General features: G+C 63.6%; 55 protein-coding genes (2 of these 55 running past the window's edge). 13 read left to right on the top strand and 42 right to left on the bottom strand.

Annotation, left to right across the window (positions count from 1 at the left end; all coding sequences use genetic code 11):
* Positions 1–924, bottom strand: the 5' portion of a protein-coding gene (argJ, locus tag PQ627_RS16640) for a bifunctional glutamate N-acetyltransferase/amino-acid acetyltransferase ArgJ (RefSeq protein ID WP_274262577.1). The gene continues 243 nt to the left of window position 1, outside the view; 924 of the gene's 1,167 nt are visible here — the first part of the coding sequence; its start codon is at positions 922–924; its stop codon lies beyond the left edge, outside the window.
* Positions 921–1,952 (bottom strand): N-acetyl-gamma-glutamyl-phosphate reductase, encoded by a 1,032-nt coding sequence (gene argC, locus PQ627_RS16635; protein ID WP_274262576.1) that lies wholly within the window; start codon positions 1,950–1,952, stop codon positions 921–923. The genes argJ and argC overlap by 4 nt, the downstream gene beginning before the upstream one ends.
* Before the next feature lie 168 nt (positions 1,953–2,120).
* Here argC and PQ627_RS16630 point away from each other — a divergent pair, with 168 nt between their 5' ends.
* The 4 genes from PQ627_RS16630 to PQ627_RS16615 all read left to right on the top strand — a co-directional run bounded on the left by PQ627_RS16630 (position 2,121) and on the right by PQ627_RS16615 (position 9,685).
* Entirely contained in the window at positions 2,121–3,209 is a 1,089-nt protein-coding gene (locus tag PQ627_RS16630; RefSeq protein ID WP_274262575.1) for a fatty acid desaturase family protein, read from the top strand.
* A gap of 85 nt (positions 3,210–3,294) precedes the next feature.
* Positions 3,295–4,260: a quinone oxidoreductase family protein gene (locus tag PQ627_RS16625; RefSeq protein WP_274262574.1), complete on the top strand. Its 966-nt coding sequence runs from the start codon at positions 3,295–3,297 to the stop codon at positions 4,258–4,260.
* Between the two features lie 119 nt (positions 4,261–4,379).
* Positions 4,380–8,336 (top strand): Pls/PosA family non-ribosomal peptide synthetase, encoded by a 3,957-nt coding sequence (locus PQ627_RS16620; protein WP_274262573.1) that lies wholly within the window; start codon positions 4,380–4,382, stop codon positions 8,334–8,336.
* Positions 8,337–8,347: 11 nt separating this feature from the next.
* On the top strand, positions 8,348–9,685 hold the full coding sequence (locus tag PQ627_RS16615) for a M1 family metallopeptidase (RefSeq protein WP_274262572.1): 1,338 nt from the start codon (positions 8,348–8,350) through the stop codon (positions 9,683–9,685).
* On the opposite strand, the gene PQ627_RS16610 is transcribed toward PQ627_RS16615, so the two are convergent.
* The 6 genes from PQ627_RS16610 to PQ627_RS16585 form a co-directional block, all read right to left on the bottom strand.
* On the bottom strand, positions 9,682–10,332 hold the full coding sequence (locus PQ627_RS16610; protein WP_274262571.1) for a 4'-phosphopantetheinyl transferase family protein: 651 nt from the start codon (positions 10,330–10,332) through the stop codon (positions 9,682–9,684). The two genes, PQ627_RS16615 and PQ627_RS16610, sit on opposite strands and share 4 nt — an antisense overlap.
* Positions 10,333–10,384: 52 nt before the next feature.
* Positions 10,385–11,380 carry an Lrp/AsnC family transcriptional regulator gene (locus PQ627_RS16605; protein WP_274262570.1) on the bottom strand — a complete coding sequence of 332 codons (996 nt, stop codon included), beginning with the start codon at positions 11,378–11,380 and terminating at the stop codon, positions 10,385–10,387.
* Positions 11,381–11,530: 150 nt separating this feature from the next.
* Positions 11,531–12,397 carry a trypsin-like serine peptidase gene (locus tag PQ627_RS16600; RefSeq protein WP_274262569.1) on the bottom strand — a complete coding sequence of 289 codons (867 nt, stop codon included), beginning with the start codon at positions 12,395–12,397 and terminating at the stop codon, positions 11,531–11,533.
* Positions 12,398–12,573: 176 nt separating this feature from the next.
* Entirely contained in the window at positions 12,574–15,117 is a 2,544-nt protein-coding gene (pheT, locus tag PQ627_RS16595; RefSeq protein ID WP_274262568.1) for a phenylalanine--tRNA ligase subunit beta, read from the bottom strand.
* A 2-nt stretch (positions 15,118–15,119) separates the two neighbouring features.
* Complete coding sequence (gene pheS / locus PQ627_RS16590) at positions 15,120–16,181, bottom strand: phenylalanine--tRNA ligase subunit alpha (RefSeq protein ID WP_144663073.1); 1,062 nt, start codon at positions 16,179–16,181, stop codon at positions 15,120–15,122.
* Positions 16,182–16,350: 169 nt separating this feature from the next.
* Positions 16,351–17,295 (bottom strand): proline-rich domain-containing protein, encoded by a 945-nt coding sequence (locus tag PQ627_RS16585; RefSeq protein WP_274262567.1) that lies wholly within the window; start codon positions 17,293–17,295, stop codon positions 16,351–16,353.
* Positions 17,296–17,394: 99 nt separating this feature from the next.
* On the opposite strand from PQ627_RS16585, the gene PQ627_RS16580 reads away from it, so the two are divergent.
* The gene (locus tag PQ627_RS16580) at positions 17,395–17,841 is read left to right on the top strand and encodes a hypothetical protein (RefSeq protein ID WP_274262566.1); all 447 of its coding nucleotides are present in this window, start codon (positions 17,395–17,397) and stop codon (positions 17,839–17,841) included.
* 2 nt (positions 17,842–17,843) lie between these two features.
* Positions 17,844–18,473, top strand: a complete 630-nt coding sequence (locus PQ627_RS16575) for an SIMPL domain-containing protein (RefSeq protein WP_274262565.1) — start codon at positions 17,844–17,846, stop codon at positions 18,471–18,473.
* Here PQ627_RS16575 and pcp read toward each other — a convergent pair.
* Positions 18,470–19,111, bottom strand: coding sequence for a pyroglutamyl-peptidase I (gene pcp, locus PQ627_RS16570; RefSeq protein ID WP_274262564.1), 642 nt, complete (start codon positions 19,109–19,111; stop codon positions 18,470–18,472). The two genes, PQ627_RS16575 and pcp, sit on opposite strands and share 4 nt — an antisense overlap.
* 87 nt (positions 19,112–19,198) lie before the next feature.
* On the opposite strand from pcp, the gene PQ627_RS16565 reads away from it, so the two are divergent.
* On the top strand, positions 19,199–20,293 hold the full coding sequence (locus PQ627_RS16565; RefSeq protein WP_274262563.1) for an Rv2578c family radical SAM protein: 1,095 nt from the start codon (positions 19,199–19,201) through the stop codon (positions 20,291–20,293).
* A gap of 16 nt (positions 20,294–20,309) precedes the next feature.
* On the opposite strand, the gene PQ627_RS16560 is transcribed toward PQ627_RS16565, so the two are convergent.
* Positions 20,310–20,744, bottom strand: a complete 435-nt coding sequence (locus PQ627_RS16560; protein WP_274262562.1) for a (deoxy)nucleoside triphosphate pyrophosphohydrolase — start codon at positions 20,742–20,744, stop codon at positions 20,310–20,312.
* Positions 20,745–20,874: 130 nt separating this feature from the next.
* On the opposite strand from PQ627_RS16560, the gene PQ627_RS16555 reads away from it, so the two are divergent.
* Positions 20,875–22,083: an MFS transporter gene (locus PQ627_RS16555; RefSeq protein WP_274262561.1), complete on the top strand. Its 1,209-nt coding sequence runs from the start codon at positions 20,875–20,877 to the stop codon at positions 22,081–22,083.
* A gap of 70 nt (positions 22,084–22,153) precedes the next feature.
* Here the strand turns inward: PQ627_RS16555 and PQ627_RS16550 are convergent, their stop codons facing one another.
* From PQ627_RS16550 to infC, 5 genes are all read right to left on the bottom strand, one after another.
* A complete protein-coding gene (locus PQ627_RS16550; protein WP_144663065.1) occupies positions 22,154–23,077 on the bottom strand; it encodes a cation diffusion facilitator family transporter in 924 nt (307 codons plus the stop codon).
* A 100-nt stretch (positions 23,078–23,177) separates the two neighbouring features.
* Positions 23,178–24,089 (bottom strand): TrmH family RNA methyltransferase, encoded by a 912-nt coding sequence (locus tag PQ627_RS16545; protein ID WP_274262560.1) that lies wholly within the window; start codon positions 24,087–24,089, stop codon positions 23,178–23,180.
* A 26-nt stretch (positions 24,090–24,115) separates the two neighbouring features.
* Entirely contained in the window at positions 24,116–24,781 is a 666-nt protein-coding gene (rplT, locus tag PQ627_RS16540; RefSeq protein WP_144663063.1) for a 50S ribosomal protein L20, sunset domain variant, read from the bottom strand.
* Positions 24,782–24,900: 119 nt separating this feature from the next.
* Positions 24,901–25,095 (bottom strand): 50S ribosomal protein L35, encoded by a 195-nt coding sequence (gene rpmI / locus PQ627_RS16535; RefSeq protein ID WP_144663062.1) that lies wholly within the window; start codon positions 25,093–25,095, stop codon positions 24,901–24,903.
* Between the two features lie 117 nt (positions 25,096–25,212).
* A complete protein-coding gene (gene infC, locus PQ627_RS16530; RefSeq protein WP_400371106.1) occupies positions 25,213–26,181 on the bottom strand; it encodes a translation initiation factor IF-3 in 969 nt (322 codons plus the stop codon).
* Positions 26,182–26,588: 407 nt separating this feature from the next.
* Between infC and PQ627_RS16525 the strand changes: the two genes are divergently transcribed.
* Positions 26,589–26,984, top strand: coding sequence for a DUF1844 domain-containing protein (locus PQ627_RS16525; RefSeq protein WP_144663060.1), 396 nt, complete (start codon positions 26,589–26,591; stop codon positions 26,982–26,984).
* 83 nt (positions 26,985–27,067) lie between these two features.
* On the opposite strand, the gene PQ627_RS16520 is transcribed toward PQ627_RS16525, so the two are convergent.
* The 8 genes from PQ627_RS16520 to PQ627_RS16485 all read right to left on the bottom strand — a co-directional run bounded on the left by PQ627_RS16520 (position 27,068) and on the right by PQ627_RS16485 (position 33,259).
* Positions 27,068–28,372: an MFS transporter gene (locus tag PQ627_RS16520; protein ID WP_144663059.1), complete on the bottom strand. Its 1,305-nt coding sequence runs from the start codon at positions 28,370–28,372 to the stop codon at positions 27,068–27,070.
* Between the two features lie 45 nt (positions 28,373–28,417).
* Entirely contained in the window at positions 28,418–29,341 is a 924-nt protein-coding gene (locus PQ627_RS16515; RefSeq protein WP_274262559.1) for an SseB family protein, read from the bottom strand.
* A complete protein-coding gene (gene priA, locus PQ627_RS16510) occupies positions 29,341–30,084 on the bottom strand; it encodes a bifunctional 1-(5-phosphoribosyl)-5-((5-phosphoribosylamino)methylideneamino)imidazole-4-carboxamide isomerase/phosphoribosylanthranilate isomerase PriA (protein WP_274262558.1) in 744 nt (247 codons plus the stop codon). Before priA ends, PQ627_RS16515 begins: the two co-directional genes overlap by 1 nt.
* A gap of 46 nt (positions 30,085–30,130) precedes the next feature.
* The gene (locus PQ627_RS16505; protein ID WP_186313712.1) at positions 30,131–30,289 is read right to left on the bottom strand and encodes a hypothetical protein; all 159 of its coding nucleotides are present in this window, start codon (positions 30,287–30,289) and stop codon (positions 30,131–30,133) included.
* On the bottom strand, positions 30,290–31,033 hold the full coding sequence (gene hisH, locus PQ627_RS16500) for an imidazole glycerol phosphate synthase subunit HisH (protein WP_274262557.1): 744 nt from the start codon (positions 31,031–31,033) through the stop codon (positions 30,290–30,292).
* Positions 31,030–31,656: an imidazoleglycerol-phosphate dehydratase HisB gene (hisB, locus tag PQ627_RS16495; protein ID WP_274262556.1), complete on the bottom strand. Its 627-nt coding sequence runs from the start codon at positions 31,654–31,656 to the stop codon at positions 31,030–31,032. Before hisB ends, hisH begins: the two co-directional genes overlap by 4 nt.
* A 46-nt stretch (positions 31,657–31,702) precedes the next feature.
* Positions 31,703–32,821 (bottom strand): histidinol-phosphate transaminase, encoded by a 1,119-nt coding sequence (locus tag PQ627_RS16490; protein ID WP_274262555.1) that lies wholly within the window; start codon positions 32,819–32,821, stop codon positions 31,703–31,705.
* A gap of 78 nt (positions 32,822–32,899) precedes the next feature.
* Entirely contained in the window at positions 32,900–33,259 is a 360-nt protein-coding gene (locus PQ627_RS16485) for a LysM peptidoglycan-binding domain-containing protein (RefSeq protein WP_274262554.1), read from the bottom strand.
* A 345-nt stretch (positions 33,260–33,604) separates the two neighbouring features.
* Between PQ627_RS16485 and lexA the strand changes: the two genes are divergently transcribed.
* Positions 33,605–34,348, top strand: coding sequence for a transcriptional repressor LexA (lexA, locus tag PQ627_RS16480; protein ID WP_144663052.1), 744 nt, complete (start codon positions 33,605–33,607; stop codon positions 34,346–34,348).
* A 4-nt stretch (positions 34,349–34,352) separates the two neighbouring features.
* Here the strand turns inward: lexA and PQ627_RS16475 are convergent, their stop codons facing one another.
* A complete protein-coding gene (locus PQ627_RS16475; protein ID WP_274262553.1) occupies positions 34,353–36,413 on the bottom strand; it encodes an ATP-dependent DNA helicase in 2,061 nt (686 codons plus the stop codon).
* Entirely contained in the window at positions 36,406–37,968 is a 1,563-nt protein-coding gene (gene hflX / locus PQ627_RS16470) for a GTPase HflX (RefSeq protein ID WP_144663050.1), read from the bottom strand. The genes PQ627_RS16475 and hflX overlap by 8 nt, the downstream gene beginning before the upstream one ends.
* Before the next feature lie 510 nt (positions 37,969–38,478).
* Between hflX and PQ627_RS16465 the strand changes: the two genes are divergently transcribed.
* Positions 38,479–39,093: a class I SAM-dependent methyltransferase gene (locus tag PQ627_RS16465; protein ID WP_144663049.1), complete on the top strand. Its 615-nt coding sequence runs from the start codon at positions 38,479–38,481 to the stop codon at positions 39,091–39,093.
* On the opposite strand, the gene dapF is transcribed toward PQ627_RS16465, so the two are convergent.
* The 6 genes from dapF to PQ627_RS16435 all read right to left on the bottom strand — a co-directional run bounded on the left by dapF (position 39,074) and on the right by PQ627_RS16435 (position 44,621).
* Entirely contained in the window at positions 39,074–40,042 is a 969-nt protein-coding gene (gene dapF / locus PQ627_RS16460; RefSeq protein WP_274262552.1) for a diaminopimelate epimerase, read from the bottom strand. The two genes, PQ627_RS16465 and dapF, sit on opposite strands and share 20 nt — an antisense overlap.
* A gap of 46 nt (positions 40,043–40,088) precedes the next feature.
* The gene (miaA, locus tag PQ627_RS16455; RefSeq protein ID WP_274262551.1) at positions 40,089–41,024 is read right to left on the bottom strand and encodes a tRNA (adenosine(37)-N6)-dimethylallyltransferase MiaA; all 936 of its coding nucleotides are present in this window, start codon (positions 41,022–41,024) and stop codon (positions 40,089–40,091) included.
* A gap of 15 nt (positions 41,025–41,039) precedes the next feature.
* On the bottom strand, positions 41,040–42,569 hold the full coding sequence (miaB, locus tag PQ627_RS16450) for a tRNA (N6-isopentenyl adenosine(37)-C2)-methylthiotransferase MiaB (RefSeq protein ID WP_274262550.1): 1,530 nt from the start codon (positions 42,567–42,569) through the stop codon (positions 41,040–41,042).
* The gene (locus tag PQ627_RS16445; RefSeq protein ID WP_144663045.1) at positions 42,569–43,111 is read right to left on the bottom strand and encodes a regulatory protein RecX; all 543 of its coding nucleotides are present in this window, start codon (positions 43,109–43,111) and stop codon (positions 42,569–42,571) included. Before PQ627_RS16445 ends, miaB begins: the two co-directional genes overlap by 1 nt.
* Positions 43,101–44,141 carry a recombinase RecA gene (gene recA, locus PQ627_RS16440; RefSeq protein WP_018779075.1) on the bottom strand — a complete coding sequence of 347 codons (1,041 nt, stop codon included), beginning with the start codon at positions 44,139–44,141 and terminating at the stop codon, positions 43,101–43,103. Before recA ends, PQ627_RS16445 begins: the two co-directional genes overlap by 11 nt.
* A 255-nt stretch (positions 44,142–44,396) precedes the next feature.
* Entirely contained in the window at positions 44,397–44,621 is a 225-nt protein-coding gene (locus tag PQ627_RS16435) for a DUF3046 domain-containing protein (RefSeq protein WP_144663044.1), read from the bottom strand.
* A 41-nt stretch (positions 44,622–44,662) separates the two neighbouring features.
* Between PQ627_RS16435 and PQ627_RS16430 the strand changes: the two genes are divergently transcribed.
* Positions 44,663–45,211 (top strand): MarR family winged helix-turn-helix transcriptional regulator, encoded by a 549-nt coding sequence (locus PQ627_RS16430; protein WP_274262549.1) that lies wholly within the window; start codon positions 44,663–44,665, stop codon positions 45,209–45,211.
* 134 nt (positions 45,212–45,345) lie between these two features.
* On the opposite strand, the gene PQ627_RS16425 is transcribed toward PQ627_RS16430, so the two are convergent.
* The 7 genes from PQ627_RS16425 to PQ627_RS16395 all read right to left on the bottom strand — a co-directional run bounded on the left by PQ627_RS16425 (position 45,346) and on the right by PQ627_RS16395 (position 53,060).
* The gene (locus PQ627_RS16425) at positions 45,346–45,780 is read right to left on the bottom strand and encodes a helix-turn-helix domain-containing protein (RefSeq protein ID WP_024820363.1); all 435 of its coding nucleotides are present in this window, start codon (positions 45,778–45,780) and stop codon (positions 45,346–45,348) included.
* A 137-nt stretch (positions 45,781–45,917) separates the two neighbouring features.
* On the bottom strand, positions 45,918–46,421 hold the full coding sequence (locus tag PQ627_RS16420) for a CinA family protein (RefSeq protein WP_274262548.1): 504 nt from the start codon (positions 46,419–46,421) through the stop codon (positions 45,918–45,920).
* The gene (gene pgsA, locus PQ627_RS16415; protein WP_274262547.1) at positions 46,418–47,020 is read right to left on the bottom strand and encodes a CDP-diacylglycerol--glycerol-3-phosphate 3-phosphatidyltransferase; all 603 of its coding nucleotides are present in this window, start codon (positions 47,018–47,020) and stop codon (positions 46,418–46,420) included. The genes PQ627_RS16420 and pgsA overlap by 4 nt, the downstream gene beginning before the upstream one ends.
* 38 nt (positions 47,021–47,058) lie before the next feature.
* Positions 47,059–49,920 carry an FtsK/SpoIIIE family DNA translocase gene (locus PQ627_RS16410; protein ID WP_274262546.1) on the bottom strand — a complete coding sequence of 954 codons (2,862 nt, stop codon included), beginning with the start codon at positions 49,918–49,920 and terminating at the stop codon, positions 47,059–47,061.
* A gap of 75 nt (positions 49,921–49,995) precedes the next feature.
* Positions 49,996–51,687, bottom strand: coding sequence for a ribonuclease J (locus tag PQ627_RS16405; RefSeq protein ID WP_274262545.1), 1,692 nt, complete (start codon positions 51,685–51,687; stop codon positions 49,996–49,998).
* Positions 51,688–51,693: 6 nt separating this feature from the next.
* The gene (gene dapA / locus PQ627_RS16400) at positions 51,694–52,626 is read right to left on the bottom strand and encodes a 4-hydroxy-tetrahydrodipicolinate synthase (protein WP_274262544.1); all 933 of its coding nucleotides are present in this window, start codon (positions 52,624–52,626) and stop codon (positions 51,694–51,696) included.
* Positions 52,627–52,724: 98 nt separating this feature from the next.
* Entirely contained in the window at positions 52,725–53,060 is a 336-nt protein-coding gene (locus tag PQ627_RS16395) for a hypothetical protein (RefSeq protein WP_274262543.1), read from the bottom strand.
* A 105-nt stretch (positions 53,061–53,165) separates the two neighbouring features.
* Between PQ627_RS16395 and PQ627_RS16390 the strand changes: the two genes are divergently transcribed.
* Complete coding sequence (locus PQ627_RS16390) at positions 53,166–54,401, top strand: heparan-alpha-glucosaminide N-acetyltransferase domain-containing protein (RefSeq protein WP_274262542.1); 1,236 nt, start codon at positions 53,166–53,168, stop codon at positions 54,399–54,401.
* Here the strand turns inward: PQ627_RS16390 and PQ627_RS16385 are convergent.
* The 4 genes in view from PQ627_RS16385 to PQ627_RS16370 are tightly spaced (at most 51 nt apart) and all read right to left on the bottom strand, a layout consistent with a single transcriptional unit that may run on beyond the window.
* Positions 54,377–54,865, bottom strand: a complete 489-nt coding sequence (locus tag PQ627_RS16385) for a hypothetical protein (protein ID WP_144663036.1) — start codon at positions 54,863–54,865, stop codon at positions 54,377–54,379. The two genes, PQ627_RS16390 and PQ627_RS16385, sit on opposite strands and share 25 nt — an antisense overlap.
* Before the next feature lie 3 nt (positions 54,866–54,868).
* Positions 54,869–55,627, bottom strand: coding sequence for a 4-hydroxy-tetrahydrodipicolinate reductase (gene dapB, locus PQ627_RS16380; protein ID WP_274262541.1), 759 nt, complete (start codon positions 55,625–55,627; stop codon positions 54,869–54,871).
* A gap of 51 nt (positions 55,628–55,678) precedes the next feature.
* Positions 55,679–56,134, bottom strand: coding sequence for a molybdenum cofactor biosynthesis protein MoaE (locus PQ627_RS16375; protein ID WP_274262540.1), 456 nt, complete (start codon positions 56,132–56,134; stop codon positions 55,679–55,681).
* Positions 56,124–56,418, bottom strand: the 3' portion of a protein-coding gene (locus PQ627_RS16370) for a MogA/MoaB family molybdenum cofactor biosynthesis protein (protein ID WP_274262539.1). It continues 209 nt past the right edge of the window; 295 of the gene's 504 nt are visible here — the last part of the coding sequence; the start codon falls outside the window, past its right edge; its stop codon occupies positions 56,124–56,126. Before PQ627_RS16370 ends, PQ627_RS16375 begins: the two co-directional genes overlap by 11 nt.

The following is a 56,418-nucleotide window of genomic DNA, read 5'->3' as shown; positions in this document are numbered from 1 at the left end:
GCCCCAGTTGGGGTCCTTGCCAAAAATTGCGGCCTTGAAGAGGTTGGAGCGGGCCACCGAGCGGCCCACGATTTCCGCGTCCCGTTCGCTGGCAGCGTTGAAGGTCCGGATGGCGATGTCGTGGCTGGCACCTTCGGCGTCGCCAATGAGCTTGCGGGCCAGTTCGGCGCACACGGCGGTCACCGCTTCGGTCAACTGCTCTGCCGACGGCAGTGCTTCGGAGGCGCCGGAGGCCAACAGCACCACCGTGTCGTTCGTGGACATGCAGCCGTCCGAATCGGCCCGGTCGAACGTGACGCGTGAGGCGTCGCGAAGCACAACATCGAGCTCATTGGCCGGTACTTCGGCGTCCGTCGTCAGCACCACCAGCATGGTGGCCAGCCCCGGGGCGAGCATGCCCGCGCCCTTGGCGATCCCGCCTACTGTGTACGGTTTGCCCTCAGCGTCCTTGCCGGTGAAGACGGCTTCCTTCGAGACGCTGTCGGTGGTCATGATCGCAGTGGCTGCGGCACTGCCGCCGTCCTCGCTGAGCTCCTTGGCGGCTGCCTCGACGCCCGGAAGGATCTTGTCCATGGGCAGCTGCTCGCCGATCAGCCCGGTTGAGCACACGACGACGTCGGAAGCTGAGACTCCCAGCACTTCTGCCACTTTCTCGGCCGTGGCATGGGTGTTCTGGAAGCCCTGCGGGCCTGTGCAGGCATTGGCTCCACCGGAGTTCAGCACAACGGCGTCCACACGGCCGTCGCTGACCACTTGGCGGGACCAGTGCACGGGCGCTGCTGCCACCCGGTTGGAGGTGAAGACTGCGGCGGCGGCCTTGGAGGGGCCATCGTTGATGACGAGTGCCAGATCGGGTTTGCCGGAGGCCTTGATGCCGGCCTTGATGCCAGCGGCACGGAATCCCTTGGGGGCGGTAATGGTCACGGTGCAACTCCCTGCAGGTTCAGGCCGGCTGTTTCATCCAGGCCGAGGGCAATGTTCATGGACTGCACGGCTCCGCCGCCGGTCCCTTTGGTCAGGTTGTCGATGGCGCAAGTGACAATCACGCGGCCCGCGTGGGCATCGAACGCAAGCTGCATGACCGCGTGGTTGGACCCCTGCACCGACTTGGTGGTGGGCCACTGGCCTTCGGGCAGCAAGTGGACGAAAGGCTCGTCGTCGTAAGCATCCGCCCACGCCTGGCGAAGCTCGGCTTCGGTGACGCCGTGCCCAACCTTGGCAGTCGCCGTCGTAAGGATGCCCCGGCTCATGGGGGCGAGAGTCGGGGTGAAGGACACCGTTACAGGTTCGCCGGCGACGTTGCTGAGCCCTTGTTCGATCTCCGGCGTGTGGCGATGACCGCCACCCACGCCATAGGGGCTCATGGAACCCATGACCTCCGACCCGATCAGGTTGACCTTGGCCGCCTTGCCCGCACCCGAGGTTCCGGAGGCGGAAACAATGACGACGTCGTCCGTCAAGAGGAGGTTGTTGGCGAACCCGGGCGTCAAGGCGAGCAGGGCCGACGTCGGGTAGCAGCCGGGTACGGCGATCCGCTTGGCGCCTTTGAGCGCCTCACGCTGGCCGGGCAGTTCCGGCAGCCCGTAAGGCCAGGTGCCGGCGTGCTCGGAGCCGTAGAACTTCTCCCAGGCCGAAGCATCCTGCAAGCGGTGGTCCGCTCCGGCGTCGATGACTACAGTTCCCTCCGGCAACTGCGCTGCGATCCCGGCCGAGCTTCCGTGTGGCAGGGCCAGGAACACGACATCGTGACCGGACAGGTTTTCCACCGTGGTCTCTTCCAGGATCCGGCTGGCCAAACCATGGAGATGCGGCTGCAACTCCCCTAGTCTGGAACCGGCGTTGCTGTGCGCGGTGATCGCGCCGATGGTGACGTTGGGATGGTTCGCCAGCAGGCGCAGCACTTCTCCCCCGGCGTAGCCGCTGGCACCGGAGACGGCAACAGAAATAGTCATAACACCACTGTACAGCAAGATTATTCATGCTGCCCGATATTTATGCATGCCTAGTGTGGGCTGTCACATTTGTCAGGACATTGCGCGTATGCTTATTGGAGGGTGATCCAAACCGTGCAGTCCGAACGTCGGCTGCAGCGTTGCCCGTTAGCGATACGGGGCACACCTATGGCACCCACGTCCACCGCTGAGCGCCCCAAAGCACGCGCAATTCAGCCAAATCCCGTTGTCCAGAGCTACTCGGAGCTCCTCAAGTCCGTCAAAGCAGCAGGGCTTCTTGAACGTCGCAGCGGCTTCTACATCTGGGTCTTCGTGGCCCTCATGCTTCTCATGGCCGGAACATGGCTTGGCTTCGCCTTGATTGGCGAGTCCTGGTACCAACTGCTCATCGCGGCCGCCGTCGGCATCCTGTGCACGCAGTTGAGCTTTTTGGCCCATGAGGCCGGGCACAAGCAGATCTTCGCCTCGCGCCGGGCAAACGATTGGTCGGCCCGCCTCCTTGCCACTGGAGTGGCCGGCATCAGCTACTCCTGGTGGGAACAGAAGCACGGCGCACACCACAACCATCCCAATGTCATCTCCAAGGACCCGGACATACGGAACAACGCACTGGTCTTCCACGAAGATGCCGCGGCGGAACGAAAGGGGCGCCTGGCGTTCCTGACCAGGAAGCAGGGCTGGTTCTTCTTCCCGCTCCTGACACTGCTTGGGCTGAGCCTCCAGTTCGATTCCTTGCGCTTTGTCTTCGGGAAGCAGAACGTCCGCCACCGCTGGGTTGAGACTCCCATCCTCGTGGCGCGGCTAAGCGCCCTCCCTGTCCTGGCCTTCACTTTCCTGCCCATAGGAATGGCCTTTGCCTTCCTTGGCGTCCAAATCATGGTCTATGGCTTCTACATGGGGGCCTCGTTCGCGCCCAACCACAAGGGCATGCCCGTCCTTCCGAAAGACAGCCGCGTGGATTTCCTCAACCGTCAGATCCTGACTTCACGCAACATTTCCGGCGGACGCTTCATGGACTTCCTTCTTGGTGGCCTCAACCGCCAGGTGGAGCACCACTTGTTCCCGGATATGGCGCGGCCCCAGCTCCACAAAGCATCAGCGATTGTGCGCGAATTCTGCGCCAAGCATTCCATCCCGTACACCGAAACAACCCTGGTGCAGTCTTACGGCATCGTGGTCCGGTACCTTAATGACGTGGGCCTGGCAGCCGGCCGCGGCTTCGACTGCCCCGTAGCTTCGACGCACGGACGCTTCTAGGCGTTCGACAAGGAAGGTCCCAACCTCCCTAGGATGGATTCTGGAACCGGGCACCGGAAGGACCGCCCCGGAGTTAGGAGCCACCATGACGCACGCCATCGTTGCACAGCACGCGGGAGGACCCGAGGTCCTTGAGTACGCTTCCGTCGAAGTACCGGCACCGGGCCCCGGACAGTTGCTGATCAAAGTTGCCGCGACCGGGGTCAACTTCATCGAAACCTACCAGCGCAACGGCACCTACAAAGTGGCCTACCCCTTCACTCCCGGCGCCGAAGCAGCAGGGGTCGTGGAGGCCGTCGGTGAAGGTGTTGAAGAATTCGGCGTGGGAGACCGCGTTGCCACGGCCGAAGGGACCAGGACGTACGCGGAGTACGCCCTCGTGGAGGCGGCCAAAGCGCTTCCGGTACCCGCCGGCGTCGACGACCACACGGCAGCCGCCCTGCCACTGCAGGGCATCACAGCCCACTACTTGATGAACTCGTCTTTCCGGGTGGAGCCCGGCCACACGGTCCTGCTGCACGCCGGGGCCGGCGGCGTGGGCCTGCTGTTGACGCAGCTGCTGAAGGCACGCGGAGCCCGCGTCATCACCACCGTCTCCAGTGATGAGAAGGCCGATCTGTCCACCCTGGCAGGCGCCGATGAGGTCCTCCGCTATGAGGGATTCGCCGACAAGGTCCGCGAACTCACCGACGGCGAGGGCGTCAACGTGGTCTACGACGGCGTTGGCAAGGACACCTTTGACGAGTCCCTGAAGAGCCTGCGGATCCGTGGCGCCATGGTGCTTTTCGGCGCAGCCTCAGGACCCGTACCACCCTTTGACCCGCAGCGGCTGAACGCCGCCGGATCGCTGACCCTGACCCGCCCGACCATGGCGCACTTCGTTCAGAACGCCCAGGAACGCCGGTGGCGCTCCGCAGAAATTTTCGACGCCGCCGCCAACGGCACGCTTGCGGTCAGGGTCGGCGCCACGTACCCGTTGGCTGAGGCTGCCCAAGCCCACCGTGACCTGGAGGGCCGGCGGACCACCGGCAAAGTCCTGCTGGTGCCCTAAGATCAGCGCCCGGCTCCCCAAACTCGTGGTGACTCCCAGGCCAACAGCAGAACAAGGGACCATGACGGGAAGGAAACCACCGACACCTTTTGTTCACCTTTCTGGGAAAAGCTGACCCTGTGAGCACAGATCATCCCGTGGGGGCCGGGCAGCGGCCTGCCCTGAGTACCTATCGCCCCCAGTTGCCCGGCGGCACCGCAGCACCTGCCGAACGTACCCTCGTGGACATCCTGGAAGCCACTGCGGCGTCCTTCCCGGAATCCTCAGCCTTGGACGACGGGCACAAGTCACTGAGCTACACCGAGTTGCTTGCCTCGGTGAAGTCCTTCGCGCGCACCCTGAACGCGGCCGGACTGGGACGCGGCGCGAAAATCGGCGTCCGCATCCCGTCAGGAACCAACGAGCTCTACATCGCCATCCTGGGCATCCTCATGGCCGGAGCCGCCTACGTTCCGGTGGATGCCGACGATCCCGACGAACGGGCCCGTCTGGTCTTTGGCGAGGCGAAAGTGGCCGCGGTCATTGGTGCAGGACTGGACGTCCAGCTTGCCCAAGCTGCGCGGGAACCTGTTGCCGTGCCCGGCAAGCCCGGACTGGACGACGATTCGTGGATCATTTTCACCTCGGGCTCCACCGGCACACCGAAGGGCGTGGCCGTGAAGCATCGTTCCTCTGCCGCCTTCGTCGACGCAGAAGCACGGATTTTCCTGCAGGCCGAACCGATTGGCCCCCAGGACCGGGTGCTCGCGGGCCTGTCGGTGGCTTTTGACGCCTCCTGCGAAGAAATGTGGCTCGCCTGGCGCCACGGCGCGTGCCTTGTACCGGCTCCCCGCGCGCTGGTCCGCACCGGCATGGACCTGGGACCGTGGCTCATCAACCACGGGATTACCGTGGTGTCCACTGTGCCCACCCTTGCGGCCCTGTGGCCGGCCGAGGCGTTGGAAAACGTCCGCCTGCTCATCTTCGGCGGGGAAGCCTGCCCACCCGAGCTGGCCGAGCGGCTCGCCGTCGATGGTCGCGAAGTGTGGAACACCTACGGACCAACAGAAGCCACCGTTGTGGCTTGCGCCGCTCCCCTGGGCGGACCCGGCCCCGTCCGGATCGGTCTGCCGCTTGATGGCTGGGACCTCGCCGTCGTCGATTCCGACGGCGTCCCGGTGGAAGAAGGCGAAGTCGGCGAACTGATCATCGGCGGCGTCGGCCTCGCCCGCTACCTGGATCCGGCCAAGGACGCCGAGAAGTACGCTCCCATGCCGACGCTGGCCTGGGACCGCGCCTACCGCTCCGGGGACCTGGTCCGGTTCGAACCCGAGGGCCTGATCTTCATGGGCCGGGCCGACGAGCAGGTCAAGCTCGGTGGACGCCGAATTGAACTGGGCGAAGTTGATGCAGCATTGCAGTCCTTGCCGGGCGTGGCGGGCGCTGCCGCTGCCGTTCAGACCACGGCTGCCGGCAACCAGATCCTCGTGGGCTACTTGGCCCCCGCAGAGGGTGTGGAGCTCAACCTGGACGCTGCTCGAACGCTGCTCTCCGACAACCTGCCTGCGGCCCTGATTCCCCTGTTGACCGTGGTGGATTCGTTGCCCACCAAGACAAGCGGCAAAGTTGACCGCCACGCACTCCCCTGGCCGCTGGCGGGAGCAGGACCCGCCGAGACCGGCAATGCTCCGCTGAACCTTCCCGAGGACGCCCGCTGGATCATTGACCAGTGGGAGGCTGTCCTGGGCAGCCCCGCCGGGTCACTCGACGCCGACTTCTTCGCCCATGGTGGCGGCTCCCTCGCCGCTGCCCAGCTCGTGTCGGCTCTTCGTCTCCGCTACCCGACGATCACCGTGGCAGACATCTACGCGACACCGCGTGTCGGCGCCCTGATCGACGCCGCCCGGCAGTCATTGCCCGACGGCGGCACGCCGGGTCACGCTGCGGAGCGCACCGTCCGTCCCACGGCCCTGAAGTCGCAGATCTTCCAGATACTTATGGGAGTGCCGTTGCACATCCTGGTGGGAATGCGGTGGCTCACCTACCTCATGGCTGCCAACAATATGCTGGCCACCTTTGCCGGATTTGACGCCGCTCCCGTGGTGTCCTGGTGGTGGGTCGGGCTTTCCTGGCTGGTCTTCGTCAGCCCCTTGGGCCGAATGGCAATCTCGGTGCTGGCAGCCAGGATCCTGCTCGGAAGAATCCAACCGGGTACCTACCCCCGTTCCGGCAAAACACACCTGCGGCTGTGGCTCGCCGAACAAATCCAGGACCTTTCCGGTGCCATCGGCCTGGCCAGCGCCCCGTTCGTCCCCTACTACGCCCGGGCTTTGGGAGCCAGGATTGGAAGGGACGTGCACCTGCACTCGTTGCCGCCGGTCACAGGGCTCCTGTCCTTGGGGAACGGGGCCAACATTGAACCCGAAGTCGACCTTTCCGGTTGGTGGGTGGACGGTGATTCGGTCCACATCGGCCAAGTCCACGTCGGAGCAGGCGCGGTGGTGGGATCGCGAAGCACTCTCATGCCCGGCGCAACCATTGGCGCCGGCGCCCATGTCGAGCCCGGCTCCGCAGTTGTTGGCAAGGTGAAAGCCGGTCATCTGGTGGCAGGCTCACCAGCTCAAAGGCGGGGAAAGGCAAAGCACGACTGGCCTGAGGCAGCAGTTCGCCGTTCCGCAGTTGATCGACTGTGGCTTTTCGCCTTTGCGGCCGCCTCGGCCCTGCTGTCCCTGATCCCCTACCTCTCAGCCTTCGCGGGGGCCCTGGTGATCCTGTCCTTCATTCGAGGGCACGATTCCCTGGAAACTGCCCTCCCCCGGATTGCCCTGTCCGTGCCTTTGGCAGCGCTGGTCTGGTTCCTGGGCAACCTCCTCATGGTCCTTTTAGTGACGCGGCTCCTGGGCTTGGGCCTCAGGGAAGGGTACTACCGGGTCCGCAGCAGGGTCGGTTGGCAGGTCTGGGCAACCGAGCGGTTGCTGGATATGGCCCGTGACCTCCTCTTTCCGATTTACGCCAGCCTGTTCACGCCCCTTTGGCTCCGTTTGCTGGGTGCCAAGGTTGGCAAGAACGTGGAAGCCTCAACTGTTCTCCTGGTACCCGCAATGACCACCATTGGAGATGGTGCCTTCCTTGCCGACGACACCATGGTGGCGTCCTACGAACTTGGCGGCGGCTGGATGAAGATCGCTCCTGCCAAGATCGGCAAACGCTCGTTCCTTGGCAACTCCGGCATGACTGCCGCAGGACGCAACGTTCCCAAAAACTCCCTCGTGGCGGTGCTCTCTGCCACGCCGGCCAAGGCAAAATCCGGAACCTCGTGGCTCGGCAGTCCGCCGGTCCGGTTGCGCCGCACCGCCGTCGACGCCGATCAGAGCCGCACTTTCGAACCACCCTTCAAACTGAAGCTGGCCCGTGCCCTGTGGGAGCTGTGCCGTTTGGTCCCGGTCATCCTTACGGTGGCCATAGCCGTTGCCGTCATGGTGGTCCTGGACTGGATCGCACGCGGTTGGGGCTACTGGGTCGCGGCACTGCTTGGCGGCGTCGTCATGCTGGCGGCCGGGGCTGTGGCCGCGCTCAGTTCGGTGATCGCCAAATGGACCCTGGTGGGGACCATCCGATCCGGCGAACACCCCCTATGGAGTTCCTTCATCTGGCGCAATGAGGTGGTGGACACGTTCATTGAAATGGTGAGCGCCCCCTGGTTTGCCCGCTCGGCCGCCGGCACCCCGGCCCTGGTGTGGTGGCTCCGCGGGCTTGGCGCCAGGATCGGCCGCGGAACGTGGTGCGAGAGTTACTGGCTTCCTGAAGCCGACCTCGTGACTCTCGGCGAGAACTCCACCGTCAACCGGGGTTGCGTAGTCCAAACGCACCTGTTCCATGATCGCGTCATGAGCCTGGACACGGTGACACTCGGTAACGGTGCCACGATGGGTCCCCACGGCGTCATCCTTCCCGCGGCCAGTATCGGTGACGGCGGAACTGTTGGACCGGCGTCGTTGGTCATGCGCGGTGAGACTGTCCCCGCAGGAACGTACTGGATGGGCAACCCGGTGAGCCCGTGGGTGGGTCCGACCACAGAAGCGCCACGCCTGAAGTAGATTGGGAGCTAATGACTGCACCCATCAGCATCCCCAGTCCCGACCCCTACACCCTGGATCACGGCAGCACGAGTTACCGGGTGGATAGATACGAATTGGACCTCGACGTCAGGCTGGGCAGCAACAAGCTGATCGGCAGGGCTGTCCTGCACTGCACGGCGCTTGAGGCGACCACCCAGGTGGTGCTGGACCTCGTGGGCTTGCGGGCATCCAAAATCCAGCTGGACGGCAGGAAACTGCAGAAATTCAGCCACAGGGCCGAACATTTGGTACTCACCCCGGCGTCCCCGATCAAGCCCGGACGACAGTTCACGCTGGAGATCCGCTATGAGGGTAATCCGCAACCGCGCCGCGGACTATGGGGAGATGTGGGGTGGGAAGAACTGAACGACGGCGTGCTGGTCGCAGGCCAGCCGAACGGCGCCGCATCCTGGTTCCCCTGCAATGACCACCCGCGCTACAAGTCCACCTTCCTGATCTCCGTGACTACCGACGACAACTACCGGCCGGTCTGCAACGGCAAGCTCGTCTCCCACTCCCGCAAGTCCAGCCGGGAGACCTGGGTTTACGAGCAAGTCGAGCCGATGGCAACATACCTTGCCACTGTTCAAATCGGCCGGTACATCAAGGTTCCGCTCCGGGCAGAAGGTACCCATCACCGGGTTCCCCAGTTCGTCGCGGTCACAGCCGAGATGGCCGGGGATGCCTTGGAAGGCCTGCGACGCCAGCCGGACATGATGAAGACCTTCGAGGATTGCTTCGGTCCGTACCCGTTCACCGACTACACGTCAGTGGTCACCGAGGATGAACTGGAAATACCGTTGGAAGCCCAGACAGTCTCCATCTTCGGGCGGAACCACATGAAGGAGGCCTGGGAATCGCAGCGGCTGATCGCCCATGAGCTTTCCCATCAGTGGTTCGGGAATTCGCTGACAGTCAGCAACTGGAAAGACATTTGGCTGCACGAGGGATTCGCCTGCTACGCCGAATGGCTGTGGTCCGAAGAGTCCGGAACCATGACCGTAGCCGCTCGTGCAACTGCCGCGTGGAAAAAGCTCGACGCCGGGCCGCAGGACCTGCTGGTCGGTGACCCCGGTCCGGAGCTCATGTTCGATGACAGGGTCTACAAGCGCGGGGCCTTGGCCGTTCATGCGCTCCGGGTGGTGGCCGGGGACGAGGCTTTCTTCGCTTTCCTTCAGCACTGGACCGCTGGGAACCGGCACGGATCAGTATCCACGGAGTCCTTCATTACAGCAGCGGACGCCTTCATGCCGGGCTTCGATACGGCATCGATCCTGCGGCCGTGGCTCTACGAGGCCGCGCTGCCGACGCTGCCTCCAGCGGGTTAGCCGAGGGCCAGGGCAGCAACCAGTCCTTCCGGTTGCCCGGCAGGCAGTTCCCTTTCGGTGACATCCCGCAGGCCAGGCCGGTCCAGTACGTCCACCTCGGCGGGGTTCCGGCGCAGGCCGTCGCCGGTCATCTTCAGCCAAGCTTCCTTACGCGCCCATAAGCGCGTTCGGTGCAGAGCTTGATGTCTTGCCGGCATTGATGCCAGGAAACGCTTCTCGCTGCCTGTCAGCGCCAGGTCATCGAAGCCGTCGAATCCGGCCTTGCCTATCGCTTCAAGGTCCACTCCCAGCCGGAAGCCATCCGTTGGATGCGCGACGCCGGCCAGCAGCACCCAGCCCGACGCCCGGGAGGCGCTGACCACCAAAGGTGCGGGACCGCCGTCGAGCATGAATCCCGGCCGGCCGTGGTCCTGGCCAGGGCCACACTGCGGACAGTGGTAATCGGGCCTGAGCCGGTTGGGGTCGACGTCGAGGAGCGAGGCGGCAAAATTCGAAAGGGCCAGCCGACCCGCGACGAACTCCGCACGGTCCACCGGGTTGGCGAAGCGGAGGGCCCGCTGGTGCGCGGGGTCCCCCAGTTGCGCGGGCAGGTTCGCCTGAAGGTGCACGTCGCTGAGCCTGTGCAGCTCCAGCACCGGGATTTCCACGGATCTCCTTTCGCAGCTCCCCTACAGGCCAGGCGCCTTGACTGGGCCGTCTTCAGACTATCCTCCTGCCGTCCGGGTACAGGCGCTTGCCCATGTGCTTGGGCGTTCGGAGAACAATGGAACGGTCCTCGATCTCCACATACGGCAATCGTTCGCCCAGCTGCCGCTCCAGGGCGGCCATGTCCTCAACGCGCCGGAGCCAGACCGACAACACCAAGGAGTATTGACCTCCGGTCGTGGCGACGAGCCGTGCGACATCCAGCCTTGCCAGGCCCGCAGCGACCCCGTCAACCTTGGCCGGTGGCACCCGCAGGAAATACCAGACGCTGACCGGCCACGGCGAAAAAGTCCGCGCAATGTCCAACCGCACCACTACCCGCTGGGCTCCCAGGATGTTTGACAGCGCAGACTTGGCCCGGGCCGGGCTAATACGTAGCCACTGCGCCAGGTCGGAGACTGAAGCCCTTCCCTCGATGAGGAGAATTCGCGTCAGTTCGTCCTCCACGGAGTCGGTCACCACGGACTTGCTTGGCTGCGGCTGGGGTACAGACCGTTCCAACGCGCTGACCTCGTCGTCATGCAGGGACTTCAACCGCCAATGCTGCGCATCAGTGACGATCCGGATGATCCTGTGGGTCCGGATGCTGGTGATTCCTGCAAAGGTGGCCAGCCTTTCCAAGAGAAACGTTGTCAGCCCGGCCTCCGATGCGGACAGCACGGACAGCACCAGGTCACGGCTTCCGGCGGTCTGGTCGATGGTGATCACTTCCCGCTCACGGGCCAGATCACGGACAATCCCTGCCAACGTGGAGGGTATGCAGCTGATCTCAACGACAGCCCCGACAGAGCTGGCCCCGGCGCCTCGATAGGATGTCATCCACGCCAAGCCAGTGTCCTGAAGAACGGCCCATCGTCGAGCCAGGGTGACGGCATCCGCCCCGACAATTGAGGACAAGGCCGCCCATGGGGCGCGCGGCCGTACCTGCAGGGCGTGCAGCAACCGCAGATCGCGCTCATCGAATTCGAAGTCCCGCAAGGGTTGCCCCACCTGCCTCAGCTTCCCCGTAGTGGGGCACACCAATTATGACTCGCTGACGTCTGGCCCCCAACCCCTTGTGACCTCAGCAATGCACTATCGCGCGTCCTGAACATCGGACGGCACACACGCTGGTGGACTGCCCAAATTAACCCAGCCGGGTTACTTCACTGACGTCAGGTAGTTCGCCAAGGTCGGTGTGATGCGGGTTCCCGAATTTGAGCTGCCGCCGTTGGTGTGGATGGCCACGATGGTGTTGCTGCTGTTGTAGACTGGTGCACCGCTTTGGCCACCGTACGTATCCATTTTGTAGAAGACCTTCTCAGTCTGGGTGCTGTCGATGGTTCCGGTCATGGACCACATGGTGCCGAAAGCCTTATCGCCGGGATAGCCCCTGACCGTAGCGCTGGTTCCGTTCAGGCTGGCGGTGGTGCCTGCATAGTTCAACCAACCGGTGGTGTTGCCTACCGTGCAGTCGAGCTTGATGACGCCCCAGTCCGCATTGGTGTTTGCCGAATCGATCCAGCGCTGGTCCGTGTAGATCTTGCTGGCCCCGCAACTGCCGTAGGGGTCCGTTGACCCGTTCCGCCCGGGCGCTACCTTAACGCCCCAGGAGTAGTCCGCGGTCGAGCCGGTGCCGCCTTCATGCACGCAATGGCCAGCGGTCAACACCGTGTCAGGGGAGATAAGTGCCCCGGAGCAGATGTATCCGCCATTGAATTCGATCTGCACGATGGAGCGGTTTGGTGCAGCCGTGGTGTCGGTGATCCGAACCCTGCCATCAGCGCCGATGACTGAGTCGGTGGAAGCGCCGCCGTTCTTGGAGGGCATTGCAAGGCTGTACCTGTCGGCCAACGGGGAGGCTGCGGAGCCGGAGGTCTGCGTCTTGTCCACGGCGTGCGATACCGGTTGGAAACCGGAGTTGGCGACCGCAGGCGTCGGCTCTGACGCTACGGCTGCTCCGGTCAGCGAGGATGTCAGGGCCACAACCGCAGCTCCGACAAGCACAGCAAGCTTCTGCTTTTTCATGGGTACCTTTCAAAGAGCAGCTCTCGTGGAGCCGCGCGAGGGATGTGATACACATGTTTCACATGTGCATGACAGAACTGTCATACACATGTGAATATTCTGTCAAGATGTTGGGAGTCGAATCTCGGTAAAAGAAAACCCCGGGACCGAAGTCCCGGGGTTTTACAGGAAGGAGACTAGCGCTGGACGGCGCCGAAGCGGTCAGCCGCAACGGCCACGGCCGCGGCGCGGGCTTCGGATGCCTCGTCTGCCGTCAGCGTGCGATCGTTTGCCCTGAACCGCAGGCCGAAGGCCAAGGACTTCTTACCGTCCTCAATTCCCGGACCAACGTAGACGTCGAACAACGCAACGTCCTCGAGCAGCTCCCCGGCGCCTTCCCGGAGCGCAGACAGAACCTGGTCAGCGGGCACGTCCTGCGGAACCACCAATGCAACGTCCTGTGTCGCCACCGGGAACCCGGAGATGTGCTTGGCGACAATGACGTCGGCAGCAGCGTCGAACAACGCCTCAACGTTGACCTCGACAGCCACGGAACGGGCCGGCATGTCCTGCGAAGCCAGGAGCTTGGGGTGGAGTTCCCCGGCGTAACCAACGACATCGCCGTTGCGCAGCGCGAGCTGGGCGGCACGCCCAGGGTGGAACGCCTGGTGGCTGCCCTGGCTGACAACCAGTTCGACACCAAGGACGTCGGCGATCAGCCTCGCGACATCAACGGCGTCCGCCCAATCCCAGGCACGCGGCTTGTGCGTTGCAGCGGCCGGAGAGTCATGGCCGGTGAGGACAGCGCCGATGTGCAGCGGCTGGTGAGGGACGCCGTCGTACAGCGCATCCAGAACCTCATCGCTGGGCTTGGCGCCCAGCGGCGGGATGGACTCGGTCCCGAGCTTGTCACCTGGGAGGAAGACCGAGCCGGCCTCATAGAGCGCAAGATCGCGGAATCCGCGCGAGTGGTTCCGGCGGGCGACCTCGATAAGGCCCGGCAGGATGGAGGTACGGAGGTAACCGTGTTCCTCGCTGATCGGGTTGGCGAGCTTCAGTGCCGGGCGCGGCGCACCTTCCTCCGCCACGCCGAACGTGTCATTGGCAGCCTTCGTGACGAACGGGTAGGACAGCACCTCGGTCAGGCCGGCATCAGCCAGCGCCTGCACTACGCGACGCTTCTGCTGCTGCGTGCGGCTCAAGCCACGCCCCGGAGGAGCCACCGGCAAGGTCGCCGGAATGTTGTCATAGCCCACGAGGCGCGCAATTTCCTCGGAGAGGTCTTCCTTGGTTTCAAGGTCGTTGCGCCAGCTGGGGGCAGTGACGCGGTATCCGGTAGCGGTCTTCTCCACGACGGCTCCCAGGTCCTCCAGGGAGGTGGTGATCTGATCTTCAGTGAAGTCGATACCGATCCGCGCTGAGGCGAAACCTGCAGGCAGGTCGATGACGACGGCGTCAGGCGCGGTCCCGACGTCGGTACCGGCCTGGTCCGCTGTTCCACCGGCGAGCTCCACCAGGAGATCCACCACGCGCTGCGCGGCAATGTTGGCAACGTGCCAGTCAACGCCACGCTCGAATCGCTTGGACGCTTCGGACGGCAGCTTGTGTCGACGGCGGGAGCGGGCAATGGACACTTCATCAAAGTGCGCCGCCTCCACCAGGATGTTCGTGGTGGAATCGGACACCTCCGTGTGCGCACCGCCCATGACACCGGCAATGCCGATGGCACCGGAGTCATCGGTGATCAGCAGGTCCTCGACGTCGAGCGTACGTTCCTTGTCGTCGAGGGTAGTGATCTTCTCCCCTGCGACAGCGCGGCGGACAACGATGTCGCCCGCCAGCTTGTCGAGGTCGTAGCAGTGGTTAGGTTGACCCAGCTCCAGCATGACGTAGTTGGAGATATCCACGGGCAGCGAGATGCTCCGCACGCCCGCGAGCCGAAGGCGCGAGGACATCCACGGCGGGGTCGGACGGGACGCATCCACTCCCCGCACGGTGCGGGCAACAAAGCGGTCGCAGCCAGGCTTGCCGTAAATGGGCGCGTCATCGTTAAGCTTTACGCCGTAGCCACCCTGCAGGGAGGCAGGCGCGTTGACCTTGGACGCGGGGTCCACGAAAGACGTTCCAGTGGCATGGGCGTACTCCCGGGCAACGCCACGGATGGAGAACGCGTAGCCACGGTCCGGCGTGACGTTGATTTCAGCTGCCTGGTCATAGAGACCCAGCAGTTCCATCGCGTCGGTACCGACTTCCGGGTCAAGTCCAATGCGGGAGAGGACGAGGATGCCGTCGTGGTCATCACCGATGCCAAGCTCGCGGACAGAAGCGATCATTCCCGCGGACAAGTGTCCGTAGGTTTTGCGGGCGGAGATCTGGAAGTTGCCAGGCAGGACAGCGCCAGGCAGGGTGACTACCACCTTGTCGCCTTCAACAAAGTTATGGGCACCGCAAATAATGCCCTGCACACCCGAGGGGTCGATGCCCTTGCCGGTGAGGGTCTGCTCCTGTCCTTCCGGAACGACGCGGACCTGGCACCAGTTGATGGTCTTGCCGTTGGTCTGCGGTTCCTTGACCAGGCTCAGGACCTGGCCAACAACGATCGGCCCCTTGAGCTCGTCCGTGGGACGATGTACGTCTTCTTCTTCGAAGCCGACCTTGACCAGGTCCGCCATGACGTCTTCGGCCGTTGCGTCGGCCGGAACCTGCGCGAATTCACGCAGCCAGGAAAGTGGGATACGCACTGTTAGATCTCCATCCCAAAGTGCTCGCTGAAACGTACATCGCCTTCGATCATGTCGCGCATGTCGCCGACTTCGTTGCGGAACATGAGCGTGCGCTCAATGCCCATGCCGAAGGCAAAACCTGAATAGACGTCCGGGTCAATACCGGCCGCCCGGAGGACGTTGGGATTGACCATGCCGCAGCCACCCCATTCGATCCACCGCGGGCCACCCTTGGCGCCGGGGTGCCAGATGTCCAGCTCCGCAGACGGCTCCGTGAACGGGAAGTAGTTGGGGCGCAAGCGGATGGAAGCCTCATCTCCGAACATCTGGCGCGCGAAGTGCTCCAAGGTGCCGCGGAGGTCCGCCATGCTGAGGTTCTTGTCGATGGCCAGGCCCTCGAACTGGTGGAAGACGGGCGTGTGCGTGGCATCGAGCTCATCGGTGCGGAACACCTTGCCCGGGCACAGCACGTAGATGGGCACCTCGCGCTCCAGCATCGAACGGACCTGCACTGGAGAAGTGTGGGTGCGCATGAGCAGGTGTGCTTCAGGAGGCTCCACGAAGAACGTGTCCTGCATTTCACGTGCCGGGTGGTCCGGCTTGAAGTTCAAGGCATCGAAGTTGAACCACTCGGATTCGACTTCCGGGCCCTCGGCGATTTCCCAGCCCATGCCGACGAAGATGTCCGACACCCGGTCCTGCAGGGTGGACAGCGGGTGGCGCGCACCGGCACGACGCCGACGCGGGGCCGCGGTGACGTCAACCGTTTCCTCGATCAGGATGCGGGCGTCATTCTCTGCTTCAAGCACCTGGGTCCTGGCGGCGAGTGCCTGGTTAACCCTGCCGCGCGAGGAGCCCATGAGCTTACCGGCGGCCGCCTTGTGCTCCTTGGCCAGGCCACCGATTTCGCGGTTGGCAAGGCTCAGGGGCGACTTCTCGCCCGTGTGGGCAAGGCGGACAGCCTTTAGTTCATCAAGGGAGGAAGCTGCCCCAATAGCGGCGATGGCGTCCTCGACGGCGGCGTTGATGGCGGCCTCATCCAGCGGATTCGGGATGGCGGCGCCTGGCAAAGTGTCAGTCATCTACTGTTCTTAGCTACGAGTTGGGAGCGGCCGGCAAGGCAGGCCTGCAAAACGAAAGGGTAGTGCTCACCGCGGACGGCGGGCACTACCCTTCAGTCTAGTTGAAGCGCACCGGCGTGGTTTAACCGCCGGATGTCAACAGTTCGACGGCGGCAAGCCGCCTGCGCTCCTAGGCCCCCGACGCCGGTGGCGCGGTGGGCGGCGGAGGTACCTGGCCGTCGTCGTGCGCAGCGCCTGCCTGGGGTGCCTGCTGTGTTCCTGGCCTGTAGCCCTGGCCTGCCCAGTCCTGCTGCGGCGGTTGGGCTGAAGGCCCGACCGGCGGCTGGGGCGCGGCGTAACCCTGCTGCTGGGCAGGGTAAGCCGGCTGGCCCGCGTAGCCCTGCTGGGGCTGGCCGTTCCAGACCTGGCCGTTGGGTGCGGCCCCTGCGAGCGCCGGCGACTTGCGGGAGGAATTCCTCCGCAACAGCACGAACAGCAGGACCAACGCCGCGGCGACCACCAGGACAGCCACCAGGGTCCAGATGATCCACATGGGTATGCCGGGGTTGGCCTCAGCCTTCACCTGCACTGCCGTTTCGTTGATCGAGAGCATGTCAAAAGTCGCCGTGTTGCCGTCGACAACTGCGCCCTTGGCCTCCACAACCTTCCCGGGGAAGGTGAACTTGACGGAGGCTTCGTCAAACATTGACTTGGCCATGCTGGAGGCCTGGGGATCACTGGCATCGGTGCCTGTGACGCTTCCTATCGACATGATGTAGAAGTCGCCGTCCCTTTTCAGGTCAAAAGGGTTCGCCGAGCTGGACGACTCGGCCAGCTTGGCCGGGTCGAGGTTCACTGCCGTGATCCGTTTGCCCTTGTACTTGTCGTCTTCGTAGTCCACAACGGTGGCACCCTCAGGAATATCCATTTCCTGGCTGCCGCTGCCGTTGGACTTCATGAATTCGTCGAAGGACTTATCGCCCAGAACGGACTTCTGGATCGCGTAGACGACCTCGTAGTCGACGCTTTTTTCGTTGTTGACCTTCACCGACATGTTGAGCTTGACGCATCCGGTCAAGGCCACCATCACGGCTATCAGCACACCGATCACGCCCACGGCGCGTTTGACGTTCATTTCTTCTTTCCCCCATTCATCACCTGCACGAGTGAGTGCTGCAACAGCGTATCCCCGCCTGCCGGCCCCCGCCACACGCAACGGGGCTAGCATGGCTTCATGACACCCGGTCAACGCCTGCGGCAGGCAGCCAACGTGCTGAATCTGTCCACACCTCTGGGCCTGGCGGTGGCCCTCGCGTCCCGCTCCACGCTCTCGAAGGGACCGCGAGGCCTCCTGATAGCAGCCGGGTACAGCTGGAAGCTTCCTTTCGCCGGCGCTTTTACCGTGGGGAACGTCATCCTGTACCGGGCACCGCACGGTGTTGCGGGAAGCGACCCAGTGCTCCTGGGACACGAAGAACGCCACAGCACCCAGTACGCGTACTGCCTGGGCCTGCCCTTCTTCGCCCTCTATGGAGCAGCGGCCTGCTGGTCCATGGTCCGCACCGGGAACCCTGGAAGGGCGAACTTCTTCGAGCGCCAGGCCGGGCTGGAGACAGGCGGATACGTTGAGTCGCCCAACCGTGGGCAGCATCGGCAGACCGACCATCGAATGGAGGCTTAGGCATGGAACGAACCATCACAGTGACCGGAACCGGAACCGCAACGGCGGTTCCGGACCTGGTGACGTTGACTCTCGGCGTCGAAACCCGTCGGGAGACCGCAGCGAAAGCATATGACGACGCCGGCAGGTCGGCGGCCGCGGTCGCCGCCGCTTTGCGCACTGCCGGGGTCGCGGACGCCGAGCTTCGAACGAGCGGATTGAACCTGCGCGCCGACCTCGTGTGGGTCGAAGGGCAGGGCCAGAAGGTGACGGCCTACGTGGCCTCCACGACGCTGCACGTCGGGATACATTCCCACGCTGACGCGCCCGCCGCCATCGCCGCGGCGGTAGCCGCCGGAGGTGACGACATCCGCATCAACGGCCTGGAACAAGGCATGGCCAACCCCTCGGCTGTCACGGCACAAGCGCAGGAAGCGGCATGGCGGGACGCAGTGGCCCGCGCCGAACAGTACGCAGGCCTTGCGTCGGCCAGTCTTGGATCGGTGATCACGATCTCCCATCAACCGGCACAAAGCAGCCCCATCCCCGTGGGTGGACTGGTCCGCGCCTCCTTCGCCGCTGAGGCCTTGCCGGTCGAGGCGGGTGAGTCCGCCGTTTCGGCCAGTGTCATCGTGCAATGGGAATTGATCTAGTGGATGGCCCCTGCCCCCAGCTTGGAATCCACCTGTGTGTTAAGTGAAGTCCTGGCAACCACCGCAATCCCTTGGGCGGTGACGTCAAGCGGCATTGAAGGGGCCGAGCCACCAGGGGGTACCTGCTCCGGAGCATAGGGAACGTGAATGAAGCCACCCCGGACGCCCGGCCGGGTCGCCAGCGAATGCATGAGGCCAAAAAAGAGGTGGTTGCAGACGTAGGTACCGGCCGATTGGGAGATTTCACCCCTGATACCTGCAATCTGGAGGTTTCTCAAAGCGGCTTTGATGGGCAGGCCGGAGAAGTACGCTGCCGGGGCTCCTGGGATAACTTCCTCGTCAATGGGCCGCTGGCCTTTGTTATCCGGAATCCTCGCGTCGTCGCAGTTGATGGCAACACGTTCCAGCGATATCCGGTCCCGGCCTCCCGCCAAGCCCACGGCCACCACGATTTCCGGGTCGAGGCGTGACACGGCCTCATCGAGAACCGTCACCGATTCGCCAAAAACGCACGGCAGCTCGATGGCTTCCACAGCGAGGCCCTCCGCTTGCAGCAACTGCCTGGCACGTTGGACAGCAAGCCAGGAAGGGTTGAGGGTTTCCTGACCGAAAGGTTCGAAGCCCGTAAGGAGAATCATGGGCCAACCATAGCAACGCCTGGTCCCCCACCGGCATGGGAGTTCGAAGCCTTGACATTCATTCGAACATACCTTCGAATAGAGTTCATGAGATGGGACGCACAAGCACTTTCACCGACGCGTGAACCGGCACCGGAAACGGCCGGCAGCCCGGCTCCAGGCCCTGCCCCGGCAATGGACGCCCTGCTGCCCTTGGCCGGGCTTGTGCGTTCCGTCTCTACACCCGAATTCTCCGGAGTCACCTTCCATGAGGTCACCGCCAAGTCAGTGCTCAACAAGGTGCCTTCGGGTTCCAATATGCCGTTCGAATGGACGGTCAACCCCTACCGCGGGTGCAGCCATGCCTGTGTCTACTGCTTCGCACGCAAGACCCACACCTATTTGGAATTCGATGCCGGCCGCGACTTCGATTCCCAGGTGGTCGTCAAGATCAACGCAGCCGAGGTACTCCGCAAGGAACTGGCCAAACCTTCCTGGGGACGCCACCAGGTAGCCCTCGGCACCAACACGGACCCATACCAAAGGGCTGAAGGCCGCTACGCCTTGATGCCTGGCATCATCCGGGCCCTCGCCGATTCGGGCACACCGTTCTCCATCTTGACCAAAGGCACCCTGCTGGCCCGTGACATTCCCCTGCTGAAGCACGCCGCCACCCAGGTTCCGGTGGATCTTGGGATCTCGCTGGCCATGACCAACCAAGACCTCGCTGCCCTCATCGAATCGGGAACGCCCTCTCCCAAGGCACGGTTGAAGCTCATTGCCCGCCTTCGGGATGCAGGTCTGGGCTGCGGCGTCATGGCGATGCCCATCCTTCCGTGGCTCACTGATTCCGACGAAGCCCTCGATTCACTGTTCTCGGAATTGGCCCGGGCCGGAGCCACGGGTGTCTCCGCCGGCGCCCTCTACCTCAAGCCTGGCACCCGCGAGTGGTACATGAAGTGGCTTGCCGCAGAACACCCCGAGCTGGTGGGCAAGTACCGGCGCCTCTATGGCAATGGCTCATACGCCTCCAAGGAGTACCGTGCGTGGTTGTCGGGCAGGACCAATCACTTCAAGGCCAAATACGGTTTCACGGGCAGTTCCGGATTCAGTCACCGCAATGCGCGGTACACAGCGGCGCAGGCAGCGTCACCGGCCGGGGCAGCAGTCGCCCCCTTGCCGGGACAACAGTCACTGTTCTAGCTGCCACACGCCCGCGTCAGGCGGGCGTGGACACCCGCTCCAGGAGTGCTCGAACAATCGGGAGGTCAGCTGGTATCCAGGGAAGGGCCAGGGCCTCCCCCTGATCGGCCAGCGGGACCCAGCGGAGTTCGTCGTGGTCTTCCAGTGCGGCAGGCTGACCCGCTGTCACTTCAGCGAACCACACGCGCATGGAGGCCCGCTGATTGAGCGCCCACCCGGCGGCGTTGCCCGATTCCAGCTCGAGGCCGAGCTGAACTTCGATTCCCAACTCCTCCGCGAGTTCACGATGCAAAGCGTCCTCCGGGGTCTCACCGGACTCGACCTTGCCACCAGGGAATTCCCACATGCCCGCGAACTGTGGTGGGGCCGTACGTCGGGCAACCAGCAATCTTTCCGGCGCTTCCAAAGAATCGACAATAGCCGCACCAACGACGTTTATCACTGCAGTCACCGCAACAGTCTAAGGGCCGGACCATGGGCATGGTCACAGCGGTAACGCCCGGTCCCGCCAGCGAACTAGACTTGTTATCGGATTTTCTCCCATTTTTCCCAGCCCAAACGTCGCCCCCAGAAGCAGGTTTATGTCTACCACCATGTCCCAGCCCGTTGCCGTCAAGAAGCCAGGACGCCACCTTGGCTTGGCCATTTTGGCTTTGGCCATGGGCGGGTTTGCCATCGGCACCACAGAGTTCGCCATGATGGGCCTGTTGAAGGAGGTTGAGACGGGACTGGGAATCAGTACCCCGCAAGCGGGCAGCCTTATCTCGGCGTACGCCCTGGGAGTAGTGATCGGCGCCCCCGTCTTTGCCGCCCTGGGAGCCAAGCTGCCCCGCAAGCATCTGGCGCTCGGCCTCATGCTTTTCCTTGCAGTGGCCAACCTGACGTCGTTCATTGCTCCGGACTACGGTTTGATGCTGTTGTCCCGCTTCGCTTCGGGCCTTCCGCATGGAGCGTTCTTCGGGGTGGCAGCCGTCATCGCTGCGGGCCTCGTGGCTCCCACCAAGCGCGGCTGGGCGATCTCCATGGTGATGGCCGGCCTGACGGTCTCGAATGTCATCGGAGTCCCCTTGGCCACCTGGGTGGGCCAGACCTTTGGCTGGCGCCTGCTCTTTGTCATCGTCGGCGCCATCGGCCTGCTGACGGTTGCCATGATGTGGAAGTTTGTCCCCTTCGAAGCCGCGCACCCGGACGCCAGCATCCGACGGGAACTTGGAGCACTCAAGAGGCTCCAGGTATGGCTGGCCCTCCTGATCGGCATCATCGGCTTCGGTGGCTTCTTCGCCGTGTACACCTACATCGCCCACACCATGACCTCGGTGGCGGGTATCCCCGAAAACCTCATTCCCGCCGTCGTTGCCCTCTATGGTCTCGGCATGGTTGTCGGAAACATCATCGGCGGCCGGCTGGCGGACAAGTCCGTGATGGGTACCATCTACTGGGTCATGCCCGGGATCGCCGCCGCCCTGGTGGTGTACGCCATCGCAGCCCACTGGGCTTGGTCTGCCTTCCTGATGGCCTTTGTGGTCGGTGGCATCGGTTCGATGCTGACACCGGCACTGCAGACCAGGCTCCTCGATTCAGCCCCTGGGGCTGCCTCGCTGGCCTCCTCGCTGAACCACTCAGCCCTCAACATCGCCAACGCCCTGGGTGCTTTCCTGGGTGGCACGGTCATTGCCTGGGGCTGGGGTTACGTCGCCCCCGCCTTGGTAGGTGCGGTACTTGCCCTCCTGGGCCTGGGCGTTGCTGTCATCAGTGGCGTGGTGGAACGCAGGAGCGCCCTAGCTGCCTGATCGGCCGTCGCATTAACGACTAATGGCTCCGCTTCGGCGGAGCCATTGGTCGTTAATCAGCGTGATGCCCTTAGGCCTGGGCCTGTACCCGCTCAATGTCGGGTTCAAGGTAGATGACCCGGGCGATCGGAACTGCTGCCCGGATCCGCTGCTCGGCGTCGTCAATTCCCTTGGCGATCTCTTCGCCTGTCTCAGAGGCTCCCATGGAGATTTTGGCGGCCACCAGCAACTCTTCCGGTCCGAGGTGCATGGTCTTGAGGTGGATGATCCGGGTCCCGTCGGCCTGCAGGGCTTCGGAGATGCGCTGGACGTCTTCCTTCGTGGCGGACTCCCCCAACAGCAGCGATTTGGTTTCCATGGCCAAAACGACGGCGATGGCTACCAGCAGCAAGCCGATCATCGCGGTCCCGAGGGCGTCCCAGACTCCGTCTCCGGTAACCAGGGTCATGCTGACGCCGAAGAGTGCGAAGACCAAGCCCAGCAGTGCGCCGAAGTCTTCGAGCAAAATGACGGGCAGTTCCGGTTGCTTGGCGTTGCGGACAAACTTGACCCAGCTTTGCTTGCCGCGGACGTGGTTCGACTCGATGATTGCCGTGCGGAAGGAGAAACCTTCAGCGATGATCGCCCCTACCAGGACAGCCAAGGGAACCCACCAGAAGCCTCCCTCGATGCCGTGCGGATGCTGGAACTTCTCCCACGCCTCGTACAGAGCAAACAGGCCACCGACGCTGAACAGCACAATAGAGACAATGAAGGCGTAAATGTAGCGTTCGCGGCCATAGCCGAACGGATGCTCCGGGCTTGCGGCCCGCTTGGAACGCTTGCCTCCAACCAACAGCAGAACCTGGTTACCGGAATCGGCCACCGAGTGGATTGCCTCCGCGAGCATGGACGATGACGCCGTCAGGAAAAACGCAATGAACTTCAGAACAGCAATGGTCAGATTGGCGGCCAGAGCCGCCACAATCGCTTTGGTACCGCCACCAGCAGCCACGAAAGCTTCACCTCTTCGGATATGGGAAAGAATGGGAAAGGCCAAGAAGAGTCGTCATCGTCTGATCTTGCAAGCATTACCGTACCCGGCAGGGCGGTATTTACACATTCTCCACTCTGGCGCCTTGCTGCGAACGCGCACTCGCGTAAAGACACACAGTGGCCGCAGTGCCCAGGTTCAAGCTTTCTGCTGCTCCATAGACAGGCACGGCAACACGGTGGTCCGCCAGTGCCAGTTCATCGTCCGACAGGCCTTGCGCCTCATTGCCGAAGAGCCACGCGGTAGGGGCTTCCAGGGCATAGTCGGACGCCACGGAGTCATTGCCCAACCGCCGGGCGGCATTTTCGTCCTGGAGCTTGTCCAGGTTCAGGGTTCCGTAACCGTCAGCGGCAAGGATTCCGATCCCGCGCTCCCGGCACTCGGCCGCCAGTTCCTTGACGTCCACGCCCAGGACTACTGGAAGATGAAAGAGCGAACCGGCGGTGGAGCGGACAGCTTTCGGGTTGTAGATGTCCACGCTGGAGCCGGTCAGGACTACGGCGTCTGCCCCTGCCGCATCAGCGGCACGAAGCACAGTACCGGCATTGCCGGGGTCACGCACCTGGCACATGACCGCGAGAAGCCGGGGACCGGCGTCGAGCACTGATTCCAGGCTGACGTCCACAAAACTGCAGACCGCCACGATCCCCTGGGGATTGACGGTGTCCGCCATGGCGGACAGAACGTCATCGCTCGCCAACCGGAGCAACGTACCCTGCGCCAAGTCGGCGAGCTCGGGCAGGCGGTCAAGGCACGCCTCGCTGGCAAAAACTTCATGCACGACGGCGGCTCCACCGGCCGCCGTACGCTCACGGTGGAGGGTCAACGCCTCACGCACCGCCTGCGGACCTTCAGCAAGGAAGCGTCCGCGCTTTAAACGCGCCGGGCGCCCGGCAAGCTTGGCGACGTCCCTCACCCGATCTGCTCGGGGATTGGTCATCGGAAAGTCTTGCGGGCGCCCGGTTTCGTTCATATATAGAACTTTAGTGGCAGTTGCGACTAGTTCTTGATCTGCTGGCGGGCTTCGCCGCCGGCCGGCTCGAAACCGGCAGCCTTTGCAGCTTCGACCGTGGAGAACCAGTACTCAGCAGCGGTGGTGTTGTACCAAGTGGAACCCGGTACGTGGTACTTCTTGGACTCGGCGTTGCCCTTGATGGCGTAGCCTTCCGGAGCCTCGTCACCGTCGGCGGCAACTGCACCGTCGATGGCCGGCTTCTCGGAAACGACAGCCTTGACAGCCGGAGCCGTAGCAACGGCCGGAGCAACCTTGGCCTTCGGGGCAGCCTTGGCAGCCGGAGCGGAGGTGTCAGCCGGGAGTGCACCCTTGGCAACGTTCACCAAGGCGGCGAAAGCGTTGGCGTCGGAGACAGCCAGTTCGGCCAGCATGCGGCGGTCAACCTCAACCTCAGCAGCCTTCAGGCCCTGGATGAGACGGTTGTAGGTGAGGCCGTTGGCGCGGGATGCAGCGTTGATACGCTGGATCCAGAGGCGACGGAAGTCGCCCTTCTTCTTGCGGCGGTCGCCGTAGCTGTACACAAACGAGTGCAGCAGCTGTTCTTTTGCCTTGCGGTACAGGCGCGAACGCTGACCGCGGTAACCCTTGGCGCGTTCGAGGACAACCCGGCGCTTCTTGTGGGCGTTTACCGCCCGCTTCACACGTGCCACGTGCGTACTCCTTCAGAAATCTTTATCCCAAGCTGCTACTGCCGGAATCCCGGCTGGCCTGAGAAGGCTTTTGGTGTAGTCGGTCCCTGCCGGATGGCAGTAACCAAAGAACTTGGAACTTAGAGGCCGAGCATCTTCTTGATGACCTTGGCGTCACCCTTGAAGACGAGCTTGTCGCCGGCGAGGCGACGGGTCAGCCTGGAGGACTTGTGCTCCAGGTAGTGACGGCGGTTGGCCTGCTGACGCTTCAGCTTGCCCGAACCGGTCAGCTTGAAGCGCTTCTTAGCACCGCTGTGGGTCTTCATCTTCGGCATGGGAACCGATCTCCTTACGTATCCACGGACAAGTCCGCGATTCTATCGCGCAGCCGGCCAACGGGGGCCGACGTGCTGGTTGCTTGCCGGTGGAGGCGAGGCCTCCGCGGCGTTGAACTAGGTGGTCTTGCGTGCTGCAGGCTTCGGCGCGGCCTTGGGGGCTGCAGGCCGGGCTGCGGGCTTGGGAGCCGCCGGCTTGGCGACAGGCTTGGGGGCCGAGGGAACTGCAGGCTTCGGAGCCGCCGCCGGAACAGCAGGCTTGGGAGCCGTAGCTTCCGGAGCGGCCTTGGGAGCCGGGGTCTCCTCAGCAACGGGAGCTTCCTCCGCAACCGAAACTTCCTCAGCAGCAGGAGCCTCTTCTGCAGCCGGAGCAGCTTCTTCGACAACCTGGGCATCTTCAGCTGCGGGAGCTTCAGGTGTTGCTTCTGCGGGCGCCGGAGCTTCCTGCGTGGTTTCCGCTTCGGCCACCTTGAAGCCTTCGGGCAGAAGGTCAGCAATGCTCTGCGTCAGCGGAGCCTGCTCCCCCGTGGTGTCCACGCGTGCTGCGGCCTTGGCTTCGTTCTGCGCCTTGGCTTCTGCGCGCTGGCTGGCACGGCGGGCTTCAGCCTTGGCTTCTGCCTTGTTCTTCAGCGGTCCGATCACCATGACCATGTTGCGGCCATCGATGCGCGGGCTGGACTCGATGACGCCAACTTCAGCCACATCTTCAGCGAAACGCTGCAGCAGGCGGATGCCCATTTCGGGACGCTGCTGCTCACGGCCGCGGAACTGGATCATGGCCTTGACCTTGTCACCGGCTCCGAGGAAGCGCAGAGCGTGCCCACGCTTGGTTTCGTAGTCGTGCTTGTCGATCTTGAGGCGGAAACGAATTTCCTTGAGAACCGTGTTGGTCTGGTTCTTGCGGGCTTCGCGCGCCTTCACCGCGGCTTCGTACTTGTACTTGCCGAAGTCCATCAACTTGCAAACAGGAGGCTTGGCCTGCGGCGCAACTTCAACGAGATCGAGATCGGATTCGGCAGCCAGACGCAGTGCGTCCTCGATGCGGACAATTCCTACCTGTTCGCCGGCAGGACCGACCAACCGCACCTCGGGGACGCGGATACGCTCATTGATTCTTGGCTCGCTAATGTTAAAGCTCCTGTGGTTGTGGTGGTGTCACCGGCAAAAAGAGAAGGCCCCCAATTGCTGGCGCAATCGAAGGCCTCGAAGATCGGCTGCACTTCCCCAAAGGGAAAGTACGCACAGCCGGGGATAAACCCCGGAGTGTCCGACCAGGTACCCGGCAACCTCTTGTCCCGTGAGGGAATCCTGTCCCCGAAGGGAAACGGCTGACGCGGGTGGGAGAGAACTCCGCTTGCAAACTGAAAGACAATTCTACAGAAACAACCCGCCAAGCGCACATTGTGGCTGGCGGGCCTGTTGACTACAGATCTTCACCGCGGATATCCATGGTGAATAACGACTTCCAGTCGGTCTGTGACAAGCTTACCAGTATGAGCACTGAAGACAGCAATTCCCGCAACACCTTCGGCGGAGACGCCCCCGCCGCCGACGCCGGGGTCTCCCAGCAGATCCGTGACATCGCCGAGGTACCGGCCGTGGAAGTCATCACTACCGGGGCCGTTCACCTGATGAGCGCGGCAGCCGTCAAGGTGGGGCTCGCGGACGACCCCAACGCAGAAGACCTCAAAGACCTGGACGAGGCCCGCAAGCTGATCACCGCACTTGCCGGCCTGGTATCCGCCGCCGCTCCCGAAATCGGTTCACAGCATGCCGGCCCGTTGCGCGATGGCCTGCGCTCGTTGCAGCTGGCCTTCCGCGAAGCCTCCATCATCCCCGACGCCCCCGGCAAGGGCCCGGGCGAGAAGTTCACCGGTCCGGTGAACTAGCCGCGGACTGCCGGAATAACCACCGACGGCGGGTCGACCACACTGGTCGGCCCGCCGTCGTCGTCTGCTGACCCTGTTGCGCCTCAGACCCGGGCGGCGCGACGACGGATGGACGTCAGGACCAAACCCGTAGCGCACAGCGCGACGCCGGCGATGCCGACCGCCGCGAATCCCCCGGACGGGCCGACAGTGTCGATGAAGACCCCGGCCAAGGGTGCGCCCAGCGCGACGCCTGCGGTGAGGGCAGAGCCATACCAGCCCATCGCCTCGCCGCGACGTTCCTCATCCACCAGATCGGCCACCTTCTCGGAGGATGCCGACAGGACCGGGGCGCACAGGAGGCCCGGGAGCAGCGAGAGGAACGCAAGGGTCCAGGTGTCATGGGCGAAGCCCATCGGAATGGTCAGTGCGGCCATGCCCAGCAGAAGGACCATGGGCGATACTGTCCGCTTCATTGAGCCGTAGATCAGGCCGCCGATCACTGACGCGGCACACCAGAAGAAGAACACAATGCCGATTTCATTTTGATGCCCGCCACGCTCCAGCAGCCCCACGATGCTGACGTCGGAGCCGCTGAGCACCATGCCCGAACCGGCTGCGACGGCGAAGAGCGCGGCAACAGAGACCGTAAACCAGGTGAAGTTCCTGGCCACCCGGTTCTTCAGCGCCGACGTACGCGAGGTGGCGGACGCCATTTCGGAGGCCGCTTCCTGGACGTGCGCAGGAGCCGATGCCACCATCGCGGCTTCCGCCGCGGCCAAATCGGCAGACTCGCGGTCAGCGGATTCCTCCGGAGTGCACGGGACGTCGCTGCGGGTCGGCGGGTTGAACCACATGAGGAAAAGTCCAGCCACTGAGACGGAGACACCCACGGCAGTAAGGCCGACGGCCGAAAAACCGCTCGTGGCCACCACGGCCCCCACGGCCGGACCAATCATGAAAACCAGCTCCGTGGCAATGGAGTCAAGGGCGAACGCCGAACGGCGCTGTTCCCCGTCCACCAGCACACCCAACGACTGGCGGACCACACTGAAGATCGGCAAGGTGAAGAGGCCACCGATAAAGACCAGCGGAAGCAGCCACTGATAGGAAACATGCGGCACAACCGACCAAATCACGGCTTCGGAAATGACCGAAGGGATCAAGGCCTTCCGCAGACCCACCATGTCCACCCGGCGGCCACGCCATGGCGCCCCCAAAGCGATGCCGATGGTCATGACCGCGGCCGCGGCACCCGCAGCGGCATAACCTTGCCCCAGCGTCTGGACAATGTGGAGGGTCAGGAGCACCCCGGCAGCGGAATGCGGTATGCGGGCAATCATGCCCACCACCAGCAGACGGCGGACAGGCCGGATGGACAGCATCTCTTTGTAGAGAGCGAAGTTCACTCAATCCTCATTTCCCCGGGCAACCCCGGGGAACCGGACCTGCCATTAGTGCGGCGCGGGCTCCTGTGCTGCACGCTGCAGTTTGATCTCCATGGAGTCGACGCCTTCGGCAAAGGAATCCATGCTTGCCCATGCTTCGTTCAACTGGCCGACAAGCGCCTGGACCGCCGCGGCGTCCAGCCCGTCCTCAAGGAAAAGCACCACACGCAGTTCCGGACCTGCGCCGCCACCTTGCACCTGACGTCCATCGGACGTGAGGGATGCGACGCCACCACCAGCCTGCGTCTCAAGGCGCCGGACCGCGGCGAAGCCTGAAATTGTCGAAACGAGAGCAGTCTCCAGTTGATCATCCAGGTATGACGGCGTCCAGTCCTTCTGCTGGGCCAAGGCCCACAGTGCCGGGCGCCTGACCACGAAGGCGAACTCGGAACCGGGATCCACAACCAGCAACTGGGCGCCTTCGGATACTGCCGAAAGCGCCGCCCGCGCGGCGTAAACAGCTACCGGGCGCGCCTGCGGGTGCCACAATTCCAAAGCGGCCGCAGAGGTGAAGACCGGCATTGCCGTCCGGCCGTCGGGAGCCTTGAGTGTGACCAATGCCATATCGGCCTGCTTGTCGGCATGCAGCCCGTCGACACCTTCGGCTTCCTCGGCAAGTTGGGCCACGACCGGGACAAAAACCCGTGCCGTCGCCAAGGAAGCCACCACGTCGGCTTCGCCGCCGGTGCCGTTGAACAGCCCCGCTATGGCAGCGAGGTAACCGGCGTCCGCGCTTCCGTCGTCGTCGTCGAAGTTGTGGATCTTGGCGTCGTCACCGGCCAGGCTCCTCCCGGCCCACGGCTGGCCGGCAGAATCCGTCGCCCCGCCCGCACCCGCCAAGGCCGCCGCGATGTGGCCCGGCAGTTCACGCCTCTGCTGCAGGTTGGACTCCGGCTCGTTGGATTCCGAGCCGGCTGAGTGGCGGCCCATCAGCGGCGGCCGGCCACGTCCAGGGCCTCGGGCAAGGTGAAGGCGCCGGCGTAGAGAGCCTTGCCCACAATCGCACCCTCAACACCGAGCGGCACCAGTTCGCGCAGGACGCGGAGGTCCTCCAGGCTGGAGATACCACCCGAAGCCACCACGGGCTTCCCGGTCTTCTCCACCATCTGGCGCAGCAAATCCACGTTGGGCCCCTGCAGGGTGCCATCCTTGGTCACGTCCGTCACCACGTAGCGGGCACACCCGGCGTCCTCGAGACGGGCCAGGACCTCCCAGAGATCCCCGCCCTCCTTCGTCCAACCGCGGCCGGCAAGGGTGGTACCCCGGACATCGAGGCCGACGGCGATCTGGTCACCAAAGCGCTCGATGGCCCTCTTGGTCCAGTCCGGGTTCTCCAACGCAGCCGTGCCAAGGTTCACCCGGGCAACACCCAATTCCAGCGCACGCTCAAGTGACTCGTCATCCCGCAGGCCCCCGGACAGCTCCACCTTGACGTTGAGTTGCGACACGACCTCGCTGATGAGCGCGGCGTTGTTTCCCCGGCCGAAAGCGGCGTCCAGGTCAACCATGTGAACCCATTCCGCCCCGGCGTTCTGCCAGTTGAGGGCTGCTTCAAGCGGAGTTCCGTAGCTCGTTTCCGAGCCTGCCTCTCCTTGCAGGAGGCGCACCGCCTGGCCGTCAACAATATCGACGGCAGGCAGGAGTTCCAGGACGGACTGGGAGGAGGTGGTCATGAGGGTCCTTGCAGTGTGAGGGTTCGCCGGCGTACCACGCCGCGATTCATTTGGCGGGAAGAGTCAGGAGGTAGGCTGCCAGCAGGGACATCCCGGCCAGCACGTAAAACGAGATGGAAACCCAGCGGGGTTTCTTCTGTTGATGGAAGGAGACTCCCCCACCCACCAGCAGTCCCGCCAGGCCCATAAGGACTACAGACCACATTCAGGCAGCACCGCTCCCGGACGCTTCCGGAGCGGGCTTGCGCAGGCCGTCCACCCAGTTGCGCAGGAGCCTGGCCCCGGCATCCCCTGATTTCTCGGGGTGGAACTGGGTGGCACAGAGTGGGCCGTTCTCGACGGCGGCGATGAACCGTGCACCGTGCTCGGACCAGGTCACCTTCGGGGGCTCCATGCGCGGCTGGACAACATCGAAGTTCCATTCCTGCACGCCGTACGAGTGCACAAAGTAGAAACGCTCCTGCTCGACCCCTGCGAAGAGCTTGGAGCCTTCCGGGACATCCACCGTGTTCCATCCCATGTGCGGCACGACGGGCGCCGGAAGAAGCTCGACTTTGCCGGGCCATTCAGCCATGCCCTCGGACTCAGTGCCGTGCTCGACGCCGGCTTCGAACAGAACCTGAAGGCCCACGCAGATACCCAGGACCGGGCGCCCACCCGCGACACGACGTCCAATCATGCGGATGGCATCGACAGCTTTAAGTTCCTTCATCACGGTCGCGTAGGCCCCGACACCGGGGACAACCAGCCCGTCCGCGTTGAGCACGTCCTCAGGCTTGGAGCTGAGCAGCACGTGGGCACCCGCCCTCTCCAGGGCACGGACAGCGGAACGGACGTTGCCGGATCCGTAGTCCAGAACCGTCACCGTGGGCTTGCCTTCCGGCGACTCGGGCTTCACTGAAGCCGTGGGGTCAGCCACTGCTCCGTTTTTCAAGACTTGACCGCTCACAGCGCCCCCTTCGTGGACGGGATTCCCTCGACGCGGGGATCGGACTCGACGGCGGCGCGGAGTGCTCGCGCGAACGCCTTGAACTGGGCTTCGACAATGTGGTGCGGATCGCGGCCGGCGAGAACGTTCATGTGGAGGCAAATTCCCGCGTGCAAGGTGATCGCTTCGAAAACGTGCCGGGTCAACGAACCCGTGAAGTGCCCCCCGATGAGGTGGTACTCCTGCCCGGCGGGTTCACCGCCGTGCACCAAGTAAGGACGGCCGGAAACATCCACGACGGCGTGCGCCAGGGCCTCGTCCAACGGGACGGTGGCTTCGCCGAAACGACGGATGCCGGCTTTGTTGCCCAAAGCCGTACGCAGGACCTCGCCGAAAGTGATGGCGACGTCCTCCACAGTGTGGTGGGCGTCGATGTGGGTGTCGCCGGTGGCCTTGACGGTCATGTCGATCAGCGAGTGCTTGCACAGGGCGGTCAGCATGTGGTCGTAGAAGGGTACTGAAGTGCTGATGTCCGAAATTCCGGAGCCATCCAGGTTGATCTCCACCAGCACGGAGGACTCACTGGTGGTGCGCTCCATGCGGGCAGTGCGGGCAGCGGACGGCGTAGCGCCGGTTTCGCTCATTGGGGACGTCCTTCTACAGGGAGGATGGGTAGGTCTATTGACAAGTTTAGGCGCGCGGGGAAACCGCACCGTCCAGGAGGGCTTCCAGCGCATCCAGGAAAGCTGTGGTTTCCGGCTCGGTTCCAGCCGTGACGCGCAAGTGCCCCGGGATGCCGACATCGCGGATCAGCACGCCTGCATCGAGCAGGCCCTGCCAGATCGTGTGGGGATCCTCCAGTCCGCCGAAGAACACGTAGTTGGAGTCCGACGCCGCGGGCTTGAGACCCATGCGCAGAAGTTCCGTGACAATCCGGTCCCGCTGGACCTTGATGTCTTCGACGTCGGCCATGAGGGCCTCGCGGTGCGTCAACGCCGCGAGGGCGGTGGCCTGGGTGATGGCTGAGAGGTGGTACGGCAGGCGCACCAGCCTGATGGCATCGGTGACCTCCGGGGCCGCAGCCATGTAGCCAAGCCGTGCTCCAGCCAAGGCGAACGCCTTGCTCATGGTGCGGGAGACGATCAAACGCTCGCGCCCGGGCAGGAGGGTCAGGGCACTTGGAGTGTTGTCGTGGGCGAACTCGTGGTAGGCCTCATCCACGATCACGATGGCCTGGCTGGCTTCGCCGGCTTCATAGACTGCCTCAACCACGTCCAGGGTCAAACCTGTGCCCGTTGGATTGTTCGGCGAGCATAGAAAGACGATGTTGGCCCCGGTCTCACGGACCTGCTCGGCTGCCGATTGGGCATCGAGGCCGTAGTCGTCGGCACGAACGCCACGGATGTACTCGGTGTCCGTTCCGCTGGCCAGCAAGGGGTACATGGAGTACGTCGGAGGGAAACCAAGCGCTTTGCGCCCCGGACCGCCGAATGCCTGGAGAATCTGTTGCAGGACTTCATTGGAGCCATTGGCGGCCCAGATATTGTCGGCAGAGAGGCCGTGGCCAAGGTACTCAGCCAGGGCTACCCGAAGGTCGGTAAATTCACGGTCCGGATAGCGGTTCAAGCCTGTGGCGGCTGCCGCCACTGCCTCTGTTATGGCCGCCTGCACATCGGCAGGGACGCCATGGGTGTTTTCGTTGACGTTGAGCAATACGGGGACATCGAGCTGCGGTGCGCCGTAGGGGCTCAATCCACGCAGGTTGGTCCGGAGGGGAAGTCGGTCAAGTCGCTCAAGCTGCTCACTCACTCCAACAGTTTAAGGGGCCACCGCGACTGCCGAGTAACTGTGACGTCCAGGGCAGGAAACAGGCCGTAGCGCCTGCCGTCAGTGGGCAGGCACGAACAGCTGCTGCCCGGGAAGAATGCGGCCACCGCGGAGGTCATTCAGCTGGATGATTTCGGCAATGACTTCACGCGGGTCCCGCTCCGGCGCCGCAGCACCGGCGATACCCCACAGGGATTGGCCCGGCTGGACAGTGACGGACACCGCAACCGGCGGCTGCAACTGCGACTGGGAGTCGGAGGCCTTGGCGGGGGAAGTGACGACTCCGGCCAGGCTGAGGAGGGCAGCCACCAGCAGCATGGCCGGGATGCCAAAGAAGACCATGCGGCCACGGCGGGTCAGACGAAGGCGTACCGGAGCCTGTGCGGTGCGGAAATCAGCGAACGAAGTGATTGCGGACATGAGCTGAGCCCTTCTGAGCTATTGCGCTGCTCCGGGGCTTCCGGAGCAGCGCTGCCAATTCATTGTGTTCCACCCGGCGGCGCCGGATGTTCGAACGCTTTGTTCGAACATCCACCAGCAGCGCGAGGTTTATAGAACACATATTCGAACCTTGCTATGACATTTTTAGCACTTATCAACGAACGGTGTCGAGACTCGCTAGAACAAATGTTTGATAAACGCCTGTGCCTGTCCTACGTTTGAGTGAAGAAACAGCACTGTTTCAGTGGAACAGGAGGGTCTGACATTTTTCCCGGACCCTGCATCCCCGGCTCTCTCGGGGCGGAATGAAAGGCATTGGCGAACATGGCAGCGAAAGCCACAGGCGGCGGGGCACCCCTGCGAAGCCAACAGCCTCAAAAGACTCCCAAGAGCCTGACAGTTCGTCAGAAGAAGATCCTGGAGACCATCCAGCGCTCAGTCAACGACAACGGCTATCCGCCCAGCATGCGCGAAATCGGCGACACCGTAGGACTGGCCAGCCTGTCCAGCGTCACCCACCAGCTGTCCCAGCTGGAAAAACTCGGCTACCTCCGCAGGGATCCCAAGCGGCCCCGGGCCATGGAAGTGCTGATGCCCCTGACCCTCGACTCGGGTCCGATCCCGGGCGTCGAAGCTCCGGCAACGTTGCGAAGCGCCGGAGGCATGGCCGTCACCGAACTGGCAAGCGCCAGCGACACCGCCATGGTTCCGCTGGTCGGACGCATTGCAGCAGGTGGGCCCATCCTCGCCGACCAGACCGTTGAGGACGTGCTGCCGCTGCCCAGGCAGCTCGTGGGCCACGGTGAGCTCTTCATGCTCAAGGTCGCCGGCGACTCCATGATCGATGCCGCCATCTGCGACGGCGACTGGGTGGTTGTCCGCCGCCAGAACGACGCCATCAACGGCGACATCGTGGCGGCGCTGCTCGATGATGAAGCCACCGTGAAAACGTTCCGTCAACGTGACGGCCACACCTGGCTGCTGCCCCAGAACACCCAGTACGAACCCATCCTGGGCGACCAAGCCACCATCATGGGCAAGGTCGTTTCCGTACTTCGCTCCATCTAGCCCCTCAGGCCTTCCGGACGGATCCCAGACGCTCCAGGACCCCGCGTACCACCGCACGGTCCGTCGTGGCCCAGAAGGGCGGCAGAGCGGCCCGCAGGAAACCGCCGTAGCGTTCCGTCGAGAGTCGTGAATCCAAAACTGCCACGACGCCCTTGTCCCCCGTCGAACGGATCAGGCGCCCCGCGCCCTGCGCCAGCCGGATGGCAGCGTGGGTGGCGGAAACTGCCATGAAGCCATTGCCGCCGGACTGCGCCACCGCACGGGAGCGGGCCGTCATGAGCGGATCATCCGGTCGCGGGAACGGGATGCGGTCAATGACCACGAGACGGCACGACCCACCCGGAACATCCACACCCTGCCACAGGGACATGGTTCCGAAGAGGCACGTATCCGGTTCATCGGCGAATTGCTTGACCAAGGCAGCCATGGTGGACTCGCCCTGGCAGAGAATGTCAACATCCAAGCGGAGGCGCATGGCATCGGCCGCCTCTTCGGCTGCCCGCCGTGACGAGAAGAGGCACAGCGCTCCCCCGCCCGAAGCCCGGATCAAATCTTCCAATTCGTCCAGGGCCTCCGGCGAAGTGCCGCGGCCGGGCTTGGGCAGGTGCTTTGCCACGTACAGCACCCCCTGCTTGGGGTAGTCGAACGGCGAACCGACGTCGATCCCCGTCCAGCTCGGGGCGCCGTCACCAATCAGGCCGAGCCCTCCCGCGGCAGGCTCGAAGGCGGAACCGATGGCCAGTGTCGCCGACGTCAGCACCACCGTGTGTCCTGCAAACAAACCCTCGCGCAAGCGTCCGGCCACGCTCAGGGGCGCGATGTTGATGAGCGCCGGAGCAGTGTCATCCGGTTGTGAGTAGCCCTGCTGGGGATCAAAGGTGCTGTTACGGGAGAACCAGACGACTTCGCGGTTCTCCTTGGCGGCAAGCATCCGCTCACACAGTTCAAGGATGAGCATGAGCCGTGAGCGCGCCAGTTGGCGGCCGCCGTCGGCTGCGTTGGATGCATCAGTCTTCGAATCCGACAAAGCGGCGCGGGTGGCGTCCCGCAGCTGGTCGAGGCAGTCAAGCTGTTCATCATTCAGGCCACTGGGCAGCAGTCCGTTGGGAACCCCTGCAATGGCCATATCAAGGCGGTCGGCGGCAGCGTTGAGGGCGTCGACCGTAATGGCGGTGTGTTTACGTGCACTCGATGCCGCGGCATGAACCATGGCAACGGACAACTGCCCGGTGACGGCCCCGGTCACGCGGTCCTGCAACTCGTGGGCTTCGTCAACCACCACGACGTCGTATTCAGGGAGGACGGCCAGTCCTTCGAAAGCGCTGACAGCCAGCATCGCGTGGTTGGTGACAACGACGTCGGCCTCAGCGGCCCGCGCCCGGGCCAACTCGCTGAAGCACTCCTCCGCGAGAGGACATTTCTGGGCCCCCAAGCACTCCATGGATGTCACGGACACCTGCCGCCAGGCCCGGTCCGTAACGCCGGGCATCAGTTCATCCCGGTCTCCCGTGGCAGTCTTTTCAGCCCATTCACGAAGGCGGACGACTTCCTTGCCAAGCTGTGATTGCGGCCCTCCCATGGACGCCGCGAAATGCGGAACACTGGTGTCCTCGCCCAGGGAGAACAGTTGGCCCTCCGAGGGCTCCTCGCTGGGGAAGCCGCCCTCCAGCTTCTGCAGGCAGACGTAATTGGCACGGCCCTTCACGAGCGCCACGTTGACCGGCCGCTCGAGTGCGGGGTTGATGGTCTCCAGGAGCCGTGGCAGATCCCTGCCCACAATCTGCGTCTGGAGTGCCAAGGTGGCGGTGGACACGAGCGTCGGCTTGTCGCTGTCCATGGAATGTGCGATCAACGGAATCAGGTAAGCCAACGACTTACCTGTTCCCGTTCCCGCCTGGACCAGCAGATGCTCTCCGGTTTCGATGGCCCGGGTGACGTGCTTGGCCATCTCGTGCTGGCCGGCACGGCTTTGGCCGCCCATGCCGGCCACAGCCCGGTCCAACAATTCGAGGGTGGCCTTTTCCCCCACCGACTCGACGGCGTCCGCCGCCACCTTCTCAACCATTGCTGACGAATGACTCCAGCTCGGCCGCCAGTCCTTCACGGACCATGACCACTATGCGTGTGCCGTTTTCCTCGTGATCGATGCTGAGGATTTCCGAATCAGAGCTGTGCAACTTGCTGATCAGCTCGCCGCGATCGTACGGAATCAGGAGCTCCAGCCGCACGCCCGGGCGCGGAATGGACCGGCTGATCTCCTCCAGCAGTTCAGCGATTCCCTGGCCCGTACGGGTGGAAACCACAGCATGGCGGGGTTCCTTCTGCTTAAGGCGTTCCACCACGAAGGGGTCTGCCACATCAACCTTGTTCAGGACGATGATTTCGGGAACCTTACGAGCATCCACCTCGGAAAAGACAGCCCGCACTGCGGCGATCTGCCCCTCGGGGTCCGGGTGCGAGGCGTCCACGACATGCAGGATGAGGTCCGCGTCAGCCACTTCCTCCAGTGTCGACCGGAAGGCCTCGACCAGTTGGGTGGGCAGGGAACGCACGAAGCCCACGGTGTCGGCCAGGGTGTAGCCGATGCCGTCGGGGGTTTGCGCTTTACGGACGGTCGGATCCAACGTTGCGAACAGGGCGTTCTCCACCAGGACACCGGCGTCGGTCAGGCGGTTCAACAGCGACGACTTACCGGCGTTGGTGTACCCGGCGATCGCGACGGACGGAACAGCATTACGACGGCGGTTGGCACGTTTGGTCTCGCGGGCCGGCTTCATCGCGGCGATTTCACGCCGAAGTTTGGCCATGCGCGTACGGATTCGGCGGCGGTCCAGTTCGATTTTCGTTTCACCGGGACCACGTGAGCCCATGCCGGCGCCGGCACCACCGACCTGGCCACCGGCCTGTCGGGACATGGATTCACCCCAACCACGAAGGCGTGGAAGCAGGTATTCCAACTGGGCGAGCTCCACTTGGGCCTTGCCTTCGCGGCTCTTGGCGTGCTGGGCGAAGATGTCCAGGATGAGCGTGGTCCGGTCGACGACCTTGACCTTGACAATGTCCTCCAGCCCGCGTCGCTGGGACGGGGCCAGCTCGGTATCAACGACGACGGTATCCGCGCCGGTGGCGGCGACGATGTCCTTGAGTTCCTGCGCCTTGCCGGAGCCGAGGAACGTTCCAGGATCCGGCTTGGTGCGCCGCTGGACCAATCCGTCAAGGACTTCCGAGCCCGCGGTTTCAGCCAGGGCCGCCAGTTCACGCAGGGAGTTCTCTGCGTCGGCCAAAGTGCCTTCTGTCCACAGGCCGGCGAGAACGACGCGCTCAAGGCGCAGCTGCCGGTATTCAACCTCTGTGACGTCTTCGAGTTCGGTGGACAATCCTGCGGTACGGCGCAGGGCGCGGCGTTCAGCGAGGTCTTCCTGGTCGCCGTCGAAAATGCTGTGCTCTTGGTCCAGGGTCGAGATGGCCTGCGCCTTGCCGAACACGCCATTGGCGTCGGTGTCCTCAGGTGCCTGCGCGGGGACATCCTTGGAAAGAATCCGGTCGATGACGGCCTGGATTTGTTCAGGACTCATGTCCTGGGCGTCGGAATCGGATCCGGAGTGCTTCTGGGTGGTCATGGTCTCCTTAGACTGTTCGGCAATTCCAGAATAGTGCTGTTTGTTGCGTGATGGGGCGCTCTTCGCGCTGGGCTGACCGGCTTTGGCTAAAGTGCCCTCCTGTTGGCTGGACGCCGGTGGCCCACTGGGCTCTGGCGTCGGTGATCTGACGGGTGGATCCGCGGGAAGGCCTTGGCGTATCGGAAGTCCTGGTGCTGGCCCCCATAGGTCGTGTGGTGACACGATCTAAGGTCGGGGCGTGGATTGATCTTCTGAGCATCCGGCGCTACGGAATCGCAGCGATGGATGTTTGCCGTGGGACCTGCGGGCGGAAAGGCCGTAAGCCGGGCATTGGAGCCAAGCTGGGCCTGCATCGCGGGCGGTGCCGTCGTACGCCTGGAAGCCCAAGCGTGGATTCGGCGAATTACTCAAAGATCAAGAACATGGATTAAATACTATCAGCCCTGTCAAACCGGGCCTTGGTCGAAGGCAGTTTCCCAAGGCGCCGATAGCCAACTAATCTGGCAAATTATGGAGTCTGCACACTATTTCACCGCCCAACCGGCTGGACCGTTCACCCGCAAGCCGCTCACGGTGGAGCTCGCCGGGGCTACGCGCCATCTGCAGACCTCCTCAGGAATCTTCAGCCCCGACGGCATCGACAAGGGTACGGCGATCCTCCTGTCCGAGGTCCCGCCCCCGTCGCCCCGTGGCAACCTTTTGGACATCGGCTGCGGTTGGGGCCCCATTGCCCTGACCCTCGGGTTGAAGGCACCGAATGCCCGTGTCTACGCCGTGGATGTCAACGAACGCTGCGTGGTGCTGACCAATGAGAATGCGGCCGCACTGGGCCTGGACAACGTAACGGCAAGCTTGCCGCAGGAGGTGGACCCCGCCGTCGAATTCGACACCATCTGGTCCAATCCCCCCATCCGCATCGGCAAGGACGAACTGCACTCGCTGCTGCTCACCTGGCTGCCCCGGCTCGCTCCCGGTGGCAACGCGTGGCTTGTGGTCCAAAAGAACCTGGGTTCGGACTCCCTGCAACGCTGGCTGGCAGCTGAACTGGACGAGTCATTCACGGTGTCCCGTGAAAGCACCTCCAAGTCCTTCAGGATCCTTCGCGTCAGGAAAGCGTCCCGCTAGCCACAATGACTGCAGGCCCGCTCAGCTCCACGTGCTCGCGGCCGCCTGCGCCCGGGAAGAATTTCACGCCGACGACGCCGCCGGGAACCTTCACATGCCAATCGTTGGGTGCCGTACTGCCCGCCCAGTGACGGATCGCCACCGCCGCTGCACAAGCTCCAGTGCCGCAGGACTGGGTCTCGCCCACTCCCCGCTCGTGCACGCGCATGGTGATGGTTCCCACTCCGTCCTCCACCAACGGTTCAGCGGGGACGACGAATTCGACGTTCGTGCCATTGGCTGGCTTGGGGTCGACCACAGGGGCTTTGAACAACTGGGTGGCCGAGAGCTCGCTGAGTTCGGCCAGGGCAACAACCGTGTGCGGGTTGCCCATGCTGACCGAGAGACCGGGCCGGGCCACTTCGAGGCCGTCCGCGCTGACCAGGGCGTCCATGGCCTTGCTGGTTGCCTCTTCAGGGAAAATAAACTCCCAAGGACCCATGTCCACGGCATAACCGTTGGCGGTTCGCACCACCTTTTTGACGCCTCCACGTGTGCCGATCGTGAGGACCTCACCCGGTCCAAGATCGACCAGGCCCTGTTCGCTGAGGAAGTGGACAAAGACGCGCACGCCATTGCCGCACATTTCGGACAGGGAGCCATCGCCGTTGCGGTAGTCCATGAACCACTCCGCTGCGGGATCCACGTCCAGCAGTGCCCGGCCCTCCGGGAGGAACCGGGAGGGAACGGCACGGATCAGACCGTCGCCGCCGATGCCTGTGTGGCGGTTGCACAATTGGGCAACTTGCTCGGCTGTGATCTCGTGGGCGTCCCCGGGATCCGCAATCAGGACAAAGTCGTTGCCGGTCCCATGCCCCTTGGAAAACGCCAATCCGGCAAGGCTTGAGGTGGCATTCGTGGTGTCGGCAGCGGAGGGCTGGCGCGTGGGAACTGCGGCGTTTGCATCCATGGAATCAAGGCTACCTTCCACGTGTGTTAGGCCAGAAATTGCCAAGCTATCCCTGCGCGCCAATCAGCGTGACTGCCTTGGCGACGATGTCGGGGTCCTTCCAGTCCAGCCAGGAAATCCGCGGATCAGCGCGGAACCAGGTGAGCTGGCGGCGGGCAAACTGCCTGGTGGCGACGATGGTTTCCTCGACTGCGTGCGGCACGTCCATATTGCCGTCCAGGACCTTGAGGAACTGGGCATAGCCCAAAGCCCGCGATGCTGTTTTCCCTCGCCGCAAGCCCTGGCCCTCGAGCCGCTGGACCTCGTCCCCCAGGCCGGCCTCCACCATCCGGTGCACGCGGTGGGCGAGCCGTTCCCTGAGTTCGTCGCGGTCCACGGACAAGCCGATCTGGACCGCGGGCTGGTAGTACTCGCGCTGGGGCATGAAGGAACTGAATGGCCGGCCCGTCAGTTCGAAAACCTCCAGTGCACGGATCACCCTTCGAGCGTCCCCGAGACGTGCGGCCGATACGGGATCCGCTTTCTCCAGCCGGGCCCTCAATGGAGCAAGTCCTTTTTCTTCGTACTCTTGCTCCAAGCTCTGCCTCAAGGCGGGATCTGTGCCCGGAAACTCGAGGATATCCAGTGCAGCGCGCACATAGAGCCCCGATCCGCCCACCACGATGGCACGCTTCCCGCGGGAGTGGACATCGTCAATGGCCGCGCGGCATTCCACCTGGAAGTCAGCCACACTTGCTTCTTCAGTTACGTCCAGGGTGTCCAGAAGATGATGGGGAATCCCCTTGCGCTCCTCCATGCTGATCTTCGCGGTGCCGATGTCCATGCCCCTGTAGAACTGCAGGGCATCAGCGTTGATGACTTCTCCGTCGAGGGCCAGGGCAAGATTGACGCCAAGATCCGACTTGCCCGAACCTGTAGGGCCTACGACGGCGATGACCTGCTGGGCGTCCGTGGAGTGCCGGCTTTGCCGGGAATACGACATGGATTCCAGGCTCGGTTACGCGCGACGGGCGGGCAGCGCGGGCATGCCCAAGGACACGCCGGTCTTGCCGTTGGAAACGCCAGGGGCGGGGACACCGCAGGAGTCGGCCTGCGACCGGTCCCAGGCATCTCCGGCGCGGGAACGCCGCAGGACGTAGTCGGTGCTGCTTGCGGGGTCGGCTACCAGGTGGAATGCAGCGGCCTCCGTGATGGTCACGGTGACGAAGTCACCAGGACGCGGAGTTTCGGCACCCTCCGGGACGGAGAAGTGGACGAGCCTCTGGTCTTTCGACCGGCCGGAGAGACGGTGGGTCTCCCCGGCTTTCCTGCCGGCCTGGGCCGTCACCAGTACCTCGACCTGGCGTCCAAGCTGAGCTGCGTTTTCTTCGGCAGCGATCCGGTCCTGCAAAGCTGTGAGCCGCTCGAAACGTTCTTGGACCACCGCTTTGGGCAGCTGGTCCGGAAGTTCAGCTGCCGGTGTTCCGGGACGCTTGGAGTACTGGAAGGTGAAGGCCGAGGAGAACCTGGACTTCCCGACGACATCCAACGTCGCCTGGAAGTCTTCCTCGGTCTCCCCTGGGAAGCCCACAATGATGTCTGTTGTGATCGCGGCGTGCGGAATCCGCTCCCGCACTTTGTCGAGGATGCCCAGGAAGCGGCTGGAACGGTACGAACGACGCATGTCCTTGAGTACCTTGTCCGATCCCGACTGCAGGGGCATATGGAGCTGGGGCATCACGTTGGGGGTTTCAGCCATGGCATCAATGACATCGTCCGTGAACGCCGCCGGGTGGGGGCTGGTGAAACGCACCCGCTCGAGGCCTTCGATGTCGCCACAGGCCCGCAGCAGTTTGGAGAACGCCTGACGGTCGCCGAATTCAACGCCGTAGGAGTTGACGTTCTGACCGAGAAGGGTGACTTCAATTACTCCGTCGTCAACGAGGGCCTGGATCTCGGCGAGGATCTCGCCGGGACGCCGGTCCTTTTCCTTGCCGCGGAGGGAGGGCACGATGCAGAACGTACACGTATTGTTGCATCCCACCGAAATGGAAACCCACCCCGAATACACGGATTCGCGCTTGGTCGGGAGCGTGGACGGGAAGACGTCCAGGGATTCCAGAATCTCGAGCTGGGCCTCATTGTTGTGACGGGCGCGGTTGAGGAGGGCCGGGAGCGCTCCAACGTTGTGCGTGCCAAAGACAGCGTCAACCCATGGCGCCTTCCGGACGATGGTTTCGCGGTCCTTCTGGGCCAGGCATCCCCCAACAGCGATCTGCATTCCGGGGTTGGCTTCTTTGACCTGCCGCAGTTGGCCAAGGTTCCCGTAGAGCTTGTTGTCCGCATTCTCGCGGACGGCACAGGTATTGAAGACCACGACGTCGGCGAGATCGCCCTCGGCAGGCACGTAGCCGGCGTCCTCCAGCAATCCCGCCATGCGCTCTGAATCATGGACATTCATCTGGCAGCCGAAGGTGCGGACCTGGTAGGTCCTGGGCTCAGCAGAAGGACTGGCGGGCGCTGTTGGGGAAGGAATGGTCAAACTCACTACTCAAGGGTACCGGCTTCTGCAAGCACCTCACCGACGATTCTGAACGCCAATGAGGGGGCGTAGCCCTTGCGGGCCAACATGGAAGCCAACCTGCGCGTGTGCTTGTCCCGCTCCGCACGATCCGAAAGGTTCATGCCCGGGCGAAGCTTGCGCTCCACGAGATCGCGGGCAGCCGACTCTTCGTCTTGGTCGCTGAGCTGCGAGAGCGCATCTTCCGCCGACTCGAGGTCGATTCCCTTGTCCGCCAATTCGCGACGAAGCGCACTCTTGGCCAGCTTCTTGCTCTGCGAGCGGCTTCGAACCCACATCCGGGCAAACTCAGCGTCATCAATGAGCTGAACTTCCTCAAAGCGGTCCAGCACCGCTTCCGCGACTTCTTCGGGAACGTTGCGCTCAGCAAGTTTGCGGGACAGCTGCAGCCGGCTCCGTGGCGCCATCGTCAACTGCCGCAGGACGATGGCGCGCGCCACGGATTCGGGGTCGGGCTCGGAATCTGCAGCGATGGCAGATTCCGGGTCCGGCCCGGTTCTAGCCGTCAACGGCCTTCAGTTTCGGGGAGTCTTCCTCCGGCTTGACGCCGACGCCGAGCTTCTCCTTGATCAGGCGCTCCAGCTCTTGGGCAAGCTCAGGGTTGTCACGCAGGAATCGCCGGGAGTTTTCCATGCCTTGGCCAAGCTGATCGCCGTCGTAGGTGAACCATGAACCCGACTTCTTGATGATGCCGTGCTCAACGCCCATGTCGATGATGCCGCCCTCGCGGGAGATGCCCTGACCGTAGATGATGTCGAACTCAGCAATCTTGAAGGGCGGAGCCATCTTGTTCTTGACGATCTTGGCCTTGGTGCGGTTACCGACGGAATCCGCGCCCTCCTTGAGGGTCTGGATGCGCCGGACGTCGATGCGGACCGATGCGTAGAATTTCAGGGCCTTACCACCGGTGGTGGTTTCCGGCGATCCGAAGAAGACGCCGATCTTCTCACGCAGCTGGTTGATGAAGATCGCGGTGGTCTTGGTCTGGCTCAAGCGGCCCGTAATCTTACGCAGGGCCTGGCTCATGAGACGGGCCTGAAGGCCAACGTGGGAGTCGCCCATCTCGCCTTCGATTTCGGCGCGGGGAACCAGGGCTGCTACGGAGTCGATGACGATGATGTCCAGCGAACCGGAACCCACCAGCATGTCCATGATTTCCAGGGCCTGCTCACCGGTATCCGGCTGGGAGACAAGGAGGGCATCGGTGTCTACGCCCAGCTTGGCGGCATAATCCGGGTCAAGCGCGTGTTCGGCGTCGATGAAGGCAGCGATGCCGCCCGCGCGCTGCGCGTTGGCCACGGCGTGCAGGGCAACGGTGGTCTTACCCGAGGATTCCGGGCCGTAGATTTCCACGACACGGCCACGGGGCAGGCCGCCAATGCCAAGGGCCACGTCCAGCGCAATGGACCCGGTGGGAATGACTTCGATGGGCGCGCGGGTATCGTCACCCAAGCGCATGATGGAGCCTTTGCCGAACTGCTTGTCGATCTGGGCAAGCGCTGCTTCGAGCGCCTTCTCACGATCCGGGGTTGCCGCCATGGTTCACACCTCTGATGCTTTCTCGCTGTGGAGTGGCCCGATAGGCCGCTTTCCTGTCATCTCAGACGCTATTACGGCGGCCTGACATTATTAGTTGCCGACTACGGCTATGTGGATAACCTGGCTGCCGGAAGCTGGGGAATGCGTCCTACGGAATCAATTTTCCTCTCAAAGGAGCATATCCCTATCCGAACAGATATTCGAACAACACTGCGGCGTGTCCCCGCGCCCCGCAGCGGCAGCGCCGGTAGCTGTTCAGTTCGAAGCGGGCTTGATGTCCCTGCCCAGTCTGCGTTCGGGAGGCACGTCCTGTACCTCGCACACGGCCAGCCATACCTCGCGGGGATGGTATCCGGCAGCCAAAGCCTCAACGGCCGTGCGGCCTCCGACGCCGGCCAGGACCAACGAACTGGCCAGGACACGGGAGTAGCCAGCCCCGAACTCGTCGTCCATCAGTCGCCAAAAGTCACTTGCCCTCACGGATAGAGTCTCTCATGGCAGGGCACTCTAGAATGGTTGCCATGAGCAATCCTCTCCAGAGCACGCCCGGTTCGGCCGTGCCAGGCGACGACGTCGACGACGCCCTCCAGCAGGTGGAACACCAGCTGAGCCTGCTCTGGCGCCGCGCCCGTTCGATCTCCCATCAGTTGTCCCGTCAGGTTCATCCGGACATGGAACCGGCCGCCTATGGTCTCCTGACGGTCATCCGCAGGGAAGGCCCGATCCGGCTGACGGACCTGGCCACCTGCATCGGCGTGGGCAAGCCCTCCGTGAGCCGCCAGATAGCTTTCCTGGAGAGTATCGGCCTGGTTTACAAGGAAGCCGATCCCCAGGACGGCCGGGCACAGTCCATCCGCCTGACGGAGAAGGGCGAGGAAAAGATGCACCTGGTCCAGGATGCGCGCCGCCAGGTGTTTCGGGAGCGGCTCGGCGAATGGCCCCTGGAGGATGTCCAGACCTTGGCCGATTACATGGGACGCCTCAATGCCATCTACGGAGACGGCGCCCTGAAGGACCTTGGCCCCAAGGAACCTGGAATCGACACCGCCGATGCTACAGCCGGCGACTAACCAGCGATCAACCGCCCAAGCGGCCAGCGCACGGAAAATCAGCACCAGTAAAATCAGCACCACGAATATCCGAGCCAAGAAGGAAGGTCCCCAGCCTGAGGCTGGGGACCTTCTTCATTGCTTGTAAGCGCCGCCTACCGGGCTCCGGAGAGCATTCCCTGGGGGAAGTCGTCCGTGAGGTCCAGATCGCGGCCATAGCGCTGCGAGAATTCCTGGGGGACGGTGTCCGGAACGGCAACACCTTCTGCGACCGCTACGCGGTCGCTGACTTCGCGAAGCATGTGGGACAACGGAACGTCCAAGGCTGTGCAGATTGAGGACAGGAGCTCGGAAGAAGCCTCCTTCTGGCCACGTTCCACTTCACTCAAGTAACCAAGTGAGACGCGGGCGCTGTGCGAAACCTCGCGGAGGGTACGGCCCTGACGCTGGCGGACATCGCGCAGTACATCACCGATCTCGTGGCGTAGTACAACCATTTTGCGCTCCTTCTGTTCGCTCTGTGTCTGATCAGCCAAGCCCACATCCTTCCATCGGACAACGCCGTTTACGGATACGGGCTGCTTTACCATCTGTATCGCCATGCTCCCTCGTTGGTCCGGTTCGCCAGGTGGCGGACCGGGTATGTTTTTACATCCTAGGCGCCTCGGCTCTTCCGAAGCGACACAATGACACAACTATTGGCAATGAGTTTTTGTTCCCGACTACTTTACGAACGGTAACCAACGTCATCCAGCGCGGCAAGCAGACGCGCCAGGGCAGCCTCGCAGGCCTGTTCTCGGATGGACTGCCGGTCGCCGGCAAAGCTGTACTCAAAGGACGCCGTGCCCAGCGACGAGGCGACGCCCACGAACACGGTGCCGACGGCTTTGCCATCGTGCGGCTCGGGGCCGGCAACGCCAGTGGTCGATATTCCGATGTCGGCAGCGCAAGCCCGGCGCGCGCCGTCGGCCATCGCCTCGGCGACGCCGCCGTCAACAGAACCAACCTCCGCGAGAAGAGCTTCCGGAACCCCCAGAACTGCGGCCTTGACGGAGTTCTGGTACGCGACGACGCCGCCCTGCAACATGCCGGACGCACCCGGAGTGTTGGCGAGCGTCGCCGCGACAAGCCCGGCGGTCAACGACTCTGCCGTGGCAACCGTCAAACGGTTGCGGACAGCGATCCCTACGGCTGTTGTCGCAATGCCCGCTGCGGCCTCTCCGGACTTCATCGGCGACGTCCCGCCGCACGCAGCCGCATGGCCTGGAAGACGTATTCGACGCCGGTCCACAGCGTGATGGCCAGGGCCACCATCATCACCCAGAACGCAACGTCGCCCAGCCACGGAGCAATGGCCTTGAGGGGAAGCACGTAGAGGAAGATTGCGACGGTTTGAACCACGGTCTTGAGCTTGCCGCCCCGCGATGCAGGCATGACGCCGTAACGGATCACCACGAAACGCAGTGCCGTAATGCCCCATTCGCGAACCAGGATGAGGATGGTGACCCACCATGGCAGCTCCCCAAGGATGGACAGCAGCACCAAGGCTGAACCGATGAGCAGCTTGTCCGCGATCGGATCGGCGATCTTGCCGAAGTTCGTGATGAGGCCGCGCGCCCGGGCGATGTCGCCGTCGAGCTTGTCTGTGTAGATCGCCACCGCGAAAGCAAGCACCGCGGCCCAGCGCCAGATCCCGTACCCGCCGTTGTCGGCCACCAGGAACCAGACGAAGAAGGGCACCAGGACGATGCGCAGCATCGTCAGGATGTTGGGCAGGTTCCAGACATCGGAACTGCTGGAAGTAGCGTTATCGCCCTCGGCTGTAGTCACCCCTCTAGGCTACCGTCTCCGCGTCAGGCGCCCGGGGGCTACCGTCCGGTGAGCGACCACGCGTCCTCGCCGCCCTCGTCATCATCGTCCGATGTGTCCGCGCCGTCGTAGTAGTCAATGGCCTGTGTCCGGTTGTCCAGGTCCGCCTGCACCAGGTCCTCTGCGTAACCGCCGACGGCGATGTTCGAGTTCGCGTTCTCGCTCAAGGCGGCGGTGTGCGCGTCAGGAGCAGCTGGTGACTCCTGGCCCTTCATCGCAGCGAGAACGGCGGCAAGGTCATCCGGTTTCACCAGGACGTCACGGGCTTTGGACCCTTCGGACGGACCCACCACACCACGGGACTCCAACAAGTCCATGAGGCGGCCGGCCTTGGCAAAGCCAACGCGCAGCTTGCGTTGCAGCATCGAGGTCGAGCCGAACTGCGTGGTGACCACGAGCTCGGTGGCCTGCAGCAGGACTTCGAGATCGTCTCCAATGTCGTCGTCGATCTGCTTCTTGGGCGCTTCGGCCGCGACGTCGTCACGGTACACAGCCTGCAACTGGCCCTTGACATGCTCCACGACCTTGTGGATTTCCGATTCCGAAACCCAGGCGCCCTGGACACGCATGGCCTTGGAGGCACCCATCGGCAGGAACAATGCGTCACCCTGGCCGATGAGCTTCTCGGCGCCCGGCTGGTCCAGCACAACCCGCGAGTCCGTAACCGACGAGGTAGCAAAAGCCATGCGGGAGGGCACGTTCGCCTTGATGAGGCCGGTGACGACGTCCACGGACGGTCGTTGGGTAGCCAGGACCAGGTGGATACCAGCGGCACGGGCCAACTGGGTGATGCGGACAATCGAGTCTTCGACGTCGCGCGGTGCCACCATCATGAGGTCTGCAAGTTCGTCCACGATCACCAGCAGGTACGGGTAAGGCTTGATGACCCGCTTCGAATCGACCGGAGGCGTTACTTTCCCGGCCCGCACGGCCTTGTTGAAGTCATCGATGTGTTTGTAGCCGTAGTTGGCGAGGTCGTCGTAGCGGGCGTCCATCTCCCGGACGACCCACTGCAGCGCCTCAGCGGCTTTCTTCGGATTGGTGATGATGGGCGTGATGAGGTGTGGAACGCCCTCATAGGCCGTCAGTTCCACACGTTTGGGGTCCACCATGACCATGCGCACTTCGTCAGGGGTGGCCCGCATGAGGATGGAGGTGATCATCGAGTTCACAAAGCTCGACTTACCTGCACCGGTAGCACCGGCAACCAGGAGGTGGGGCATCTTGGCAAGGTTGGCCACGACATAGCCACCCTCGACGTCCTTGCCCACGCCCATGACCATGGGGTGGTCCGTGCGGCGCGCGTTCTGGCTCCGGAGGACATCGCCAAGGGACACGGTCTCACGGTCGGTGTTGGGGATTTCGATACCGATGGCGGACTTGCCCGGGATGGGACTGAGGATGCGGACATCACTGGACGCCACGGCGTAGGAAATGTTCTTCGACAACGCCGTGACGCGTTCGACCTTGGTGCCGGGCGAAAGCTCGATCTCGTACCGGGTCACTGTGGGACCACGGCTGAAGCCGGTCACCTGGGCGTCGACGTTGAACTGCGTGAGGGTGTCCGTCAGGGCGGCGACGACGGCGTCATTGGCTTCTGTGCGCTCCTTCGGAATGGAGCCCGGCGTCAGGTAGTCCGAGGCCGGCAGGGTGTACGTGACATCACCGGCGAGTGACAACTGCTCCGTCCGCTGCGGAATCGGTGTGGGGGGCGGCGGCGGGGTCGCAGGGCGCGCCGGGACCTGGGCCGCCACGGGCGCGGTCATTTCCGGCGTCAGGACCGGGATGGCTTCGGTGGGGTTGTCGATGCCGGGGTTCGCTCCAGCGAGGCCTTGGGCGGCCTTGATCTTCTCCACCGCAATTTCAGCTTGCGTCGGGCGTCGCACGCCGGGCGGGACGCGGGGCGCGGACGCAGCCGGAGGTTCGTCGTCGTCGACAATGGCGTGCTCGAACGCCTCGTCACCGACGTAACCTTCCAAACCGGCGTCGGGTTCTTCGTCCTTGCCGAAGAGGCGCATGCGCTTCTTCTTTTTGGGCGCTGATGCGTCGTTGCCGTAAAGGTAACTGCGATCGTGCTCGTCCTTGCCGGTCTCGTCCATGAGGTCGACGCCCATGAGGTGTTCGTAGGCACCCCGGATCCGCGCCGGAATCGCACCGAACGGGGTCGCAGTGACAATCAGCAGGGAAACAAAGGCCAGGAGGCTGTAGATGATGACTGGAACTGCCACATGGATGGCTGCAAGCGGGGCCGCTGCGAGGAAGCCCAGCATGCCGCCCGCCCGGCGCAGTCCGTCAAAACCGTCGGCAACGGTGGGTTGACCGCCGATGACCTGGGCCAGTCCGGAACCGGCCAGGGTCATGATCATGAAGCCGATGCCCACACGGTTGTTGCCACGGCCGTCCTGCGGCTTCCGGAACAAGCGGAAGGCGCACACAAAAAGCATGAAAGGCAGGATCAACGACATCCAGCCAAAGGTCCCGTTGACCACGCTGTAGACGATGTCCGGAAGCCAACCTGTAAGGCCCCACCAAGCGAAGGTGGCGATGGCGACGCCCAGCACCAGATTGAACAGGGCCGCGCCGTCCCTGCGGTCCGCGGGGTCGAGGTCGCTGACGTCGTGGCCGATACGCCGGACGCCGGCACCCACCACGTGCCCTATCCCCTGCCAGGCACCGGAGAGCATGCGAAGCGGCAGCGGAGCTTGAGGCTCGACGGCGGCCGCTTGCTTGGTGCGGGCAGCGCTGCCCCGGCCGCTTTTGCCGGCCGCGGCGCTGGATTTGGATGCGGCTCCGCTCCGGCCGTTGCCGCCGGATTTACTGCTTGAGCTGCCTCGTGGCGTGGAGGTAGTACGGGTCGCCATAGGTGCCACGCTACCCCAAGGGGGTCTGAAATCCGCGGATTTCAGACCCCCTTGGGTGTTCATGTTGCCGGCAGGCTACGCCTCGAGGACCACCGGAATGATCATCGGACGACGGCGGAGCTTTCGGTTCACCCAGGTACCAATGACCCTGCGCACCACTTGCTGAAGCTGGTGGTTGGTGTGGTCTGTGTGATTGAGCACAGCCTCTTCGAGGGCAGTATTGATCTTGGGGATGATCTCGTCGAAAACGGAGTCGTCCTCGGCCACACCACGGGCATGGATCTCAGGACCGGACACGATCTTTCCGGTGGCCCGGTTGATGACCGTGATGACGGAAATAAAGCCTTCGTCTCCCAGAACGCGGCGGTCCTTCAGGTCGGCGTCGGTAATCTCGCCAACGCTGGAACCATCGACATACACGAATCCGACTTCCACCTGGCCCACTATGTTGGCCACGTGGTCCTTGAGGTCGATTACAGTGCCGTTGTCGCTGAGGATGATGCCGTCAGAGGGCACCCCCGACTCCAGGGCGATGTTGCCGTTGGCGATCAGATGCCGTGTTTCACCGTGGACAGGCATGGCGTTGAGCGGTTCAAGGATGTTGTAGCAGTAGAGCAATTCCCCGGCTGCCGCGTGCCCGGAGACGTGCACTTTGGCCGTGCCCTTGTGAATGACGTCGGCGCCGAGCTTGAGAAGGCCGTTGATGATGCGGAACACGGCATTCTCGTTGCCCGGGATAAGGCTGGACGCCAGGATGACGGTGTCGCCCTTTCCGACAATGACCCGGTGGTCGCCGTTGGCCATCCGCGACAGCGCCGCCATGGGCTCACCCTGGGACCCGGTGGACATGAGGACCACGCGGTCATCCGGCAGGTTGTCGATGTTCTTGATGTCAACCAGGATGTTGTCCGGCACCTCCAGGTACCCCAGCTTGGCCGCGATGGCCATGTTCCGGACCATGGAACGGCCGACGAAGGCCACTTGGCGGCCATGCTTGGCCGCGGCATCGAGGACCTGCTGGACACGGTGGACGTGGGAAGAGAAGGAAGCAACGATGATGCGCTTCTTCGCCTGTCCGAACAATCGGTCCAGGGTGGGCCCGATCTCCTTTTCGGCCGTGGTGAACCCGGGGACATCGGCGTTGGTGGAGTCCGCCATGAAGAGGTCCACGCCTTCTTCACCCAGGCGGGCGAAGTGCCGGAGGTCCGTAATGCGGCCGTCCAGCGGCAACTGGTCCATCTTGAAGTCGCCGGTGTGCAGCACAGTGCCACCCTCAGTGCGGATGAAGACCGCCAAGGCATCCGGGATGGAGTGGTTGACTGCAACGAACTCGCACTCGAAGGGACCGAACTGCTCCACCTGCCCCTCGGTGACAGTGAGCGTGTAGGGCTTGATCCGGTGCTCCTGGAGCTTCGCTTCCACCAGGGCAAGGGTGAGCTGTGAACCGATCAGCGGAATGTCGGCCTTGAGGCGCAGCAGGTAGGGAACCGCGCCGATGTGGTCTTCGTGTCCGTGGGTCAGGACCACGCCCACGACGTCATCCAGCCGGTTCTCGATGTACGAGAAATCGGGCAGGATCAGGTCAACACCAGGCTGCGTTTCCTCGGGGAACAGCACCCCGCAGTCCACAATGAGCAACTTGCCGTTGATTTCGAAGACCGCCATATTGCGGCCGATCTCTCCCAGTCCACCGAGCGGAACGATCCGCAGCGTGCCTTTGGGCAGTTTCGGCGGCGTAACCAGTCCGGGAAGGGCGGTTTGGGTCATATTGTGCTACTTTCCGGCGGAACCATCCTGGACGCTAAAGTCCATTCCAGCTTCCGCCAAGTCCCCGCGGATGATTGCGATCTCGGCCGCGTCCGGCTCCACGAGGGGCAAACGGACAACCGAGTTGGGCAGGACTCCCTGCCACTTGAGAATCTGCTTGGCGGCTACTGCGCCCTGGACCCGCGTCATGGTTCCACGGACCACGGGTTCCAATTCAAAGTTGATGGACCGCGCCGTGGCGAGGTCGTTGTTGTTGACGGCGTCGATCAGCTCGCGGAAGCGACGCGTGGCCACGTGGGTGGTGACGCCCACAAGGCCGACGGCGCCGAGCGCCATCCACTGCAGGGTCAGGCCGTCGTCGCCCGAGTAGAAGAGGAGATCGGTCTCGGCCATGACGCGCGTCGCGGCGGCGAAATCAGCCTTGGCGTCCTTGACGGCCACGATGTTCTGGTGCTTTGCCAGCTCGATCATGGTCTCCGGCGCAATGGCGATGGAGGAACGCCCCGGGATGTCATAGAGCATGACGGGCAAATCGGTGGACGATGCGATGGTTTCGAAGTGCGCGCGCACGCCGGCCTGGCTCGGCTTGTTGTAGTACGGGGTGACGATCAGGAGACCATCGACGCCCAACTCCGCTGCGCGCTGGGACAGGTGTACCGAGTGGGCGGTGTCGTTGGTGCCGGTACCGGCGATGATGGCGGCCTTGCCACTCACCGCTTCCTTGACCGCACGGAACATGCCCAGGTTTTCATCGTCCGTAAGCGTGGAGGTCTCACCTGTGGTGCCGGTAACTACGAGTCCGTCGCAGCCGTCCTGGACAAGCTTTTCCGCCAGTGCTGCGGCTTGGTCGTAGTCAACCTTGCCGTCCTCGGTGAACGGGGTGACCATGGCGGTCAGCAGGGTACCAAGGGCAGGAATGGGCGTACGAACGTCAGACATAGGAAAAACGTTACCTTGTCACGGCCATGTTGGAAGAATGAAGACCGCGTGACGGTCCTCATTGACTCCCCCAACACCCAGGCTGCACGCCACGAAGTCTAGGCGGCTCCCGGCGCCTTGGCCGGTTGGCCTGTGCAGTACTGGCCCACGGCCCGCTCTTTAAGCTGCTCCGCCCAGGCGACCAACCGCTGGGAGGCCCGAACATATTCGAACAATTCCAGCGGCGTCAGTGACTCCACATCGGTCTCCGACAACCGACGGGCCAACTCAGCACCGGGAGCCTGCTCAGCCAGTACCGTGCCCTCCCTGCGCCATTGCGTGTCCTCGGGAGGTTCACCGGTGACAAGCTGCCTGAAAAGGAAGTCGACAACTCCCGGGCTCATCGCTTTCATGGGACCGCCCGGACCGCCCGGCTGCAGTGGAACTTCATTCATGCCGCCATGGTATTCGAACATATATTCGAATACAAGGGCAGGTGGCATTGCGGTGATCCCGTCCCATCCGCGAGGCAGGGAGGCCGGCTGTGAGACGATCGCTGCATGACTTCGCAAGAGACGGCGCCTCCGCGGAAAGCACCAGGTCAGGGTACGGCAACTCCCCGGCTCATCGGCGTCGACGCTGCCCGGGGAGCGGCTCTGCTTGGCATGATGGCGACCCACTTGATGCCGACGTTCGGCCCCGCGCCCCAGTGGGAGCCAACGATGGTTGGCCTGGTATTCTCAGGCCGTTCAGCTGCCCTGTTTGCTGTACTGGCCGGAATCGGCTTGGCCCTGACCACCGGTAAGCAGCAGCCACGCAGCGGTGCGGAGCTATGGTCCGCCCGGGGCGGCGTGGCCATGCGCGCCCTGGTGATCGCCGTCGTCGGGCTGACGCTCGGCGGCCTGGACGTCAACGTCGCGGTGATCCTTGTGCACTACGCGGTGTTGTTCCTGTGCATCCTGCCGTTCCTCGGCTTGCAGCTGAAGGCCTTGTGTTTCTGGGCCGCGGGATGGATCGTCGGCTCACCGGTCCTTGCGTACCTGATCCGCCCCATGCTGTTGGACGCGGAGCCGCCACTGCAGTTGGGGCACAATCCTGGTTGGGAGGACCTGGAATCGCCCGGCCGCCTCCTCGCAGACCTGTTCTTCACTGGCTATTACCCCGTGTGCCAGTGGATCTCCTACCTTCTGGTCGGCCTGGTGATCGGGCGGCTGGCCCTGACGACGGCGAAGGTGCAGCTGATGCTGCTGACGTGCGGAATTGTCGCAGCGAGTGTCGCAAAAGTGCTGGGGACCCTGGCCATGGAAGCGTGGGGTGGCCGCGCTGCCCTGTCCGTGTTGCCCGGAACCAGGGGGTACCCGCTGGAAAGCATGCTCCAGGTCAATCTCACAGGGCTGCAGCAAGTGGATTCGTGGTGGTGGCTGGCCACGGCGTCACCCCACGCGGGCACCACCCTGGACCTGGTGCACACCAGCGGCGTGGCCGCCGCTGTTGTGGGCTTCTTCCTGCTCCTGGGCAGGGTGTCCGAACGCGTCGGAGTCAATGTCCTGATACTACTCAGTGGTCCGGGCGCCATGACCCTGAGCCTGTATTCGGCACATGTATGGGTGGTTTCCAGCTTTACCAACCAACCCCTGCCAGCTGGGTGGACCGACGAGGGAATGTACTGGGCGCAAGCGCTGTGCGCCATCAGCATCGGGGTTTGCTTTGCCGTTCTCGGGCGGCGCGGGCCACTGGAATGGGTGGCCCACCTGGCCTCAAGGCTGGGCAGTTACCGCCCCGCTGCCGTGGGCTGAGAGCGGAAGAGCTTCACGGCGTCCCGCATGGACGCCCGGGCACGTTTGCGGTCGCCAGAGGCGTCATAGGCGCAGCTCAGCCGGAACCATGAGCGCCAATCGTCGGGCGCCGCCTCAGCTTCAGCGCGGTACTTCTCAAACTCGGCATCTGCTGCTGCACGCACGATCCGGCCACCTGGTGTCCGGGGCAGGTTGTCTTCGGGCAGTCCGCCTTCGGCCTCCAAGACCTTGGCCATCTGCTCCGTGCGGGCGCCGAAGAGAAGTTCGCGGATCAATGCCCATGCACCAATGACCGGAAGCACCAGATAGGCCGCTCCGATCCCCTTCGCTACCAGATTGGGGTCACCGAGCAGGAGGAACGAGCGCTGCACTGAGACCACCAGGTACAACACCAGCAGCAGGGTGATGGCTCCTACCCAGATCTTGGTGCGGTTTTTCTTCAGGGCTGACAGGAAATTCGCCACGGTCTAAAGCCCCAGGTCCAGGTAGCCGTCCAGGCCGACCGTCAGGCCAGGGTTTGCTGCGACCTTGCGCAGTCCCAACAGGACACCGGGCATGAACGAGGCACGGTCGAAGGAGTCGTGGCGCAGGGTCAGCTGCTCGCCGGGTCCACCAAAGAGCACTTCCTGATGGGCCACCAGCCCGCGGAGCCGGACGCTGTGGACACGGACGCCGTCCACGTCGCAGCCCCGGGCCCCGTCCAGCGATGTCTCGGTGGCGTCCGGGCTGGCCGGGACACCAGCCTCCTGGCGGGCCCCCGCGATCAGCTGTGCTGTCCGTACGGCGGTGCCCGAAGGCGCATCCACCTTGTTGGGGTGGTGAAGCTCGATGATTTCCACGGATTCGAAATACTGCGATGCCTTGGCCGCGAAAGCACTGGCAAGCACCGATCCAAGGGCAAAGTTCGGAGCGATCAGGACACCGGTGTCCGGCTTCTGCTCCAAGAGGGTCCGCAAGGATTCCAGCCGCTGCGCATCCCAGCCGGTGGTACCCACAACAGCGTGGATCCCATGCTCGACGGCGAAGCGCACATTGGTTTCGGTGATGTCCGGAACGGTGAGGTCGACAACGTACTGTGCACCGGCGTCGAGCAGTTTCTCCAGGGAATCACCACGGCCGAGGGCGGCCACCAAAGTCATGTCCCCGGCTGCTTCAACGGCCTTAACGGCTTCGATTCCCATGCGCCCGTGGGCGCCCAGCACTGCAACAGCAAGTTGTTCGGTCATGCCGTTAACCCTACCGCCGGGCCGGGCCCGGGAAGGAACCGTGACTCCCGCCTACTCCCCCGCGCCAACCCACTCAACGGTGCCATCGGAGAAGAACTGTTCCTTCCAAATGGGAACCTGCTCCTTGACCCGGTCAACGAGTTCGGAGCATACGGCAAACGCCTGTCCGCGATGGGCAGCTGCCACAGCGCATACCAACGCGGGATCACCGATCTCCAGCATGCCGACCCTGTGGGCTGCCCAAATGCGGACCGGCTGGTCAGCTTCGCCCGAGTGTTCAGCGACGAGCTGCGCGACGACGTCGGACATGACCTGGTGAGCAGTGGGATGTGCACTGTAGCTCAACCGGTCCACTGCCTTGCCGCCGTCGTGGTTCCGCACCACGCCACTGAAGCTGACCACCGCGCCGGCAGTATCCGATTCCACTGCCCTGATGGCTTGGTCCACCGAGATCGGCTCTGAGCTCAAGACAGCGCTGACAACCTCGAAGTCCGTTTCAGTGTCCATGGTTTCCTTCCAGTTGCTCGCAGAGATGGCCAATGACGGGGTCAAGGACGGCGAGTCCGTCCATGACTCCCTTGGGCGATCCCGGCAGGTTGATGATGAATGTCTTCCCGGCAGCGCCTGCGTGACCGCGGCTCAGCATAGCCATGGGGGTCTTGGCGGCGCCCGCGCGTCGGATGCCTTCCATGATTCCCGGGATTTCCCGGTCCAGCAGTGGCAGCGTCATTTCAGGTGTCTTGTCGTCCGGGCTGAGTCCCGTTCCACCGCTGGTGATGACAACGCCCGGT

The sequence above is a fragment of the Paenarthrobacter sp. AB444 genome (assembly GCF_028736865.1).
In the GTDB taxonomy this organism is placed as follows: Bacteria; Actinomycetota; Actinomycetes; order Actinomycetales; family Micrococcaceae; genus Arthrobacter; species Arthrobacter nicotinovorans_B.
This window is presented reverse-complemented; position numbering and strand designations above follow the sequence as displayed.

What these genes read in the sequence shown, in the direction of transcription:
- PQ627_RS16475 (WP_274262553.1), bottom strand. Translation starts at nt 36,413, where the DNA reads ATGGTTGAGAAGGTGGCGGCGGACGCCGTCGAGTCGGTGGGGGAAAAG.
- hflX (WP_144663050.1), bottom strand. Translation starts at nt 37,968, where the DNA reads ATGACCACCCAGAAGCACTCCGGATCCGATTCCGACGCCCAGGACATG.
- PQ627_RS16625 (WP_274262574.1), top strand. Translation starts at nt 3,295, where the DNA reads ATGACGCACGCCATCGTTGCACAGCACGCGGGAGGACCCGAGGTCCTT.
- PQ627_RS16515 (WP_274262559.1), bottom strand. Translation starts at nt 29,341, where the DNA reads ATGGGCCGCCACTCAGCCGGCTCGGAATCCAACGAGCCGGAGTCCAAC.
- dapF (WP_274262552.1), bottom strand. Translation starts at nt 40,042, where the DNA reads ATGGATGCAAACGCCGCAGTTCCCACGCGCCAGCCCTCCGCTGCCGAC.
- dapB (WP_274262541.1), bottom strand. Translation starts at nt 55,627, where the DNA reads ATGACCGAACAACTTGCTGTTGCAGTGCTGGGCGCCCACGGGCGCATG.
- hisB (WP_274262556.1), bottom strand. Translation starts at nt 31,656, where the DNA reads ATGAGCGAAACCGGCGCTACGCCGTCCGCTGCCCGCACTGCCCGCATG.
- PQ627_RS16630 (WP_274262575.1), top strand. Translation starts at nt 2,121, where the DNA reads ATGGCACCCACGTCCACCGCTGAGCGCCCCAAAGCACGCGCAATTCAG.
- recA (WP_018779075.1), bottom strand. Translation starts at nt 44,141, where the DNA reads ATGGCGGCAACCCCGGATCGTGAGAAGGCGCTCGAAGCAGCGCTTGCC.
- PQ627_RS16585 (WP_274262567.1), bottom strand. Translation starts at nt 17,295, where the DNA reads ATGAACGTCAAACGCGCCGTGGGCGTGATCGGTGTGCTGATAGCCGTG.
- miaA (WP_274262551.1), bottom strand. Translation starts at nt 41,024, where the DNA reads ATGTCGTATTCCCGGCAAAGCCGGCACTCCACGGACGCCCAGCAGGTC.
- PQ627_RS16580 (WP_274262566.1), top strand. Translation starts at nt 17,395, where the DNA reads ATGACACCCGGTCAACGCCTGCGGCAGGCAGCCAACGTGCTGAATCTG.
- PQ627_RS16465 (WP_144663049.1), top strand. Translation starts at nt 38,479, where the DNA reads ATGGAGTCTGCACACTATTTCACCGCCCAACCGGCTGGACCGTTCACC.
- PQ627_RS16615 (WP_274262572.1), top strand. Translation starts at nt 8,348, where the DNA reads ATGACTGCACCCATCAGCATCCCCAGTCCCGACCCCTACACCCTGGAT.
- PQ627_RS16565 (WP_274262563.1), top strand. Translation starts at nt 19,199, where the DNA reads ATGAGATGGGACGCACAAGCACTTTCACCGACGCGTGAACCGGCACCG.
- pheS (WP_144663073.1), bottom strand. Translation starts at nt 16,181, where the DNA reads ATGACTGACACTTTGCCAGGCGCCGCCATCCCGAATCCGCTGGATGAG.
- PQ627_RS16410 (WP_274262546.1), bottom strand. Translation starts at nt 49,920, where the DNA reads ATGGCGACCCGTACTACCTCCACGCCACGAGGCAGCTCAAGCAGTAAA.
- PQ627_RS16525 (WP_144663060.1), top strand. Translation starts at nt 26,589, where the DNA reads ATGAGCACTGAAGACAGCAATTCCCGCAACACCTTCGGCGGAGACGCC.
- PQ627_RS16545 (WP_274262560.1), bottom strand. Translation starts at nt 24,089, where the DNA reads ATGAACGAAACCGGGCGCCCGCAAGACTTTCCGATGACCAATCCCCGA.
- PQ627_RS16485 (WP_274262554.1), bottom strand. Translation starts at nt 33,259, where the DNA reads ATGTCCGCAATCACTTCGTTCGCTGATTTCCGCACCGCACAGGCTCCG.
- PQ627_RS16420 (WP_274262548.1), bottom strand. Translation starts at nt 46,421, where the DNA reads ATGAAGTCCGGAGAGGCCGCAGCGGGCATTGCGACAACAGCCGTAGGG.
- PQ627_RS16505 (WP_186313712.1), bottom strand. Translation starts at nt 30,289, where the DNA reads ATGTGGTCTGTAGTCCTTATGGGCCTGGCGGGACTGCTGGTGGGTGGG.
- PQ627_RS16395 (WP_274262543.1), bottom strand. Translation starts at nt 53,060, where the DNA reads ATGAATGAAGTTCCACTGCAGCCGGGCGGTCCGGGCGGTCCCATGAAA.
- PQ627_RS16405 (WP_274262545.1), bottom strand. Translation starts at nt 51,687, where the DNA reads ATGACCCAAACCGCCCTTCCCGGACTGGTTACGCCGCCGAAACTGCCC.
- PQ627_RS16425 (WP_024820363.1), bottom strand. Translation starts at nt 45,780, where the DNA reads ATGGTAAAGCAGCCCGTATCCGTAAACGGCGTTGTCCGATGGAAGGAT.
- rpmI (WP_144663062.1), bottom strand. Translation starts at nt 25,095, where the DNA reads ATGCCGAAGATGAAGACCCACAGCGGTGCTAAGAAGCGCTTCAAGCTG.
- PQ627_RS16555 (WP_274262561.1), top strand. Translation starts at nt 20,875, where the DNA reads ATGTCTACCACCATGTCCCAGCCCGTTGCCGTCAAGAAGCCAGGACGC.
- priA (WP_274262558.1), bottom strand. Translation starts at nt 30,084, where the DNA reads ATGACCACCTCCTCCCAGTCCGTCCTGGAACTCCTGCCTGCCGTCGAT.
- argC (WP_274262576.1), bottom strand. Translation starts at nt 1,952, where the DNA reads ATGACTATTTCTGTTGCCGTCTCCGGTGCCAGCGGCTACGCCGGGGGA.
- PQ627_RS16375 (WP_274262540.1), bottom strand. Translation starts at nt 56,134, where the DNA reads ATGGACACTGAAACGGACTTCGAGGTTGTCAGCGCTGTCTTGAGCTCA.
- pcp (WP_274262564.1), bottom strand. Translation starts at nt 19,111, where the DNA reads ATGATTCTCCTTACGGGCTTCGAACCTTTCGGTCAGGAAACCCTCAAC.
- PQ627_RS16575 (WP_274262565.1), top strand. Translation starts at nt 17,844, where the DNA reads ATGGAACGAACCATCACAGTGACCGGAACCGGAACCGCAACGGCGGTT.
- dapA (WP_274262544.1), bottom strand. Translation starts at nt 52,626, where the DNA reads ATGTCTGACGTTCGTACGCCCATTCCTGCCCTTGGTACCCTGCTGACC.
- PQ627_RS16600 (WP_274262569.1), bottom strand. Translation starts at nt 12,397, where the DNA reads ATGAAAAAGCAGAAGCTTGCTGTGCTTGTCGGAGCTGCGGTTGTGGCC.
- lexA (WP_144663052.1), top strand. Translation starts at nt 33,605, where the DNA reads ATGGCAGCGAAAGCCACAGGCGGCGGGGCACCCCTGCGAAGCCAACAG.
- PQ627_RS16430 (WP_274262549.1), top strand. Translation starts at nt 44,663, where the DNA reads ATGAGCAATCCTCTCCAGAGCACGCCCGGTTCGGCCGTGCCAGGCGAC.
- PQ627_RS16390 (WP_274262542.1), top strand. Translation starts at nt 53,166, where the DNA reads ATGACTTCGCAAGAGACGGCGCCTCCGCGGAAAGCACCAGGTCAGGGT.